Below are 57671 nucleotides of genomic sequence, written 5' to 3'. Positions count from 1 at the left end.
GTTCGCTTGCGCGGCGCATGCGGCGGTTCATGCCCGCCATGTTCTGCGCCTGCTTCGGGACCGGCCCCTTGGGTAGCCCGGCCTGCTGGCCGCCGCGGACGTGGTCGAGGGCCTCGACCTTCGCGGCGACGCCCATGACCTCGCCCTTCTTGTAGTTGCGCGGGAACTTCAGCATGTGGCGCTGCAGCTTCTTCAGCGGCACCTGCCCGGCCTCGGTGTCGTCGCCCACGATGACCTGGTAGATCGGCACCCCGGCGAGCAAGCGATCGGCGCGCTTGACCTGCTGGTTCATCAGCGGCTTCAGGCGGTTCGGGTTACCCTCGCCGACGAAGATGACGCCCGGGTTGCCCACCACGCGGTGCACGACGTCCATCTGGGTGGTCCCCGCGACGCCGTTCTCGACCACCCAGGCGATGCCCATGGTGTTGCGCATGTTCTCCAGCGCCCAGCCGGCGGCGCCCGGGGAGTTGTCGACCTGGTCGTACATGTTGTTCTCCAGGCGCTTGCTGAAGAACCACATCGCCACGGCGAAGCCGAGCACGATGCCCAGGACCAGCATCCACCAGTGGCCGCCCCACAGGGAGCCAATGGCGAACATCAGCAGCGCAATGCCGATCCAGATGATCAGCATGTAGGGGACAAGCTTCTTGTCCTTCTTGCGCAGCATGTTGAACGCCTGCCAGACCTGCTTCCAGGTCTGATTGCGCTTTTCACGCTTTGCGGAGCGCTCCTGCTTCTTGGCCGCCTTCTCGGCGGCCTTCGCCTTCTTCTTTGCCTCGTCTGCCATGGTCTCTACTCTAGGCGAGCCACCGACGCACGAGGCAATCAACCACCGAGTTTCCTACTGGTCGGCGATCGGGTGATCCGCGGAAGGCCCGTACTTGTCCAGCAGCGTGGACGCCTCCTGCGTGGTGGCGCCCTCAGAGGTCTCTGCCAGATGCTTGAGATTGTCCGGCAGTTCGCGGCCGCGCTTGCGCATCGCCTCGACGTAGAGTTTGCCGGCGCGGTAGGAGGACCGCACGAGCGGGCCGGCCATGACGGTGAAGCCCATCTCTTCGGCGGCGTCGCGGTGCTCGATGAACTCTTCCGGCTTCACCCAGCGCTCGATGGGGTGGTAGGTCGGGCCCGGGCGCAGGTACTGGGTGATGGTGATGATGTCGGTGCCGGCTTCACGCATCTCGGTCAGTGCCTCCTGAACCTCCTCGGGGGTCTCGCCCATGCCGAGGATGAGGTTCGACTTGGTGATCAGCCCGAACTTGTGGGCTTGGTTGATCACGTCGAGGGAACGGTCGAAGCGGAACGCCGGGCGAATGCGCTTGAAGATGCGCGGCACCGTCTCGACGTTGTGGGCGAAGACCTCCGGGCGGGCCTCGAAGACCTCGGCCAGCAGGTCCGGCTTGCCGGAGAAGTCCGGGGTGAGGTTCTCCACGCCGGTGTGCGGGTTGAGCTCGTGGATCTTGCGCACGACCTCGGCGTAGAGCCAGGCGCCCTCATCCTGGAGGTCGTCGCGGGTGACACCGGTGATGGTGGCGTAGTTCAGTTCCATTTCCTGGATCGACTCGGCCACGCGGCGCGGTTCGTCGAGATCCAGCGGGCTGGGCTTGCCGGTGGCGATGTCGCAGAAATCACAACGACGCGAGCACACGGAACCGCCGATGAGGAATGTGGCTTCACGGGATTCCCAACATTCGTGGATGTTGGGGCAGCCCGCCTCCTGGCACACGGTGTGCAGGGAAGCGCCCTTCACCTTCTCTTTCATGTCCTGGTATTCAGGACCGTTCTTCACCGCGTTGCGGATCCACCGCGGCTTGGACTCGATGGGGGTCTGGGAGTTGCGCTGCTCGATGCGCAACATCTTGCGTCCTTCTGGTGCGATAGTCACAATCTTCAAGTTATCCGTTAGTAATTCAAGAGTCGAGTATTTGGCTCAGTCTACGTAGTTTGGCGGAGCGCCCGCGCCCGGCTCGGGGGTGGGGCGGAGCGTGCTCAGGCCCTCGTGGGGTCGGGGGCGGTGGCGAAAGTGTGGTCCGCGACCACCAGCCGTCCTTCCAGGGCGTCGGTCAGCGCCGCCACGAGCGGCTCCTCGACGTCCGCCGGGGCCACCTTACGGCCCAGCTCCAACGACAGGGTGGAGTTGTCCGCGTCGTCGATGCCGCACGCCACGATGTGGTCGTAGTACTCCAGCGTGTTGGAGCAATTGATCGCCAGGCCGTGCATCGTCACCCCGCGGGTGATGCGGATGCCCAGGGCCGCGAGCTTCCGGTCGCGGCGCGGAGCGGCAGGATCCGCGGCGGGCGCGTCATGGGGCGCCCACACGCCGGAGCGGCCGTCGATGCGCCCGGCGGCCGTGACGCCCACGTCGCGGACCACCTGGATGATGGCTTCTTCGAGGCGGCGGACGTAGTCGACCACGTCCACCGGCTCGGCCAGCTTGATGATGGGATATGCCACCAGCTGCCCTTCGCCGTGCCAGGTGATGCGCCCGCCCCGGTCCACGTCCACGACCGGCAGGCCGTTAGTCGGACGGTCGGCGTCCTGGGTGCGCTTGCCGGCGGTGTAGACGTTGGGGTGCTCCAACAGCAGCAGCTGGTCATCGATCTCGTCGCGGGCGCGCTCGGCGGCGAGGCGGGCCTGCAGCGTCCAGGATTCTTCGTAGTCGAGCACCCCCAGGCGCTGGACTTCCAGCGGTCGGCGGGAGGCGCGGATGGACTGGTCTGCGGGGAAGAAGGGGGCACGGGGAGCAGTCATGATGGTCTTGAGAATACGCCACGGCACCTGGTGTGCGTTCCACCCCTGCACAAGTCCGCACGATTGTGCCGCTTGCCGTGTTTTACCCCGGCATACGCCCAGTGGTGGCGCAGACTTTTGCACCGTGGAAAGCGCACCGCGGTGCGCTTTCGGAACCCCACGCCGTCGAGGGCCGGGCCCCGCAGACGACGAACGGCCGCCCGCGTAAGTGCGGGCGGCCGTCGGTCAGTGAGGGCTGACTACCGTGGCTTAGAGGTCCAGGTCGGACTCGAAGTCGGCGGTCTCCAGACGATCCTTGATCGTGGTGATGAAGCGACCTGCGTCAGCGCCGTCGACCACCTGGTGGTCGTAGGTGAACGGCAGGTAGGACATCTGACGGATGGCGATCGAATCGACGCCCTCGTCGGTGACGACGACCGGACGCTTCTCGATGGCCGCGGTGCCCAGGATGCCGGCCTGCGGCGGGGTGAGCACCGGGGTGTCCAGCAGGGCGCCCTCGGAGCCGATGTTGGTCACCGTGAAGGTGCCGCCGGACAGGTCGTCCGGGCGCAGCTTCTTGTTGCGGGCGCGGTCGGCCAGGTCGACGATGTCCTGGGCGATCTCGACCAGCGACTTCTCCTGGGCCTTCTTGACGACCGGGACCAGCAGGCCCTGCGGGGTATCCACGGCGATGCCGATGTTGACGTCCGCGTGGTAGGTCATCTCCTTGGACTCCGCGTTGTAGGACGCGTTGACGTTCGGGTGGGAGACCAGGGCCTCGGCGGTGGCCTTGACGATGAAGCCCAGGAAGGTCACGTTGACGCCGTGCTTGTCGATGAACTCCTGCTTCTTCTCCTGGCGCAGGTCCCAAATGCGGGTCATGTCGATTTCCTGCACGTGGGTCAGCTGCGCGGTGGTCTGCAGGGACTCGACCATCTTCTCCGCCGTGATCTGGCGGATGCGGTTGACCTTCTGGGTCGTGCCGATCAGCTCAGCCTTCTCCGGGTCCACGGACTTGGTGGACCAGTTCGCGCGGGCTCCCTGGTCCGCGGATTCTGCGGCGGAGTCGTCCTGCGCCGGGGCGTCGCCCTCAGCGGCTGCGAGGACGTCCTGCTTGCGGATGCGTCCGCCGACGCCGGTGCCCTCGATGGCGTTCAGGTCGACGCCGTGCTTCTCCGCGAGCTTGCGCACCAGCGGGGTCACGTACGGGACCTTGCCGTCATTGTCGACCTTGGTGGAGGAGCCGGTGGACTCAGACTTCGGAGCCTCCTTCTTCGGCTCCTCCTCCTTCTTCTCCTTCTTCGGCTTGTCTTCGGACTTCTTCTCGTCCTTCTTCGGCTCGGCCTTGTCCTCGGCGAGTTCCTTGGCCTGCTCCTGCTGCTCCTCGACGGCGTTGTCCTCGGAGTCGGCCGGGGTGGCGCTTTCGTCGCCGATGCGGGCGATGACGGCTCCGACCTCGACTTCGTCGTCTTCCTCGACGAGGATTTCAACGATGGTGCCGGCGACCGGGGAGGGGATCTCGGTGTCGACCTTGTCGGTGGATACCTCGAGCAGCGGCTCGTCGACCTCGACGGTGTCGCCGACGGACTTCAGCCACTGGGTGACGGTGCCTTCGGTGACGGATTCGCCCAGCTCCGGCATTTCGACGTCGGTGGACTCGCCGGAACCGCCGCCGGAGGACTTCTTCTCGTCCTTCTTCGGTTCCTCGGCCTTCTCCTCAGCCGGCTCGTCCTTCTCCTCGGGTTCATCCTCCGGCTCGTCGGCCGGTTCCTCAGCGGCGGCGCTTTCGTCGCCGATGCGGGCGATGACGGCTCCGACCTCGACTTCGTCGTCTTCCTCGACGAGGATTTCAACGATGGTGCCGGCGACCGGGGAGGGGATCTCGGTGTCGACCTTGTCGGTGGATACCTCGAGCAACGGTTCGTCGACCTCGACGGTGTCGCCGACGGACTTCAGCCACTGGGTGACGGTGCCTTCGGTGACGGATTCGCCCAGCTCCGGCATTTCGACGTCGGTGGACTCGCCGGAACCGCCGCCGGAGGACTTCTTCTCGTCCTTCTTCGGCTCTTCCTTCGGCTCCTCGTCCTTCTCCTCGGCCGGCTCGTCCTGTTCCTCAGCGTCGTCGGATTCCTCGGCGTCGTCGGAAGAGTCGTCCTCGGCGGACTCGCCCTCGTCGCCGATGACGGCGATCACGGCTCCGACCTCGACTTCGTCGTCTTCTTCCGCCTTGATTTCCAACAGCACGCCGGCCACCGGGGAGGGGATCTCGGTGTCGACCTTGTCGGTGGATACCTCGAGCAACGGTTCGTCGACCTCGACGGTGTCGCCGACGGACTTCAGCCACTGGGTGACGGTGCCTTCGGTGACGGATTCGCCCAGCTCGGGCATCTCAACGGAGTACGCCATGTGTTCAGACTCCTCGCAAGTCATAAAGAGTTTGGATACTAATGCCACTCAGCGTACCGGTCATCACCGAAGATCTGCAGATGACTCCCCACCCGATCCAGGGAATGGGGTGAAGTGGCGGGGGAGAATACCGGGGGCAGTTTCTCTTCCGTAGAGTAGAAACCGTGTTTAATCTTTTCGGCCGTCGACGTTCCCGCACTTCGATCAAGCCGCCCCGCGGGCCGGGGGACACCATCCGGCCCGCAGACCAGCAGGCGTTGCAGGAGTGGGTGCGCGGCCGTGCTTTCGTGGAGGGCTTCGTGGAGCCGGAGACGATGGTCAACGAGATGAGCGTCGTTTTGGTCGACGACACGGGGGAGTTCATCCGTCGCCGCATCGGGGGACCGAAGGGGATCGACGCCGTGGCCAAAGTTCTGCAGATCCCGTTGTACGACGCGGAGGAGACGGGATACCCCGATCGGATGCGCAAACGCATCGAACGCCAGCGTATCTTGCGCAAACGCGCGGAACAGCGGGAACGCCGCGCCAAGTTCGAACGCGGCGAAAACCCCTATTCCTAGAGGGGCAGGGCCCTACTTCTTGTCCGCGAGCTCACGCAGCACGGCGACGACGGTGCGCACCGGGGAGCCGGTGGCGCGCTTCGGGGTGTAGCCCTTGGCGCCGCCGTCGTTCCAGGACGGGCCGGCGATGTCGATGTGCGCCCACTCGATGTCCTCGCCCACGAACTTCGACAGGTAGGTGCCGGCGAAGAGCATCCCGCCGTTGCGGGAGTTGTGGGTGTTGCGGATGTCCGCGACGGGGGACTTGATCTCTTCCTCGTGTTCCTCCAACAGCGGCATCGCCCAGGCGTTTTCGCCGACGGCGCGGCCGGTCTCGGCGACTCGGTCGCGGAACTCGTCGCTGCCCATGACGGCGGCGGTGCGTGCGCCCAGGGCGACGAGCTGCGCGCCGGTCAGAGTGGAGGTCTCGATGAGGTACTCCGGGTCATCCTCGCTGGCGCGCGCGATGGCGTCGGCCAACACCAGACGGCCCTCCGCGTCGGTGTTGAGGATCTCGGAGGTGAGGCCGCCGTAGTGGGTGATGACGTCACCCGGGCGGGTGGCGGTGCCGGACGGCATGTTCTCCGCCAACGGCAGGGTAGCGGTGACTTCGACGGGGAGGCTGAGGCGGGCGGCGGCGATGACCGCGCCGACCATGGCCGCGGAACCGCCCATGTCCGAGATCATGTTCTCCATCTTCGCCGGCGGCTTCAGGGAGATGCCGCCGGTGTCGAAGGTGACGCCCTTGCCCACCAGCGCCACCTTCGAGGCGGAGCGACGCGGGGACCAGGTCAGACGCACCAGGCGTGGCGGGCGGGAGGAGCCGCCGCCGACGGACACCAGTCCGCCGAAGCCCTGCTTCTCCAGCTCCTTCTCGTCGAGGACCTCCACCTTCAAGCCGTTCTTCGTGCCCTCCGCGGAGAGCAGCTCCGCGTAGGACTCCGGGTACAGGTGGGAGGAGGGGGTGTTGACCAGGTCGCGGGCGAGCACCACGGACTCCGCGGTGATCTGCGCGACGGTGAACTCTTCCTTGATCTCCTTGTCGCGGGCGTCGGCAAGCACGTGGACCGTCTGCCGGGTCGGGTCCTCGTCCTCCTCGGAGCGCAGCCCGGAGTAGGAGTAGCTGCCCAGGATCAGGCCCTCGACGGCGGCGCCCAGGGCCTGCTCGCCGAGGGTGGTCACGACGGTTTCTTCGCCGGACAGCGCCCGGATGGCGGTGGCGGCGGCGCGGCGCATGGTCTCGTCGTCGAAGTCCTCCGGATCGCCGAGCCCGACGGCGACGACCTGGTCGGCCTTCACCTTGTCCGGGGCGGGGATGCGGGTGACCTCGTTGGCCTTGCCGGTCGCGCCGACCGCGGTCAGCGCCTCATAGGCGGCGCGGGCGGAGGCGTCGTCGAAGGCCTCGTTGGCGGGCAGCTCGGCGGAGTCTTCACCGGAGAACAACCCGATCAGCAGAACGTCCGCCTGCTTCGGGGACTTCTTCGTCAGCACGACCTCGCTGACGGTGCCGCGGGCGGGAAGGTCGAAAGTAGTTTTAGCCATAGATTCCTCCTAGAACCGTGGTCTCATCGTGAATGGACTACACGACCAGCTTATCCACGCTTCCGGACCGCCGAGTAAGTTGAGAGGTTATGACGAACCTGAACTTCTCCGTTGAAAGAAATCCCCGGCCCGCGACAGACGAGCGACGCGATGCCGTGCTGGCCAATCCGGCGTTCGGCAAAAACTTCACCGACCACATGGTCACCATCGAGTGGACCGAGGACAAGGGCTGGCACGACGCGCGCGTCCGCCCCTACGAAGCCCTGCCCATGGACCCGGCCACCACCGTGTTCCATTACGGCCAGGCGATCTTCGAGGGAATCAAGGCCTACCGCCAGCCGGACGGCTCCATCGCGACCTTCCGCCCGGAGGCCAACGCCGAGCGCATGCAGCGCTCCGCCGAGCGCATGGCCATGCCCCAGCTGCCCGTCGAGGACTTCCTGGAGTCGCTGCGTCAGCTCGTCGACGTCGACAGCGCCTGGGTTCCCGAAGCCGGCGGCGAGGCCGCGCTGTACCTGCGCCCCTTCATGATCTCCACCGAGGTCTCCCTGGGCGTCAGCCCGGCGAACAAGTACACCTACCTGGTCATCGCCTCCCCCTCCGGCGCCTACTTCAAGGGCGGGGTCAAGCCCGTCTCCGTGTGGTTGTCCGAGGACTACGTCCGCGCCGCCCCGGGCGGCACCGGCGCCGCCAAGTTCGCCGGCAACTACGCCGCCTCCCTGCTGGCGCAGGCCCAGGCAGAGGAAAAGGGCTGCGACCAGGTCGTCTGGCTCGACGCCCTCGAGCACAAGTACATCGAGGAAATGGGCGGCATGAACCTCATGTTCGTCTACGGCTCCGGAGAAGACGCCAAGGTCGTCACCCCGGCGCTGTCCGGCTCCCTGCTGGCGGGCATCACCCGGGACTCGTTGCTGCAGGTCGCCCGCGACTTGGGCCACGAGACCGAGGAACGCCGCATCAGCACCGATGAATGGCGCGACGACGCCACCTCCGGCGCGATGACCGAGGCCATGGCCTGCGGCACGGCGGCCGTGATCACCCCGGTCGGGCGCGTGCTGTCCAACGACGGTGAGTTTCTCGTCGGCGGCAACGAGGCCGGCTCCGTGACCATGCGCATGCGGGAGCGCCTGACCTCCATCCAGCGCGGCGTGGCCGAGGACGTCCACGGCTGGCTGCACACCCTGGTCCCGGCCAAGTAGGTCGCCTTGGTCCCGGAGTCCTACTCCTGGATTTCGGCGACGGCGGCGTCGAACGCCTCCGCCTCATCGGCCGCCAGTTCGCTGGCCGCGATGATCAGCGGCAACGCCGCCAACGCCCCGGAACCCTGCCCGGTCGACATCTCCAGGGCGATGAGCGGGGTCAACTCCAGCCGCTGCAGGGCCAGCAGGTGGGCGGGCTCGGGGGAGAGCTGCCCGGCGACCAGCCAGTCCCGGACGTTCTTGCTCAGCCGGAAAGCGATGTACGCGGCGACGGTGACGGGCGCGCCGTCGAGCAGCACCGGGGTGCGTCGTGAGGCCGCCTGCCCGATGAAGCCGACCAGGGCCGCCAAATCCGGAGAGCCGATGCGGCGCAGCACCTCCACGGGCTGGGCGCGCAGATTGCGGGCGCGGAACATCGCGTCGCGGATGACGGAGACCTTGACTTTCCACATGTCGTCGTTGATCCCGGATCCGGGACCGACCACCGCCACCGGTTCAGTGCGGGAGTACGTGCCCATCAACGCCGCCGCGACAGTGGTGACGCCCACCCCCAGATCCCCGGGGATGAGGATGTCCGCGCCCGCGTCGACCTCCTGGTCCGCCACCCGCCTGCCCACCTCGAGGGCGCGCTCCAGCTCCGGTTCCGTCATGGCGTCCTCGACGTCGATGGCCCCGCTGGAGCGGCAGACGCGTTCCTCGCTCCAGGCGTCGTGGTCGAGGGAGACGTCGATGAGCCGCACCGAGGCGCCGGTGGCGCGGGCGAAGATGTGGGCGGGACCACCGCCGGCCTGCAGCTCCGTGGCCTGCTCCACCGACGCGCTGGGGGCGTAGGCGGACAGCCCGCGCGCGGACACGCCGTGGTCGCCGGCGAAGATCACCACGCGCGGCTGCTGCAACGGCGCCGGCGGCACGCGTCCCTGCCACCCGGCGAGGTCCCCGGCCACGCCGATCAGCCGCCCGTAGGACAGCCCGCGGGGGCTGGCGGCGAAGACCTCCAGCATCCGTTGCCGTGCGTCGGCGTCGGGCGAATCGACGGGGGCGAACTGGGCGGCGGCGTCCATGACACACTCCTGTTACCGGGGAAAAATGAAGAAAAGCTCCATCCAGCCTAGTCGGCTGCGACGGAGCTTCACGTATCTCTGTGGCTCGCTGCGACCTACACCTTGTCGCCGAGCTCCACCTGCGGCTTGGGGGTGCGCCAGCGGCGCAGCTGGGTGGAACGCGAGTAAGCGTACATGCCCAGGCCGAAGCCGGTGGCGGACGTCTCCGGGAACTTGGCGCGCACGGCGCGGTTCGCGCCGCGCCCGATCATGATGCCCTCGATGAAGAAGATGAGGATGACGGCCATGGCGGCGATGGACAGCACGTTGGCGACGAGCGGGGCCACCATGCCGATGAACATCACGACGAGCAGGGCCAGCGCGATGGGCATGACGTAGTTGTTGAAGGAACGACGGGAGTCGACCCAGTCACGGACGTAGCGGCGTTCCGGGCCGCGGTCGGTCTCCGGCAGGTAGCGCTCGTCACCCGCGTTCATGCGCTTCTGGTACTCGCGGTTGCGCTCCCGGTTCTCCTCGCGCTCCTTGCGCTTGTACTCCTTCCACTCCTCCTTGCTCAGGGTCTTTTTCAGCTCCTTGCGGCGCTGAGCGGCCTGGTGCGAGGAGGCGGCGTTGGGGTCGCGGATGACGCCGGCGGCGATTTCCTGCTCGCGGCGGGTGGGGGTGGGGCGCCCCTTTGGCGGGGTGTAGCCCTTCGGGTACTTGACCTCCTCGGGCGCCTCGACGGCGTCGGTCATCTCCGGCGTGGCGGCGGTGGAGCCGGCGCCGGTGGACGAAGACGCATCAGTGGAGCTGTCTGACTTTTGCCAAGGGAGTTTCACAGCCTCCACGTTACAAGTTGCCGGAGTGTTTTAGGGAATTCGGGAATAGAGTGCGCCGCAGGGCGGTTGTATGCGGATGAGGCCGGTGGCGTCCTGCCTCTCGGCCGCAGTGCCGGGCCCGGGCGCTGTGCCTGCCGCGTTGTCCCACAGGTCGTGCTTCCGGCACGTCCGGAGGGGTTTACGCACTCCGGGAAACTGGAGTATGGTTGGCCTCAGACAATGATTTACCCGATTAAAAGCGGGACAAATTAAGACCCACGACAAGTCCCCTTCAGGAAGGCTTAGGAGAAAAATCATGACCGCTCCCACCTCCAACACCGGCGTCAACCTCAGTGAGGCCGCGGCCGCGAAGGCCAAGGCGCTGCTGGACCAGGAAGGCCGCGACGACCTGGCGCTGCGCATCGCCGTGCAGCCGGGCGGCTGCGCCGGTCTGCGCTACCAGCTGTACTTCGACGACCGCACTTTGGACGGTGACAAAGTCGACGAGGTCGGCGGCGTCCGCATGGTCGTCGACAAGATGTCTGTTCCTTACCTGGCCGGCGCGGCCATCGACTTCTCGGACACGATCGAGGCGCAGGGATTCACCATCGACAACCCCAACGCAGGCGGCGCCTGCGCGTGCGGCGACTCCTTCAACTAAGCCGCAGCCTTCCCACCACGGGCCCCGACCCACCCTGTGTAAGGGTGAGCCGGGGCCCGTGATGCTTGCCGACGCCCCGCGTCAGATCACGCTGACGGCCAGGTTGACCACCATCGCCAGGATGACCGTGCCGAACATGAAGGAATACAACGCATGCGTCAGGGCGGTGCGTCGCATCTCGCTGCCCGTGAAACTCATGTCCGAGGCCGCGTAGGTCATGCCCACGGTGAAAGCCAGGTACGCGAAGTCGAGGTACCGGGGCTCCTCGGTGCCGGGGAAGTCGACCGTCCCGTCATCGTCCTCGTCGTAGTGCACGCTGGCATAGCGCAGGGTGTACACCATGTGCACCTGCACCCAACTGGCCACGACCACCGCCAACGCGACCACCGCCTCGAAAATGGCGACGACCCCTCCTTCCGCCTGAGCGTGAAAGAGCAGCAGCACGATGGCCGCGAGCGAAAATATCGAGGAGACCAGCAGGAACATCTGCCTGGCTCGCAGGCTCGGCGACTCGCCGGTGGCGTGGCTGCGAGTGTCCGTCGCACTCGCCCCCGTGATCGACCGCCAGGCCAAGACGCTGAACGTCAGCGCGGCGACGCCCCACCCGTAGGCGGGGGCGTGCCACCACGTGGTGAAGAAACCGGCGGCCACGCCGGCGAGGACGCCGGTCACGGCCATGACCGCGACGCGGACGCGTTCCTCTGAACGGGCGGACATGCTCATTACAGGTCGACCGGGTAGTCCTTCTGTTCGATCTTCGGATCGATGCGCTTCTCCACGAAAATGCCGTGCCAGACCATGAAGCACAGCACCGTCCACAGGCGGCGCGAGTGGTCGGCCACGCCGTCGCGGTGTTCCTTGAGCATTTCCAGGACCTGCGGCTTGTTGAAGATGTCCTCGGTCTGCGACTCAGTGATCGTGTCCTGCGCCCAGCCGAAGAGCTCGTCGCCGGCCAGCCAGTGGCGCATGGGCACGGGGAAGCCGAGCTTCTTGCGGTGCAGCACATGGCCGGGCACGATCTGCTCCAGCGCCTTGCGCAGCGCGTACTTGGTGGTGCCGTTCGCGATCTTCAGATCGTGCGGGATGGTCTGCGCGACGCGGAAGACCTCTTTGTCCAAAAACGGCACGCGCAGTTCCAGGGAGTTGGCCATGTTGATCTTGTCGGCCTTGACCAGAATGTCGCCGCGCATCCAGGTGAACAGGTCCAGGTGCTGCATGCGGGCCACCGGGTCCATGCCGAGTTCTTCGCTGACCTGATAGATCGGGGCGGTGACCTCGCGGTGATCCCACTCGGGCTTCGCCCAGGGCAGCACGCGCTGCAGCTGCTCGAAGTTGAAGTTGCGGGCGTTGCCGTAATAGCGGGTCTCCATCGGCTGGGTGCCGCGCTCCAGCAGCGACTTGCCCTTCATGCCCTCCGGCAGCACCTCGCCCAGTTTACGCAATCCCTTGAGCAGGGCAGAAGGGACTTTTTCGAAGGGCGCGAGCGACAGCGGTTCCTGATAGATGGTGTAGCCGCCGAACAGCTCGTCCGCGCCTTCGCCGGAGAGCACGACCTTGACGTGCTTGCGAGCTTCCTGGGCGACGAAGAACAGCGGCACCAGGGAGGGGTCGGCGACCGGGTCGTCGAGGTACCACATGATCTTCGGGATCGCGTCGGCGTACTCCTCGGGGGAGACGATCTTGACGATGTGCTCGACGCCGATGGCCTCCGCCGACTCCGCGGCGACGTCGACCTCGGAGTAACCTTCGCGCTCGAAGCCGGTGGTGAAGGTCAGCAGGTCCGGGTTGTGGCGCTTGGCCAGCGCCGCGATGGCGGTGGAGTCGATGCCGCCGGAGAGGAACGACCCGACGGTGACGTCGGCGCGCATGTGCTTGGCGACGGAATCCTCCAGCGCCTCCGCGATCTTGTCGAAGAGCCGCTGTTCGCCGCCCTTGGGTACTGGAGTGACCTCGAAGGCCGGCTTGAAGTAACGCTTCGCCTCGACGTCGCCGCCCGGTTTCAAGGTGACCGTGCAGCCCGCCTCCACACGGCGGATTTCCCGGTGCAGGCTCTCCGGTTCCGGCGTGTACTGCAGGGCGACGTAGTGCTGAATCGCACGACGGTCAAGTTCCGTGCCTAGACCGATGGCGTCGGCCATCTCCAGGATGGACTTCTTCTCGGAGGCGAAGACCGTGCCGGCTGCGGTGGTGGCGTAGTACAGCGGCTTGATGCCGAACTGGTCACGCGCCGCGAACATCGTCTTGGTCTCCGTGTCCCAGATGGCGAAGGCGAACATGCCGCGGAGGCGCTCGACCACCTTCTCGCCCCAGTGGTGGTAGCCCACCGCGATGGTTTCCGAGTCGCCGGCGGTGGCGAACTCGTAACCGAGTCCGGTGAGCTCCTCTCGGAGTTCGATGAAGTTGTAGATTTCACCGTTGAAGGTCATGGCGTAGCGTTCGGCGTTGCCCTCCGGCCCCCAGCGCAGCGGCTGGTGGGAGTGCTCGAGGTCGATGATCGACAGACGGTTGAAGCCGAAGAGGGCGTCGTCATCGTGCCAGGTTCCGGCCGCATCCGGACCGCGGTGGTGCATGCAGGGGAGGCCGGCCTCGACGGCGCCGGCGTAACTGCCGGCGTCACCCTTGGAGGCCAGCATTGCGAGTAGACCGCACATAGTCCTGAATTACTCCTTAATATATAAGGCCCTGACGAGGCTCGGGGCCGCGCCAGGATGGCATAAGTATGCTCCCCACTTTAGGGCGGGGGAGCGTCCAGCGCGTAACGGCCATGCGGGGGACAGGAGCGATCAATGTTTGTGGGGACGTCGCGTCGTTTTTCCGTGAGCGGGCAGGGGGCAGGAGGGGGATGTGCCTCTCAATCTTGTGAACCCGCCCGAAAGGGTGGGAACTTTCGTATGATGCCGGCTCGGCTCGCTGTGTAGTCCCTCACATGGTTTTCCCTGCCCGCGGCCACTGTGTGGGGCGCCACCTGCGGGAGTGGTTCGGGGTGGGTGGAACTTTCGATCTAGCTTGGGGGATGTCTGTTCGCGCGGATTCCTGAGCTGAGGCCGGAAGTGGGGCGGGGGTGGGATAGTCTGGGCGAGTAGGAATGTCGCATTAGGGCATTCGAGGTTTGTGTGGACAGGAAGGCAGACACACGTGGAACAGCGTAAGAAGCGTGGCACCGCCCGGAAGGCAGCCCTTGGTGGCGCGATTGCGTTTGGCGCACTCGCGTTGACTGGTTGTGAGGTGGCCCCTCCGGGAGCGTTGGCCAACGTTCTGGACATGGGCTGGCCGGATCCGGTTACTCCGGAGGGCGAGTCCATGTACAACTTCTGGATTTGGGTCTGGCTCACCGCCTGGACCATCGGCATCATCATGTGGGCCCTCATGATCACCGCCATCGTGCGGTGGAACCGCAAGCGTCAGGAGAAGCAGGGCAAGGGTGAATTCCCGAAGCAGCTGCAGTACAACGTTCCCCTTGAGCTGGTGCTGACGGGCGTCCCCATCGCCATCGTCATGGTGCTGTTCTTCTTTACCGTCCAAACCCAGCAAAAGGTCGTGGCCCTGGACAAGGACCCGGACGTGACCGTCGACGTCACCGCCTTCCAGTGGAACTGGAAGTTCGGCTACCAGAACGTCGCCGCGGAACTCAGCCCCACCGGCTCGGCGTACAACGGCATCGACGAGGAACGCACCGCCCTCGCCGAGGAAACCAGGTTTGACCCGGAGGACGGCTCCGTCGAAAACCCGAACCCGATTCACGGCCAGTCCAAGGGTGACCAGACCTACCTGAACTTCAACGAGATCGAGACCGTGGGCTCCACGGAAGAGGTTCCGGTTCTGGTTCTCCCGTCCGAAACCCCGATCGAGTTCCAGCTCGCCTCCGGCGACGTCGCCCACTCCTTCTGGGTCCCGGAGTTCCTGTTCAAGCGTGACGCGTTCGCCCACCCGGAGAACAACCAGCAGCAGCGTGCGTTCCAGGTCGAGTCCATCGAGGAAGGCGCCTTTGTGGGTCGCTGTGCCGAGATGTGTGGCACCTACCACGCGATGATGAACTTCGAGCTCCGCGTCGTCTCTCCGGAGGCCTTCACGGACTACCTGGAGTTCCGTCAGGACAACCCCGAGGCACCGAACTCTGAGGCGCTGGCGGCCATCGGCGAAGACCCGTACGCCGTCACCACTGCACCGTTCGTCGCCGACCGTCAGACCCGTGACGGTGAGAACTTCGTCGACAACAACGCAAACGTCTAACCCATTTAATTAAGGCTTAAGGAGAAGATCAAATGCGTCCTGGTGCAAAAGTAATGTTCGCCATCGCCGCGTTCCTCGGCTTGGTCGCGCTCGTGTACATCTTCGGCACGATGTGGCTGCAGGACGATGCTTACCTCTACGGCGTGGAGTGGGCCGGCGTCACCGCCATCGTGCTGGCCTTCGGCCTCGCCATGATGCTGGGCACCTACCTTCAGTTCACCTCGAACCGCATCGACGTGCTGCCGGAGGACTGGGAGGAGGCCGAGGTGGAGGACAAGGCCGGCGTGCTGGGCTTCTTCTCGCCGGGCTCCATCTGGCCCTTCGCCATGACGATGGCCATCGGCGTCCTCGGTTTCGGCATCGTGTTCCTCTACTACTGGATGATCGCGCTCGGCGCCCTCATGCTGATCTGGGCCACCACCATGCTGTCCCTGCAGTACGGCATGCCGAAGGAAAAGCACTAGTTTAAATCCCTTCGGCGGGGGAGCCCCGCCGAAGGCACGATCTGCCTTCCCACACTCTCGCGGGCGCCCCACTCAGCCGTGCACGGCTGAGTGGGGCGCCCCGTCTGTGTTTTCTATGGCAATGATGAGACTTCCTCCTAGTGGCGGCGGCCGAGAAGCATAACGGGCACAGGAAACTCCCAGAAGGTGAATGTCCGAAAGCGTAGGGGTCAACCGAAAGTAGGTTTCCTGCGGGAATGTGCGGGCCCTTTTGTGAACTTTCTCTCCGGTGGGATCGGGCCAGGTCAGGGCTCAATTTTCTTTTCCGGCAGGGGGTGGGTGGCCGGGAGGAGAGTGTCGCCGGTGCGGTGATGGTCGAAGTGACCTGCGAAAACCCGGGTGTCGGATAGCTCGCCGCAAAAGTTCCCGGGGGTGTCGAAAGGAGCCCCCAGAAGTTCTCAATTCCCTAAAATGCCAGGTGAATGGCTTTTCGGAGAAGAAATGTCGGGGGTAGGCAAAGTGACTTTGCCTCCGATTCGGGCCATACTTGCAGGCGTGACGAGCGCAGTTTCTAACCCCAGCATGGCGACACCGCAGCGTGTGCCCACACTGAACCGTCCCAATATTGTCAGTGTGGGTACCATCGCGTTCCTGTCGCAGGAATTGATGTTTTTCGCCGGACTGTTCGCGATGTACTTCACATCGCGGGCTAACGGTCAAGCAGGTGATTGGGCGGAACAGGTTTCGAACCTGAACGTCATCTACGGACTGGTCATCACGATCATCCTGGTCACCTCTTCCGTTACCGCACAGTTCGGCGTGTTCGCGGCCGAAAGGGGGGATGTATATGGCCTCCGCAAGTGGTTCACAATCACGGTCGTCCTAGGAGTTATCTTCCTGGGCCTGGTCGGATTCGAGTGGTACGAGATGATCGTCCACGGCGTGACTATCCAGTCCAGCGTTTACGGATCGGTGTTCTACATAATCACCGGCTTCCACATGCTGCACGTCGCCGCCGGCATCATCGCCTTCATCGTCGTGATCATGCGAGTGACGAAGTCGAAGTTCACCCCGGCGCAGGCAACCGCCGCAATGGGCGTGTCCTACTACTGGCACTTCGTCGACGTCATCTGGATCGGCGTCTTCATCATCCTGTACCTCATCCAATAAGGCGGTCGTCCGCTGAGGGCGCTTAGGCGCCCTCGCCGCCGACGCCCCTTCACTTTCCACTCACGGACAGAAACGAACTAGGAAAATGATGGATAACAATCCCACCCCCACACCGGCTGAGTCCGGTGCGGCTACCCCGGCCAAAAAGGCCCGTCGCCGCCGCAAGTTCCGCCGCACCGCGGCCGGAGCCTTTGCGCTGACCGTCGGACTGACCGGCGCAGGCGTCCTCGGCTCCGCCTTGACCCCTGACGCACAGGTCGCCACCGCCCAGCGCGACGACCAGGCGCTCATCCAGGAGGGCAAGGACATCTACGACGTCGCTTGCATCACCTGCCACGGCGCCAACTTGCAGGGCGTCCAGGACCGCGGCCCGTCCTTGATCGGCGTCGGCGAAGGCTCCGTGTACTTCCAGGTGCACTCCGGACGCATGCCGATGATGTCCAACGACGCCCAGGCCGAGCGCAAGACCCCGCGCTACACCGAGCAGCAGACGCTGGCGCTCTCCGCCTACGTCGCAGCCAACGGTGGCGGCCCAGAGCTCGTGTACAACGAGGACGGCAGCATCGCCATGGAGGAGCTGCGAGGCTCCAACTACAACGGCCAGATTCAGGCCGAGGACATCGCCCGTGGTGGCGAGCTGTTCCGCCTGAACTGCGCCTCCTGCCACAACTTCACCGGCCGTGGTGGCGCACTGTCGTCCGGTAAGTACGCTCCGGGCCTTGACCCGGCCAATGAGCAGGAGATCTACCAGGCCATGCTCACCGGCCCACAGAACATGCCGAAGTTCTCCGATCGTCAGCTCAGCGCCGACGAGAAGGAAGACATCATCGCGTACATCAAGGCAGCCAAGGAGACTCCGAACCCGGGTGGCTGGAGCATCGGTGGCCTGGGCCCGGTCGCTGAGGGCGTCGCAATGTGGGTTATCGGTATCACCGCGCTGATCGGCGCTGCACTGTGGATTGGATCGCGTTCATGAGCAATGAAGTGAAGAAGGATTACACCGACCGCGAACTCGCGTCGATGAGCAATGAAGAGCTCGCCCGCCTCGGCACCGAACTCGACGGCGTCACCGTCGCGTACCGCAAGAACCGCTGGCCGGTCGAGAACGATCCGGCGGAGAAGCGCGCCGCCAACGGCATCGCGATCTGGCTGGGCGTCTCCATCATCATGGCCATCGCGTTCCTCGTGGTCTACCTGTTCTGGCCGTGGGAGTTCCGCAACCTCGGTGAAGAAGGCCACCTCTGGCACACGTTCTACACCCCGGCACTCGGCCTGACGTCCGGCATCTCGATCCTTGCCCTCGGCATGGCCGTGATCCTGTACGTCAAGAAGTTCATCCCGGAAGAGATCTCGGTGCAGCGCCGTCACGACGGCCCCTCCGAGGAGGTCGACCGTCGCACGATCACCGCGCTGCTCAACGATGCCTGGAGCACCTCCACGCTCGGCCGCCGCGCCACGATCAAGGGCATGCTCGGCACCGCCGGCGTGCTCTTCGGCCTGGTCGTCATCGCCCCGCTGGGCGGCGCCATCAAGAACCCGTGGCGCGCCCGCGAAATGGACTACTACGGCGACGGCACCCTGTGGACCTCCGGCTGGACCCTGCACGAGCAGGGCGTGAAGCTCTACCTCGCCCGCGACATCGGCGCCATCGCCGAAGAGCACGAGGGCGAGGGCGGCACCCACTACACCACCACCGGCGTGTCCCGCCTCATGCGTGTTCGCCCGGAGGACCTGGACGCCGGCGGCATGGAGACGGTCTTCCCGCTCGCCGACGAAGACGTCAACGACGGCGATCGTTACGATCCGGCCCGCGACGTCTACGAGAACCACATGCACTCGATCCATGGACCGCGTAACCCGGTCATGCTGATTCGTCTGCGCACCTCTGACGCCGAGCGCGTGATCGAGCGTGAGGGACAGGAAGACTTCCACTACGGCGATTACTACGCCTACTCGAAGATTTGCACGCACATCGGCTGCCCGACCTCGCTCTATGAGGCTCAGACCAACCGCATTCTGTGCCCGTGCCACCAGTCGCAGTTCGACGCACTGCAGTACGGCAAGCCGGTCTTCGGCCCCGCCGCACGCGCACTGCCGCAGCTGCCGATCACCATTGACGAAGAGGGCTACCTCATCGCCAGGGACAACTTCATTGAGCCCCTTGGCCCGGCATTCTGGGAGCGTAAGTCGTAATGAGCACTAAAACTGATAACCGCGCAGGAGCGAACTTCGGCAACGCCGTTGATTCGCGTTTCACTGTCGCAGGATTCCTCCGCCCGCAGCTGAACAAGGTCTTCCCGACCCACTGGTCGTTCATGCTCGGCGAGATCGCCCTGTACAGCTTCATCATCCTGCTTCTGACCGGCGTCTACCTGGCGCTGTTCTTCGACCCGTCGATCACCAAGGTGATTTACGACGGCGCCTACCTCCCGCTCAACGGCGTGGAGATGTCGCGTGCCTACGCGACGGCCCTGGACATTTCCTTCGACGTCCGTGGCGGGTTGTTCGTCCGCCAGATGCACCACTGGGCCGCCCTGATGTTCATGATGGCCATGGTCGCGCACATGCTGCGCATCTTCTTCACCGGCGCGTTCCGTCGGCCGCGTGAGGCCAACTGGATCATCGGCGTCACCCTGATTCTGCTGGGCATGGTCGAAGGCTTCCTCGGCTACTCCCTGCCGGACGAGCTGCTCTCCGGCACCGGCCTGCGCATCATGTCCGCCATGATCATGGCTGCCCCGATCATCGGCACCTGGCTGCACTGGGCGATCTTCGGCGGCGACTTCCCGTCGGATCTGATGTTGGACCGTTTCTACATCCTCCACGTGCTGGTTCTGCCGGGCATCATCCTGGCGTTGATCGCGGCCCACCTGCTTTTGGTCTGGTACCAGAAGCACACCCAGTTCCCGGGGCCGGGCCGCACCGAAGACAACGTGGTGGGCATCAGAATCATGCCGGTGTTCGCGACGAAGGCGATAGGCATGGGCTTCTTCGTCGCCGGTATCCTTGCGCTGATGTCCGGTCTGACCACCATTAACCCGATCTGGAACCTGGGCCCCTACAACCCGTCGCAGGTTTCGGCGGGTTCTCAGCCTGACGTGTACATGCTCTGGACCGACGGCCTGGCCCGTGTCATGCCGGCGTGGGAACTCTACATCGGCAACTACACGATTTCGGGCGCAGTCTGGGTGCTGATCCTCGCCGTGGTCATGGTCGTCCTGCTCATGGCCTATCCGTGGATCGAGAAGAAGGCGACGGGCGACGACGCCCACCACAACCTTCTGCAGCGTCCGCGCGACGTGCCGGTTCGCTCCGGCATCGGCGCCATGGCCATCGTGTTCTTCATGCTGACCACCATCTCCGGCGGCAACGACCACATCGCCCACTTCTTCCAGGTCTCGCTGAACGCGATGACCTGGCTGGGCCGCATCGGTCTGATCGTCCTGCCGCCGCTGGCGTACTTCATCACCTACCGCATCTGTGTCTCCCTGCAGCGCGCGGACCGCGAGGTGCTGGAGCACGGCCTGGAGACCGGCGTCATCAAGCAGCTGCCCAACGGCGCCTTCGTCGAGGTCCACCAGCCGCTCGGCCCGGTCGACGAGAACGGTAACCCGGTTCCGCTCGACTACGCCGGCGCCAAGGTGCCGAAGCAGCTCAACGAGCTCGGTTACGCCGACGCTGCCCCGCAGGGCTCCTTCTTCAGCCCGGATGACCCCTCGATCGTCGAGAAGCGCATCCGCACTCATGAGGAAAACGCCCGCGAAGAGGCGCAGATGTACCAGGAGCTCAACCGTGCGAACCGCGAAGCGGACGATCGCAAGGGTCTGAACGACTAGTATTCGCGTCAGTAACATGCTGTAAAGCGCTCACAAGGCCGCAGCCCCCGGACATGGTTCCGGGGGCTGCGGCCTTGTCTCATGCCTTCTCTATGGGGCTCGTGTCTTGGCGGGTCGGCAGGAGGCCCATAGGACGGCCCTGCAGGGGGAGAGGGCGCCACGAGGGAAGGAGAGCGTGACGTGAGGACCGTCTCGGCGGTTCAGGGGGCAGCGAGCCCGTCAGATCGCCGGGTCCGCCCTACTATGCGCGCGGATAGTCCACGATTGCCTCAGCCGGAGCGGGAAGGTGGTCGGGAGTAGGTAACGACGAGTGCGAAAGAAGGGAGGAGAGCGCTGAAAGGGGTGATTGTGGCTGGGGTGTGGGTAAAGTCACCTTTGGCGCCTTGGTGGAGGGGTCGGGGCGTCCCGGCGTCGTGAAGGCGAGTGCCGGGGTCCGGAAAAGCGCCGTCATCCGTGCTGGCCGTCACGCATTTATTCAGCGGCGTCATGGAGGCGCGGGAAAAATTCTGCGAAAGAGAGAATGGGCTCCCGCTTGGTTTCAGAACGGTAACAGCGCAATAACGGGCCGGTTTTTCGTGCCCCGCTGGACATCCTTCGTTGCAGTTTCGTAACCTGTTCGAGACATTGCGGATCCCACCGGGACCGAATGGTACGAACTGAACACAACGCAGTCGAATCTCGGCGAGCGACCGACGGCAGATCCGCCGGATGCCCGCACGAGAGCCGGGGACCCAGACACACCCAGGGGTTCATTCCGCGGACGGGGTGCACGAAGATCGCGAGCGATCGTCGGCACGGAGGACGCGGGAGGGAAAATTCTGTTTCCTCACCCGACAGCTAACTCGGCAGACGCACAGAGAACTTGGAGTTTTATTCGTGGCTACGCATCGCCAGAGCAACAGCAACACCCGTCGTTTCGCCGCGGCCACCGTGGCCGCAGCGAGCGTCGCTGTGCTGACCCCGGGCTTCGCATCCGCAGCAGAGGTCAACATCCCGAACACCGGCATCGCCGTTGAGGTTCCGGGCATCGAGAACGTCCCCGGCATCGAGTCCATCCCGGGCATCGAACAGTGGATCCCGTCCCTGCAGGGCTCGACCTACGCCAACACCGACGTGCAGTCCACCATCGACCAGGTTCGCGCGATGCCGGGCTCCTCCGCGATCCCGGGCTTCCAGGACTTTCTGGACAGCGCCGCCCAGGACGTCGCCCCGGCCAACACCCCGGCAGTGACCCAGGCGGCCGCCGCCATGCAGCCCGCCGTCGCTCCGGTCGCCAGCACCGGCCAGGCCATCGTCGACGCCGCCCGCTCTAAGCTCGGCGCACCCTATGCCTGGGGCGCCACGGGCCCGAACGCCTTCGACTGCTCCGGACTGACCACCTGGGCCTACCAGCAGGCCGGCAAGAACATCCCGCGCACCTCCGGCGCCCAGGCCTCCGCCGGCATGAACGTGCCGCTGGACCAGCTGCAGCCGGGTGACATCATCGCCTACTACTCCGGCGCCTCCCACGTGGGCATCTACACCGGCAACGGCACCATCATCGACGCACTGAACAGCGGCACCCCGGTCGCCGAGCGTCCGCTGCACTACATGCCGATCCACTCCGCGGTCCGCTTCTAACAGCCGCCCGCGCAGGCATGGACCCGTTTCCCCGCACCCGTACGAGTGCGTCGGGAAGCGGGTTTTCTCATCCGCCCGGCAGGGGGCCGGCGCCCGTTCACCGTGCGGTTACGCGGGGGCGGGGGATGAGCTTTATACTGATCCAGGTTTGTCATTCATGAATAAAGGCACAGAGGAATCCATGCACTCTTCGAAGTCGTTCCGTCGTCGGCGGGGCATTGTCGCATCGTCCACCGCGTTTCTCACGTTGATGACGGGCGCCGTGGTGGCGGGCACCGCCGGAGCGGACGAGGTCGACGACCTGATCGCCGAACTGGACGGCGTCTCCGAGCAAGTCAGCGCGAAGAACGAAGACGTCAAGCAACTCGAGGACGACGTCGCGGCCAGCGGCCGTACGCTCGAGGAGCTGGAAGCCCGCGCCGTGACGGCGGGGGAGAAGGCCGCCGAGGCGAGCCAGCTGCATGCCCTCTTCCAGGAAGAGGTCGACGGCCTGGCGTCGGCCAAGTACCGCGGCGTGGCCGTGGACTCAGCGGTGAGTCTGGCGGCCGCGAACAACCCGCAGAACATGATCGACCGTTCCGCCTACCTGGGGGCGCTCGGCCGGGACTCCGCGCAGGGCCTCGCCGACTTGGAGGAGGCCGTGACCGCGGCGGCGCGGGAGGCCTCGGCCGCCCACGCGGCGGTGGCCGCGGCTGACTTCAACCGCTCCCAGCTGGCGGCGAAGCACCGCGAGCTCGACGAGGAGCGCCTGCAGCTGCAGGATCAGATCGGGTCGATCGAGGCGCGGATCAACGCCCTGGACGGTGCGGCAGCCGAGCGGTGGGAGAACAAGAACCAGCCGGAGGCGCCGGCCGCGCCGGCGGACGCGTCCGGCGTCGTGGCGGCGGCGTTGGCCCAGCTCGGCTCTCCCTACGGATGGGGCGCCACGGGTCCGAGCGCTTTCGACTGCTCCGGGCTGATGGTGTGGGCCTACCAACAGATGGGGCAGAACATCCCGCGGACCTCCCAGGCGCAGATCGCCGGCGGCGCCTCCGTCAGCCGCGCGGAGTTGCAGCCCGGCGACATCGTCGGGTTCTACCCCGGGGTGACGCACGTGGGCATGTACATCGGCAACGGCCAGCTCGTCCACGCCTCCGACTACGGGGTCCCGGTGCAGGTGGTCAGCGTCGACTCCATGCCGTGGGCGGGGGCTTCGCGCTACTAGCCTGCGCCGCTAAGCTGCTTGCATGTCCCGCACGTTGCTCGTGACCAATGACTACCCGCCGAAGATCGGCGGAATTCAGTCGTACCTGCGTGATTTCGTCGCCACGCTCGACCCGGAGAACACGGTGGTCTTCGCGTCCACGCAGGATGCGGCAGCGGCGGAGCACCACGACGCGGCCGTCGCCCACGAGGTCATTCGGTGGCCGCACTGGCTGATGGCGCCGACGCCCGGCGTCGCGAAGCGGATGACGGAGATCATCGTCGACCGCGAGATTGACACCGTCTGGTTCGGCGCCGCCGCCCCGTTGGCCGTGCTGGCCCCGCACGCGCGCGCCGCCGGGGCCACCCGCACGATCGCCTCCACCCACGGACACGAGGTGGGGTGGTCGATGCTGCCCGGCGCCCGGCAGGTGCTGCGGCGCATCGGTGACGGGGTCGACGTGGTCACCTACATCTCCGACTACACGCTCGGCCGGATCCGTCCGGCGATCGGGGAGCGCGCCCGCTACGAGCATCTGCCGTCCGGGGTGGACGTCGAGATATTTCGGCCCGCCACGGAGCAGCAGCGCGCCCAGACCCGCGCCCGGTTCGGCCTCGGCGAGGAACCGCTGATCGTGTGTATTTCGCGGTTGGTGCCCAGAAAGGGGCAGGACCAGCTGATCCGGGCGTTGCCGGAGCTGCGTCGGCGACACCCGGGGACGCGGTTGGCGATCGTCGGCACCGGCTCCTACGAATCGACGCTGCGGGTGCTGGCCCGCCCCGTCAATGAGGCGACGCCGGGCGCGGTGCTGTTCACCGGGGCGCTGTCCTTCACCGACATGCGTGACCTGCTGGCCGCGGCGGACGTGTTCGCCATGCCGGCGCGCACCCGTGGCGCCGGGCTCGACGTGGAGGGCCTGGGCATCGTGTACCTGGAGGCGCAGGCCTGCGGTGTGCCGGTCGTCGCCGGCGATTCGGGCGGCGCCCCGGAGACCGTCACCCCGGACACCGGTCTGGTCGTGGACGGACGCAGCGTGCGCGACCTCGTCGCGGCGCTCGATCGCGTGCTTGCCGACGCCTCCCTGCGCGCCCGCATGGGGCGTGCGGGCAGGGCCCACGTTCAGGCCCGGTGGACGTGGGAGATCATGGGCCAGCGCCTGAACGATATGATCACACATTAATGGACGGGGCCGGGCCGCCGGGTATATTTTCTTGCGGACCATAACCCCAAAGTTTCAAGCGATCTCCTTCCCCGCAGGCACACACCGCCTGCGTGCGGCGGCGACGCGGCACCAACGAAAGCAGGACCATGCGCCCGAGCACGCACACGACGGCCCCGACCATCGGCTTCGACATCGGCGGCACCAACCTCCGGGCCGGCGTCGTCGACGCCGACGGCTCCCTGCGCGAATCCCGCTCCGTGCTGACCCCCGGCAGTGCCGGGGCCGTGGAGGACGCCGTCGTCGATCTGGTCGCCGCCCTGCGCGCCGACCACCCGGACGTCGCCGCCGTGGGGCTGGCGCTGGCCGGCTTCCTTAACGTCGAACGCACCGTCGTCCGCTTCGCCCCGCACCTGCCGTTTCGGGGCACGCCCCTGTACGAGCGGTTGCAGGCGCGTCTGGACGTCCCGGTCGTCCTCGAACACGACGCGAACGCCGCCGCCTGGGGCGAATACCGCTTCGGGGCGGGGGCGGGGGTGCACACGTGGGTGTTTTTCGCGGTGGGCACCGGCATCGGCGCCACCTTGATGGTGGACGGCGAGATCTACCGCGGCGCCTACGGCACGGCCCCGGAATTCGGTCACCTCACGGTGGTGCCGGGCGGGCGGGTCTGCTCGTGCGGAAAGAGCGGCTGCCTGGAGCGTTACGCCTCGGGCACGGCGCTGGTGCCCACCGCCCGGGAACTGGCCGGCCGCGGGGTCGGCGCCGGTTCCGCCCTGGCGCAGGCACTGGCCGAGGTCCCGGAGGAGGTCACCAGCCACGCCGTGGTCACCGCCGCCCGGGCAGGAGACGCGCTGGGACGGGCGGTGCTCGAAGATTTCGCGGACTGGCTGGGCCAAGGTTTCTCCGTCGTGGCCGATGTGCTGGACCCGGAGCTGATCGTGCTGGGCGGCGGCCTGTCCGACGACGCGGACCTGTACCTTGGCCGGGCGCGCGAAGCGGTGGCACGGCAGGTGGTCGGGGCGGGATTTCGCCCGGTGCCCCGCATCGCGACGGCCGAGCTCGGACCCGATGCGGGTATGATTGGCGTGGCTGATTTGGCCCGCCGCCAGGCCTGAGCACATATACCCCGCACACCTGTGTCGTTCCCACTCAAGGAGACCCCGAGCCATGCCCAGTAAGATGTACGCGATCGCCAAGGCACTCGTCGGGTGGACTTTTCATGTCTGGAACCGGCCGGAGATCGACGGGGTCGAGCACATCCCGGACGACGGCGCCGCCATCTTGGCCTCCAACCATCAGGCCGTCATGGACTCCATTTACCTGCCGTTGCTGGTGGACCGGCAGATCACTTTTCCCGCGAAGGCCGAGTACTTCACCACCCCCGGACCATTGGGGCGGGCGCGGGCGTGGTTCTTCCGGGCGGCAGGGCAGATCCCGGTGGACCGCGACGCCACCGACGCGGGCCAGGCGATGGTCACCGCGGCCCGTTCCGTCCTCGACCGCGGCGACCTCCTCGGCATTTACCCGGAGGGCACCCGTTCCCCGGACGGCCGCCTGTACAAGGGCCGCACCGGCATGGCCCGCATCGCGATGGCGACGGGGCACCCGGTGGTGCCGATCGCGATGATCGACTCCCGCAAGGCCAACCCCATCGGGACTTGGCTGCTGCGTCCGGCGAAGGTGCGCATCATCGTCGGCGAGGCCATTGACCCGCACGCCTGGGCCGCGCAGGAGGGGCTGGACCACACCGACCGCGCGGTGATGCGGCAGTTCACGGACCATGTCATGGCGGTGCTGGCGGAGCTGACCGGCCAGCCGTACGTGGACGTCTACGCCACGGACGTGAAGAAGTCACTGGCGGCCGGGGACGGGTATCCGGCGGGGGCGGAGCGGGGCGGAGAGCTCGAAACACGAGGTTAACCCTATTGTTTCCCTGGCAGTGCTCTGCTACCATAAGTATTCCTAATAGGATTTCAGGATGTAGTAACGCCGACGGGGACTGGCCGAGTGAGGTCGGCGAGGGGTCGGGGGACATCGACCAGGAGGATCCGTTGGCAACGACGAAGACACGCATGGCTTGGCCAGACATCGCCAAGGGGATTTCCATTCTCGGGGTGGTCACCCTGCATGTGGGGCTCGCCGTCCCCGAGGGCATGGACACCACGTTGGCGAAGATCAACACGCTGCTGGACCCGCTCCGCATGCCGTTGTTCTTCCTGGTCAGCGGATTCTTCGCCACCAAGATCTTCACTTTCACCTTCAGCCAGCTCTTCGCGCGCCGGCTGTGGTTTTTCCTCGTGCCCTACCTGGTGTGGGTGCCGGTCGAACTGTGGCTGAAATACCGTGAATACGCCATGGTCTTCGGCACCGACCCCTTGCCGTGGAGCGGGTATGCGGCGCATGTGCTGCAGGGCAAGAACATGGCGTGGTTCCTCTACGCGTTGGTGCTGTTCAACGTCATCCTCTGGTTGACCCGGCGGATGCCGCGCTGGGGAGTGGCCCTGGTCGCGCTCAGCCCGCTGTTGCTGCTGCCCGTGCACTACGACTGGCACATGGCCGGCAAGGCGGTGCTCTACCTGCCGGTCTTCCTGGCCGGCGCCTACCTGCGGCCCACGATCACCCGCTTCGCGGAGATGGCGTTGACGCCGTGGCGCCTGCTGTTCGCGGCCGGCACCTACGCCGCCGGGCTGGGCCTGATGGTCGCCTGGAACCGTTTCGCGGCGGGATCCGGCGACTCATTCGAGCTGCCGTGGCCGTTGCTGTTCGCCGACACGATCGGAACCTCGGAAGTGCGCCTGCCGGTGATGTCGGTGGTGCAGCTGCTCATGCTGCCCACCGCGATCGCGCTGACGGTGATCATCGCGAAGATCCCGTACCTGGCGCAGGGGCTGCAGAACCTCGGCCGCAACACGCTGATCATCTACCTCTCGCATCCGATCGCCTTCACCATCGGCTACCACTACCTGCAGGCGCAGCTGGAGATCGTGATCGCCCGCGACGCCGACGTGTGGTGGCACACCACGCAGTTCTGGATGCTCTACCTCTTCGCCCTCTCCGTGATCGGGGCGCTGGTGTTCCAGGCCATCAGCCGCACCCCGGTGCTGGGCTGGACGCTGACTCCGCCGAAGCTGCCGGAGCCGGGCCGCCGCGCACCGAAGACGGTGGCCTCCGCCGCGCCGCGCCAGTCCGTCGACGCCCCGGTGGACAGCCCCCGCCACACCTAGGCCGTCACCCGCCCGTGACCGCCGCGGCCACGACGCCGATCGCCAGCAGCACCGCGCAGACGAGAATCACCCGGGACCAGACCCGGGCGAGTGCGTCGTCGACGCCCGCCGCGCCGGTCAACGCGCGGGGGAGCACCACCGCGGTGAGAATCGTCAGCACGCCGAGGACCACGTAGGAACTGCCGGTCAGCTGCGCCCACCAGGGCCACAACAGTTCTGCGCCGTCGCGGTGGGGAAGCAGCCAGTGCGGCCCAATCAGACCCACCAGCCCGGTGAGCGCGGCCAGGGCACCCGCCGTGAGCCGCGCCGGACCCGTGGTGCGCAGCGCGGCCGCGACGAACACGACGGCCGCCGCGATCAGCCACACCCAGTGGTGGCTCCAGGAGACGGGGGAGCACAGCCCCGCGATCATTGAGGCCACCGTCAACGACGCCACCCGGCCGGACCGGCCCACGTCCCCGCCGGTGCGATGGAGCCGAAGCATGGCGGCGGTGATCAGGACGAGCAACGCCCCCACGATAAGCAGCCACAGCCAAGATTCCGCCGGGTGCTCCGGGCCGAGCAGCCGGGCGAGCACGCCTTTGACCGACTGGTTGGAGGCGTAGGCGGTGCCGCCGATGCGGTCGGTGTCGGCCAGCGTGGAAGCCCAGTAGTCCACGGAGTCGCGGGGCAGGATCAGCGCCGCCGCCCCCGTGAAAGCGAGGAAGGAGGCCACCGTCGCGGCCGCCGCGGCCCACCGGCGGTGGACGAGGAAGTAGAGGCCGAACACGGCGGGAGTGAGCTTGATCGCCGCGGCGAGACCCACGAACACGCCTCCCGCCCAGCTGCGCGACCACGGGGTACGCGCCACCGTGCCCACGACGACCAGCAGCATCAGCACCAGGTTGATCTGGCCGAAGAAGATGGTCTCGCGCACCGGCTCCGCCAGCAGCACCAGCGGCAGCACCGCCGTCGCCAGCGCCGCCGCCCGTCGCCCGCGCCACCGGGCGGAGGCGACGGCGTCGATGAGTAAGGCGGTGACCGACCACGCCAAGACCAGGTTGCCGACGGCGATGATCAGGCCGGCGGTCGTCTGGCTGACCAGCGCCAGCGGCACAAACAGCAGCGACGCGAACGGGGGATAGGTAAACGGCAGCGACGTCTGCGGGAAGCCGGTCTCCTCCCCGCCGACGAACAGCTGCTCGTGGTAGAGCTGCGCGCCGTCGAGGACGAATTGGCCGCCGGCCCGATAGACGGCGGCGTCGATGTAAAACCGCCAGGTCAAGCCGCCGGCGCCGACGGTGGCGAGGTAAAGCACGGCCATTGCCAAGGAAATGAGGAGGCCGGCTCCGGCCACGATCCGGAGTCGGGGCGTCGTCTGCACAGTAGTCACCCGCTAACCATAGGGCAGTGGCTGCGGACCCCGGCGAATATGGTCGAGGCGAAGGCGGTTAGTGTGGGAGGGCAACCGCGGTGCACCGCGCCCGCGTGAGTTTAGGAAGGATACCGGCGACGTGCGGTATTTCTACGACACCGAATTCATCGAAGACGGCACCACGATCGAACTGGTCTCCATCGGCATTGTGGCGGAGGACGGGCGCGAATATTACGCGGTCTCCACCGACTTCGACTCTTCGCGGGCCAACGCCTGGGTCCGCGAAAAAGTGCTGGCCAAATTGCCCAGCCCGAGCGACCCGGTGTGGAAGTCCGAACGCACCATCCGCGAAGAAGTGCTGGCCTTCCTCACCCGGGACGGCGCCCCCGACCTGTGGGCCTGGGTCGGCGCCTACGACCACGTGCTGCTGGCGCAGCTGTTCGGGGACATGGCGGCCTTACCCCGCGACATCCCCCGGTTCACCCACGAGCTCAAGCAGTACTGGTACATGGCCGGCCGCCCGCGGCTGCCGAAAGCCCCCCTCGGCAACCACGACGCACTCGTCGACGCACGGCACAACCTGGCTAAATTCCGCGCCTGCATGGAAGCGTTGCCGCTGGACGGCGGAAACCAGGTCCGGCGCTGACCGGAACCGGTTGGGCGTGTATTCCCAGCACACCCCGTGATAGAACTAAGGGTGTGAGTTGGACAATCGATATCCCCGAAGCCTTGCTGCCGGACCTCCCGCCCTTGCCCGCGGAACTGGACGCGCAGTTCAAGGACGTCATTTCCCGGGACGCCAAGCAGCAGCCCACCTGGGACCAGAAGCAAGCCGACAATGTGCGGGCGGTGCTCGAGTCCGTGCCGCCGATTGTCGTCGCGCCGGAAGTCACGGAGCTCAAGCGCAAGCTGGCCGACGTGGCCAACGGCGAGGCCTTCCTCCTGCAGGGCGGCGACTGCGCCGAGACCTTCGAGTCCAACACCGAGCCGCACATCCGCTCGAACATCAAGACCCTGCTGCAGATGGCCGTCGTGCTCACCTACGGCGCCTCCACCCCGGTGATCAAGCTGGCGCGCATCGCCGGCCAGTACGCCAAGCCGCGTTCCTCCGACCTGGACGCCAGCGGGCTGCCGAACTACCGCGGCGACATCGTCAACGGCGTGGAACCGACCCCGGAGGCGCGCAAGCACGACCCGACCCGCATGATCCGCGCCTACGCCAACTCGGCGGCGGCGATGAACCTGGTCCGTGCCCTGACCTCCTCGGGCACCGCCGATCTGTACCGCCTGCACGAGTGGAACCGCGAGTTCGTCGCCGCCTCCCCGGCGGGCGCGCGCTACCAGGCGCTGGCCAACGAGATCGAGGCCGGCCTGCGGTTCATGGACGCCGCCGGCGTCAACGACGAATCGCTGCGCACCTCCGACATCTACGCCTCCCATGAGGCGCTGCTGGTGGACTACGAGCGCGCCATGCTGCGCCTGCACGAGGACGAGGACGGCGTGACCCGCCTCTACGACCTGTCCGCACACCAGCTGTGGATCGGCGAGCGCACCCGCGGCGTCGACGACTTCCACGTCAACTTCGCGTCGATGATCGCCAACCCGATCGGCTTGAAGATCGGTCCGACGGTCACCCCGGAGGAAGCGGTCGCCTACGCGGCGAAGCTCGACCCGGAGCGCGAGCCGGGTCGCCTGACCTTCGTCGCCCGCATGGGCCACGACAAGGTCCGCGACGTCCTGCCGGCCGTCGTCCAGGCCGTCGAGGCCGAGGGCCACAAGGTCATCTGGCAGTCGGACCCGATGCACGGCAACACCTTCACCGCCTCCAACGGCTACAAGACGCGCCACTTTGACAAGGTCATCGACGAAGTGCAGGGCTTCTTCGAGGTCCACCGCGCACTGGGCACCCACCCGGGCGGCGTGCACATCGAGCTGACCGGCGAGGACGTCACCGAGTGCCTCGGCGGCGCCATGGACATCACCGACGTGGATCTGCCGGGCCGCTACGAGTCCGCCTGCGACCCGCGCCTGAACACCCAGCAGGCCCTCGAGCTGTCCTTCCTGGTCGCCGAGATGCTGCGCAACTAACGGTCGCAGCACCGAGCCCGGGGCCCCGGCAGGGGCCCCGGGCTCATCTCGTCTGACTACTCGTGTTCGACGCGGATACGTGCGCGCTGCGACACGTCCTCGCCGGCCGCGGGATTCTGAGACTGGACGGTGTCGGGGTCGTCGCGGCGGGACGCGCCGCTGATCCGCAGGCCCGCGTCTTCCAGGACTTCCCGGGCGTCGGCGACGCTGAGCCCCACGACATTCGGCGCCGGGATCCTCCCCGGCACGGTGACCGTGACCTCCATGTCCTCCTCCGGGTCCAGCAACGTGCCCGGGTCGGGGGAGATCCCCACCACGGCGTCGAAATCGACGCCGGCGGCGTCGCGGTCACGGGTGGTGTCGACGTCGAAGCCCTCGTCCTCGAGCGCGTCCACGGCGTCGTCGAGCGACGTCCCGGCCAGATCCGGCACCCGCACCGCCGTGGAGAGCACCAGGTCGACGCGGTCCCCGCGCTCCAGGTTCGTGCCCGGGCCCGGATCAACGGAGACGACGTTGCCGCCGAAGATCCTGTCGTCGAACTCCTCGGTCACCTCGCCGACGTTCAGGCCGGCCTCGTCCAGCATGCGCCGGGCCTCGGCGAGCCCCTGTCCCTCGACTTCAGGCACGGTGGCCGGCTGCGGGCCCTGGGAGATGGCCACCGTCACCGTCGAGTTCATCGGCACGGGCGTGCCCGGGGCGGGGGAGGCGTCCGCGACCGCGCCGACGGGCACGTCGGAAGAGTAGACCGACTCGCCGGTCTCCACGCTTAAGGTGCGTTCCCCCGCCAACGCCCGGTAATCCTCCACGCTGACCCCGCCGGGGATCTCCGGCACCGTCGGCTGCCCCTGAGAGACTAAGACGACGACCTGCTCACCGGGCAGCAGACCCGTCCCGCCCGGCGGCTCCGTCCCCACCGTCTGATCCGCGGGAACCTCATCGTGGTAGACGATGCGGGTGGCCGACACGAAACCCGCCTCCTCCACCTGGGCGACGGCGGCGGCCCGGTCGGCGCCGAACACCTGGGGGATTTCGCCGTAGCGGCCGGAACCGAACCACCAGCCACCCAGACCGACGGCGGCGACGAGCACCGCCACCATGAGCAGACCGACGATCAACCGCCCCGGGGAGCGGTTGCTCACGGGCGGGGGAGCGTCACCCCGCTCCGTGTGCTCGTCGGAGACCTGCGTGGCGGGGGCGTCGGCGCCGATCTCCTCGAGCGGGCCCTGCACCGGCGCCGGCTCCGGGGCGACGGGCGCCGCACCCACCACGCGCGTCTGCTCCAGCGGCTCTTGCCCCGCGGCGGGCAGGACCCCGGTGGCGTCGTCGACGACCTCGGTCGGGCCCTGATCCGCCACGTCGCCGCCGCGCGGAATGACGCCGGTCGCACCGATCACGCCGGTGGTGTCCGTGGGCACCTCGGTGGCGCGGTGGGCGGCGGAGTTGCGCGGAATCGGCACGGTGTAGGACGGCAGCCGCAGCTCCTCGGCCACGTCGTCGAGGGCGGCGAGGAATTCCCCCGCATCGGTGAAACGATCCTCCGGGTCGCGCCGGGTGGCGGTGGCGACCAACTCGTCGAACAGCGGGGGGATGCCGTCGATGCGCGAGCTGGCCAGCGGCATGTCCTCCTCCAGCCGAGCCATCGCGTGCGCATAGTCGGCGCCACCGGAAAACGGGGTCGTGCCGGTCAACAGCTCGAACATCACGATGCCGGCGGAATAGACGTCCGAGGCGGGCGAGATCTCCGAACCGTCGACCTGCTCGGGGGAGAGGTAGGCGACGGTGCCGATGATCTCGTTGTTCGTCGCCGCGGCGGAAATGCCGCGCACGAGTCCGAAGTCGCCGAGCTTCACGCTGTGATCGCCGTTGATCAACACGTTGTCGGGCTTGATGTCGCGGTGGACCATCCCCTTGGCGTGCGCGACGGATAAACCGGTGAGCACGAAACGCATCACGGCGGTGGCCGCGTGCGGGGGCATCGGCCCGCGCTCGGCGAGCAACTCGCGCAACGTGCCGCCCGTGATCAGCTCCATGACCAGGTAGACGTCGTCGTCCTCGGAGGAGAAATCGTAGACGTCCACCAGGTTCGGGTGCTTGAGCTGGGCCATGGCCTGAGCTTCCCGACGGAACCGGTCCCGGAACACGGGGTCGTCGACGAACCGCGCGTCCATCACCTTGGCGGCGACTTCGCGGCTGAGGCGCAGATCCACGCACCGGTAGACCGTCGACATGCCGCCACGCGCGATCGGATGATCGATGCGGTACCGGCGTTCCAGGACGTCCCCGACTGCGAGCTGACTCATGGTCAACAGTATGGCCGAATTCTCACCCCGAGCGAAACTTGGGAAGCCCGCGTCGTACACTGATCGGCGTGAGCCAGAACAACACCGCCCTGACTGCCCTGCTCGCCGACGAAGTGCTGCTCAGCCTGCCCGCCGTCGCCGAACAGTTCAACATGCCCGTCACCAAGGTCGGCGACCTGCTGACCGACCGCAAACTGGTCGCCTTCCGCGTCGACGGCCGAAAGACCGTCCCCGCCGCGCTGGTGGGCGACGGCGACCACCCCAGCAAGTTCGTGGCCGGCGCCATCACGGTGCTCGCCGACGGCGGCTACACCGACGAAGAAATCCTCGAGTACCTCTTCACCGCCGACGACACGCTGCCGGGCCGGCCCGTCGACGCCCTGCACGGCCACGGCGCCCGCGAAGTCATCCGCCGCGCGCAGGCTATGGCGCTGTAACGGACGCCGGCCGTTCCGTCCCCGGCGCCGCGTCCCCGCTCCGGTCGAGGCCGGGCCGCAGATGGGCGTCCAGGGGGAAGACGTACACCGTCAGCACCCAGGCGAGGATCAGCGACGCCGCCACCCACGCCAGGTTGTACAGCTGGTGGTTGCCGCTGCCCTCGAAGGACAAGGTGAGGAACACCGACGCCCCGACCGTCAGCTTCAACACCCACCGCGGCGGGGTGAACGTTCCCGCCAGCGACACCACGGACGCGTAGTACCACGGCAGCGTGACCGAGTTCGTCATGAACGCCACCTGGTAGGCCAGCGTCGTGCCCATCACCGCGCGACGATCGTCCTGCCGAAACAGCCACCACACGACCACCAGCCCGGTCAGCATCAGCACCGTGCCCAGCGGCCGGAACACCCCCAGCAGGACGTTGTAGTCGAAGGAGGGGGCGAACAGCTGGATGAACGGCAGCGTCAGCTCCGTGAGGAGGGTCGGCCCCGCCAGCGGGTTGATCACCTTGGAGTTTCCCGAGATCTCCTGCAGCCAGCCCCACGAGGAGCCGGACAGCCAAGTCACCGCCGAAATCACCGCCAGCGTGACCGCCACCCCGGCCGCGCCGGTGGCCACGAAAGCGACGGCCCGCCGGGCCCACGTGGGGCGGTCGCCCGCGTAATGGTTAGTGGCCATCCACACGACAAAAGGCAACGCGATGGCCGCCGTGGCCTTCAGGGCCACCGCCACCGCGATGAGGGCGGTGCCGAGGATGAAGCGCCGACGCAGGCACGCGAGCAGCCCGACGGAGACGAGCCCGACCATGACGGACTCGTTGTGCATGCCGCCCACCAGGTGCAGCACCATCACCGGGTTGGCCACCCCCAGCCACAACGCCATCGCGGGATCCCCGCCCAACCGCCGGGCGATGCGCGGCACCGCCCACGCGATCGCGGTGAAACCCGCCAGCGAAATCAGCTTGTACACGATCAGCCCGGCGGCGACGTTGTCGCCCACCACCCCGGTGACGCCGCTGCCCATCCACAGATGCAGCGGCCCGTACGGGGTGGTCGTGTTCCGCCAGTCGTGCGAGACCTCCAACAGATACGGGCCGGGGTTGACGGCCGCGCCCTCCGAATAAGGGTCGAAGCCGTCGCGGACCATCGCGCCCTGCATCAGATACGAATACACGTCGCGGGACAGGATCGGGGCGGCCACCACCAACGGCGCCACCCACGCCACCAACGACCTGCGCACCGTGGCGGTGCGCGCAGCGTCGTCGGCGGGGGAGTCCACCACCGCGGACCTGCCCAGCAACACCCAGGACAGCAGCAGCACGAGAATGCCGACCCACAACACCGCCGCAGACATGCCGGCGCCGTGGCCGAAGGTCAGAAACTCAAGGTCGAGCGCCTCCAACAGCCCGCCTCGGTTCCGGGTCGCGCCCGCACCGAAAGAGCCCAACGCGATGAGCGCCGACCCGATGACCCCGAGCACCGCCGGAGAAGGCAACCGACGGGCGAGGTTCTCCAACCGCCAGCGGCCGCTCTGCAACACAGCCATGGGGTCAGCTGCGACGTTCGGTCGCACGGACGGCGAGGTCGCGCAACGTCTCCGTCACATCAGGGGAGACCTCGGCCTCCGCCAAGTGCGCCAGCCCGGACTCAGTCAGCTCCGTGATCATCTCCTCCACGACCTCCGGAGCGCCGGTGGCCGCGATCAACTGCGCCAGGCGAGAAAGCTCCGCCGGATCGACGGCGACGCCCACCCCGGCACGTAGCTGGGCGGCGGCCTCCGGGGCGTCGGCGTCCGCACGCTGCAGGGCGGTGGCCAACAGCACCGTGCGCTTACCCTCACGCAAATCGTCGTTCGCGGGTTTACCGGTGACCTCCGGGTCGCCGAAGACACCGAGCTGATCGTCGCGCAACTGGAAAGCGACGCCGATGTCCCGGCCGTAACCGCGGAACGCCTCGACGAGACGGTCCGGGGCGTCCGCGATGGCGGCGCCCAGATGTAACGGACGCTCGATCGTGTACGCCGCGGTCTTGAAACGGTTGACCGACTGCGCGCTGTCCACATCCTCGGAGCCTGTGTTCTCCAGGTAGATGTCGAGCAACTGCCCGCCGATGACCTCCGTGCGCATCCCCACCCACGGCGCTCGAACCCGGGCCAACGCCGCCGGGGACAGCCCAGAATCCTGCAGCATGTCCTCCGCCCAGATCAACGCGAGGTCGCCGGCCAGAATCGCGACGGACTCACCGAAATGATCCGCGTCGCCGTGCCAGCCGTGGCCCCGGTGTGCGGCCGCCGCGGCCCGGTGCACCGTCGGATTGCCGCGCCGGGTGTCGGAGGAATCGATGATGTCGTCGTGGATCAGGGCACAAGCCTGAATGAACTCCAACGAGCTCACGGCCCGCAGCACCGCGTCCGGATCCTCCTCGCCGTCCAGCCCGCCGGCGCCCACGAAACCGGCCCAGGCGAAGAGGGGGCGGACACGCTTGCCGCCGCCGAGGACGAAATCTTCCAGATACGACATCGCCGTGGTCACGGCGGGACCGATCTCCGCGACCTGGGCGCGCCGGGAGTCGATGAACTCGGCGAGGACCTGGCGGGCCGCCTCGGGGATCTGGTCAAGGGACAGGGTGGCGGCGTCGGGGTGAGTCACGGGGGAAGGTTTCCTTACATGGTGGGATCCGGCCGGAGATGGAACGATCTCACTCTACCGAGCGGGGCACTGGGCCGGAAGCTAGCGGTCCCGGCGGGAGGAGGGGTGTTCCAGGGGCAGCGGGACGCCGAGGACGGCGAAGGGGCGGGTGTCTCCGTCGAAGTGGAAGTGGCGCAGCACATCGTGGAAGCCGAAAGAGCGGTACAGGCCGAAGGCGTTGTTGTCTTCGCCGGGGATCTCAGGCGTGGACAACAGCGCGATCCGGGCGGGGGCGTTCCACAGCAGGTCGGTCAGTAGGCGGCGGCCGACGCCGGCGCCCTGCAGGCCCGGCCGCACGTGGATCTCGGCGATTTCAAAGTAGTCGCCGGCGATGTCCCTGATCGCCTCGTCGTCATGTCCGTCCGCCTGTAATCCCTTGCGCAGTTGCCGGTCCCACCAGGTTTCGCGGGTGCCGAGGAAGCCGTAGGCCAGGCCGATGACGTCGTTGTGGGTGGCGGCGACGATGGCGGTGAACCCGGGTAAGCGGGTGTCCTCCCGCCAGGCGCGGATGCGCTGGTTGCGGACGGAGGGGCTGTAACCCATGGCGGCGATGTAGATGTCCACCAGTCGCGGGGCGGCGATGGAGAATTCAGGCCCGGAGATGCGGCGGATCGAAATATTCACGTCCCCATCGAACCAGAGCTTCCGGGTGGGGGCCACCACCGGGCAGGGGTTCGAATAGGTGTTCTATTTGCGGGGTGGTGATGTCCGGCGCTGTTTCTACTGTGAGGGCAGAAGGAAACCGGCGCCCCGGCCGGTTCGACCGCAAGAAGGCGACCCGCATGGCCCAGATCATCTCTGCCACGACCCGCGTCGGCCACCGAGTGAGTGCGCGCGACCGCCATCTCTTTGCCGCGCGGACATTGCTCGACCAGGCCCGCGACCACCTTTCCCGCAGCGAGGCCGGGCTGGCGCTGGAAAACGCCTACCTGGCGGCGCTACGCACCGCGGGCGCCCGCATCGCGGTCTCCGAAGTCCTGGCTAAACGTAAGCGGTTGCCGTCGAGCGCCTGGGACAAACTGGCGCTGGTGGACGGCGCGGGCTTTGCCCGGTCGCAGGAATTCTCCGACTACTCCGCCTGGCGTTCCCGCGTGGGCTCCGGCGTCGAACGTGACCCGGACGCCGGGCTCGTCGGCGACTTACTCGACCGCGCGGAGGCATTTCTTGCGGAGGTCGAAGTGGGCGCCGGGTGGCGGTCGTCCGATGGGGACGCCGCCTAAAAACGGTGGTCGTGCGCAGATAGGGGACGCCGGTGGGGCGTGTCGCACAAAAGAAAGAATCCATCATTGGTATTGGAGGGAACAAAGTAGATACGCTGGACGTTAGTAAAGTAGACGGTAATTCGACCGCGGTGGAACGGTTACCGGGGCTAAGTTCGAATCACACGACAACCTGGAGGAACAGTGTCGCTATCAGAGCAGGAGCAGCGGGCACTCAGGGAGATTGAGCGCTCCCTTCTCGCTGACGATCCTAAGTTCGGCGCGTCTGTGGCCGCCGACAGTACTTTTTCCGGCGGCCGTGGCTCGGTGACGCTGCGTGGTGTCGCCATCGCTGTCGTGGGGCTCATTCTGCTGATCGCGGGCGTCGCTCTCGCCCAGGTCAGTTTCTGGTTCATCGCCCTCAGCATCGCTGGATTCCTCGTCATGCTCGGTGCCGGCGTCTGGATGCTGCGGACCCCGAACACGGGGGGCTCCGGCGAGGCGGAGGGTAAGCGTGGCGGGCGTCAGCCCCGTGACGGTTCATCGCCCTCGAAGTTGGAGGAAAACTTCCGCCGTCGATTCGAAGGCAACCAGTAACCCTTCACTGAGCGGAGGCCCACCTCGGCCCGCCCCGGCACGTGCTGCCGTCGACCCCGCCCGGGTCGACGGCAGCACGTGCTTTCCCACTTTCCTCCGCGCAAGGCCACCCACCTCCCCCCACCGCGCGACACGCGCGGGGAACCCTTCCAAAACCCTGCCAATTTTCGTGTGACGCACTGTCCGCCCGGTCATGCCCCGGCCAGGTTCCATTTAAGCGCCGGGCGGGCGATGAACGGGCCAAAAAACTGCTGGTCGACGCGGATGTGCACGGCGGTGGTGTGGGCGGGGAAACTTGCGGCGGCGGCCCCTGGCTGAGTGTCCGTCCATCACTTTCCGCGTCCTGTTTCCGGGGCAAGCAGGGGTGATGGGGATATTCGGCGGATCGCCGGGCGGGTTGCCTGTTGATTGTGGGGCGAAGTGGGTTAAAGTGGGGCCAGTGGCGAACACGGAAAACACTTCGCAATTGTTCTCCGGGTGAGGCACTGAGAAATGAATCCGAGCTATTGATCAAACGTTCCCGTCGGCGGGCCAAGGGAAGGGGCACCGAGGATGTTTCTCGGCACCTACACCCCGAAGCTCGACGACAAAGGGCGGTTGACTCTGCCGGCCAAGTTTCGTGAGGATTTGGTCGGCGGAATGGTGATCACGAAAGGGCAGGACCACAGTCTTGCGGTCTACCCGAAGGTTGAGTTCGAGGAACGCGCCCGCAAAGCGGCCGCGATCTCCCGGACCAACCCTCGAGCCCGCGCGTTCATCCGCAACCTCGCAGCCAGCGCTGACGAGCAGCGGCCGGACGGGCACGGACGGGTCACTTTGTCGGCCGCCCACCGCGAATATGCGCGGTTGACCAAGGAATGCGTGGTCATCGGGTCGGTGGACTTTCTGGAAATCTGGGATTCCGAATCCTGGGCCGAATACCAAAAGGAGACGGAAGCCGCCTATTCGGCGGCGGACGCAGACGAATTCCTCGCCGGTCTTCTCTAGAAGGCCGGAACCCGCGGAGCGCGTGTACGGACTCTGCTCGAGGCCGGGTGCTCTGGTGTACTTCCCCGACATCAGATCCCCGCTTCGGGCAGAGCCCTATACGCGCCCCAGTGGACCATTTACATATCAACGGCTCATAGGTTGAGAAACCAGAAGGGGGCGGGCGTGGCGGACAGCGGCGAAGCAGCCAACCACGGGCACGTTCCCGTGATGCGTGACCGGATGGCGGAACTGCTCGCCCCGGCAGTGGGGACGGCGGCCGCCGAGCATGGCGCCGCCGTCATCGTCGACGGCACCTTGGGCGCCGGCGGCCACACCGAACATTTTCTCACGCTGTTCCCGGAGGCGTATGTCATCGGCATCGACCGTGACCCGAACGCGCTGCGTGAGGCCAGTGAGCGGCTCGCCGGCTTCGGCGACCGCTTCGCCCCGGCGCAGGCGCGTTTCGATGACGTCGACCGGGTCGTCGACAGCGGCGCCGGAGAGGCCTTCAACCTCGCCCGCGCCCACGGCGTCGCCGGGGCGCTCTACGATCTCGGCGTGTCATCGATGCAGCTCGACCAGGTCGACCGCGGTTTCGCGTACCGCACCGACGCTCCCCTGGACATGCGCATGGACCCCACGCAGGGGATCACCGCGGCGGACGTGCTCAACACCTACGGCCACGGCGACCTCGCCCGCATCCTGAAGACCTACGGCGACGAGCGTTTCGCGGGAAAAATCGCTTCCGCAGTTCTGCGTGAGCGGGACAAGGAACCTTTCACCACCTCCGCCCGGTTGGTGGAACTGCTCTATGGTGTGATCCCCGCCGCGACTCGGCGCACCGGCGGTCACCCCGCCAAGCGCACCTTCCAAGCCTTGCGCATCGAGGTCAACGCCGAACTCGAGGCCGTGGAGAAGGCCGTCCCCGCCATCACCGGCCTGTTGGGCGTGGGCGGCAGGGCCGTGTTCATGAGTTACCAGTCGTTGGAAGACCGCATCGTCAAGCGATGCTTCACGGACCTGTCGACCTCGAAGACCCCGCCGGGGCTGCCGATGGACTTGCCGGGCACCGCCGCCAAGTTCCGCACGGTCACCCGCGGCGCAGAGAAGGCGACGGAGCAAGAGATCGAAGAAAACCCCCGCGCCGCCCCTGTGCGCGTACGTGCACTCGAGCGGGTTCTGCCCGACGACCCTCTTCCCCCGGGAGGCGACCGATGACCACCGAACACACCCACCCGAACAGAAAGGGGCCGCGCGCCATGGGAGCCAGCCGAGATTTCACCACCGGAACCCCGACCGGCGCCACGGGCGTCTTGGAGCGGGACCGGGTCAGCCATCCCCGCCGGGCGGCCGATTCCGCCGACGTCAACGCCCGCACCACCGCCCCGGCTCGGCCAAGCAGGACGGACGTCGCTCCTGACACGGAACGCACCGGCGCGCCGGGACGCAACAACCGACGGTTGGGGTCCCGTCAGGTCGTCTCCGTCCGCGGCCGCCGGGTCGCCCCGGCCAAGAAGGCCAGCTCCCTGGCGCGCGTCAGCGTCGTGGCCATCGTGATGTTGGTCACCGGCGTCGCCGTGGCGATGTGGCTCTCCGGCCTCGCGACCCAGCAGACTTTCCGGCTCCAGCAGCTGTCTTCCCAGGAGGCACAGCTGTCGAATCAGCTGGAGACGCTGCACCGCGATCTGGAGAACGTCAGCTCCTCCGCCGAGGTGGCTCGTCGAGCCAGCGACTTGGGCATGGTGGTGCCGCAGCAGCCGGGCATCCTCGAGGCCGGGCAGCCCGGCCAGGTCGAGGAGCTCCGCCCGGCGGGCCCCGGAACGAGCCCCGTCATCGACGTCAACGGCGCCCCGGTGCGACCGGGCCAGGCGTCCAGCGACCCGGACCGTACCGATGAGCTGGTCGACAGCCTGGCCACGGTGCCGGACAATCAGGCCCCGGCGCCCGCCCCGCCGGCGCCGAACGCCGACGTCCCGGCGGTCGCCCCGTACAGCAACAACGGCAACGGCGGGGCCCCAGCCCCAGCCCCGGCTCCGGCCGACGAAAACATCGAGAACACTGAGCAGACCCCGGAACAGGCAGGTGAGGGCGGGCTGTGACACGACGCAGCACCTCGGGACAGCGTTATGGACGGTCCGGGCGCGGAGGCAGCTCCGCGTCCGGCCGTGCGTCGTCACGCCCCCGAACCAGTGATGCGCGCCCCGGCGCCCGCCCGTCCAGGCCACCCCGCACGGACGCCGACGCGAAGTCGCCGACGCAGAAGCACACGATGACCCGACGCATCCGCGCCATCCTCGTGTTCACGGTCATTCTCGCCGTGATTCTCGTCGGCCGCCTCGCGTGGGTGCAGATCGTCTGGGGGCCGGACCTGGCGGCCCAGGCGCAGGAGCAGCGCGCCCGCGTCTACACGGAACCCGCGCGCCGCGGCACGGTCGTCGACCGGTCGGGCAACGAGCTGGCCTACACCATGTACGCCCGCAGCCTGACGGTGTCGCCGAATGTGCTGCGCGATGAGCTGCGCGAACAGCAGGACCTGGAGATGCGGGTGGAGGGCGACGCGGAGGAGCATTCCCCGGAGCAGTACAACGCCGAACTCAACACTCGGGTCACCGCGGTGCTCGAGGACATGGCCACCCGCATTCCGCAGATGATCTCGGAGACGGGCGCCTCTTCCGACGACGTCGACGATTCCGAGATCCTGGACAAGCTGCAGGCGGATTCCAGCTACGAGGTGCTGGTGCGCAACGTGGATCCGGACGTCGCCGTCGAGATCGCGCAGGAGTTCCACGGCGTCGCCGCCGACCACCAGAACATCCGCCAGTACCCCAACGGCGCGGTGGGGGAGAACGTCCTCGGGCGCGTGTCCATGGACGGGCAGGGCCAGTTCGGGTTCGAGACGTCCGCGGATTCGCTGCTGTCCGGCATCAACGGCCGCTCCACCGAGGACGTCGCGACCACGGGTCAGGCGATTCCGGGCACGTTGCGCGACGTCGTTCCGGCCGTGGACGGCCAGGACGTGCGGCTGACGCTGGACATCGACCTGCAGACGTACCTGCAGCAGCTGCTGGAGCAGGCCAAGACCAACTCGGGCGCGGAGTCCGCGGAGGCGGTGGTCCTCGACGTGGAGACCGCCGAGATCTTGGCGATGGCGAACACGGACACGATCGACCCGAACGGCGACATCGAGGAGCAGCTCGCCGACGGCAAGGACTTCGAGAACAAGTCGATATCGCACCCGTACGAGCCGGGGTCGGTGGCCAAGATCATCACGGCCGCCGCCACGATCAACGAGGGGTTGACCACCCCGGACGAGGTGCACCAGGTGCCGGGCACCATCGACATGGCCGGCGTGACCGTCGGCGACGCCTGGGAACACGGCGTCCTGCCGTACACGACGACCGGCATCTTCGGTAAGTCCTCCAACGTGGGCACCCTCATGCTCGCCGAGCGATTGGGGGAGGAGAAGTTCGCCGAGTACCTGGCCGACTTCGGCCTGGGCGCGCCCACCGGGGTGGAGCTGCCGAACGAGTCCGCGGGGCTGCTGCCGCCGCTGGAGCAGTGGTCGGGCGGCACGTTCGCCAACCTGCCGATCGGCCAGGGCATGAGCTGGACCACCCTGCAGATGGCGAGCGTGTACCAGGCGATCGCCAACGAGGGCGAGCGCATCGAGCCGCGCATCGTCGCGGACGTGGAGGGCGCCGACGGCTCCGACGGCGACGCCGGAGAGGCGGTCGAGGACAACCTCCCGGAGAGCACCCAGGTCATCAGCCCGGAGGCGGCGCGGACGGTGACGGACATGTTCCGGGCCACCATGCAGACCGACCCCGCCGGCGGCGACCAGTCCGGCACCGCCGGAGCCTCGGCGATCGAGGGGTACCAGACCTCCGGCAAGACGGGCACCGCCCAGAAAGTCGACGAGGACACCGGCGCCTACTCCAACAGCGAGTACTGGATTACGTTCGCGGGCATCGCCCCGGCCGACGATCCGCGTTTCGTGGTCGCCGTGATGGTGGACAACCCGGCGCGCGGCGTGATGGAAGGCGGCGCCGGCGGCCAGTCGGCGGGCCCGATTTTCCAGGCGGTGGCGTCCTGGCTGCTCGACCGCGACAACATTCCCCCGTCCCCCGAGACAGAGCCTCTGGTTCTGCAGCGCTAATCTTTTATTCCCACTGATTTTCTAGGAGGACACTCATGGCAGGCACCACTCCGGGCCAGCATCAGCCCCCGACCCTGGCCCGCCTGGCAGAGCTCGCCGGGGCCCGCATCGTCGGCGAGTCGCCGTCGGCGCTGGCCGCGCCGGTCACGGCCGTCGACCTCGACTCCACGAAGCTGGAGCCGGGTGCGCTGTTCGCCGCGGTGCCCGGCACCCGCGTCCACGGCGCCTCCTACGCCTTCGACTCGCCCGCCGGCGCGATCCTCACGGACGAAGACGGCCTGGCGCTGCTCGGCCAGACGGACGAGCGCCGGCCGATCTTGGTCGTCGAGGACGTCCGCCGCGTGCTGGGCGCCGTGGCCGCGGAGGTCTACGGGCACCCGACCCGCCGCATGACGGTCATCGGCGTGACCGGCACCTCCGGCAAGACCACCACCACCTACCTGCTGGAGCGCGGCCTGATGGCCGCCGGGCACAAGGTCGGGTTGATCGGCACGACCGGCACGCGCATCGATGGCCGTGAGGTGCCCACCACGCTGACCACCCCGGAGGCCACCACGCTGCAGCGGCTGTTCAAGGACATGGCCGACGACGGTATCACCCACGTGGTGATGGAGGTGTCTTCGCACGCGCTGGAGCTGGGTCGGGTGGGCGCGGTGGAGTTCGACGCCGCCGGGTTCACGAACCTGTCGCAGGACCACCTCGACTTCCACCCGACGATGGACGATTACTTCGAGGCCAAGGCGTTGTTCTTCGACCCGGCTTCGGCCATCCGCGCTCGCCGGGCCGTGGTGTGCGTCGACGACGAGTGGGGCCAAACGATGGCGCGGCGCGCCGGTGACGCGATGAAGGTGGCCACCCGGGGCCAGGCGGGGTTGGGCCCAGAGGACGTCACCGCCCGCCAGCTTTCGCAGGACGCCACCGGCGCGCAACGCATTGCCCTCACCCGCGGGGAGCGGACACTGGAGGTCGACCTGCCGCTGCCGGGTGACTTCAACATCGCCAACGCCGCCGTGGCGGTCGGTCTGGCGGCCGCCGTCGACGTCGACCTCGCCGCCTTTACCCGGGGGTTGGAGCAGGTGGCGGTCCCGGGCCGGATGGAGGCCATCGCGGAGGGGCAGGACTTCACCGCCGTGGTCGACTACGCCCATAAGCCGGCGGCGGTGGCCGCGGTGCTGGACACGTTGCGCGCGCAGAGCGGCGGCGGCCGGGTGGGCATCGCCCTCGGCGCGGGCGGTGACCGCGACGCCTCGAAGCGTGCGGTCATGGGCGCCGAAGCCGCCCGCCGCGCCGACCTGGTGATCGTGACGGACGACAACCCGCGCACCGAAGAACCCGCGCCGATCCGGGCCGCGGTCGTCGCCGGCGCCCGCGAGGTCGGCTCCGGGGCGGAGATCCGCGAGATCGCCGACCGGGCCGAGGCCATCGAGGCGCTCGTGGCCTGGGCCCGGCCCGGTGACACGGTCGTGGTCACCGGCAAGGGCCATGAGATCGGTCAGATCGTCGGGTCCGAGACCCGCCATTTCGATGACCGTGAGGAAGTGCGTCGCGCCCTGACCGAGCGCGCGACCCAGGAGAAGGGGCAGTAACCATGATCGACCTGACTCTCTCCCAGATCGCCGAGCTGACCGGCGGAGAGCTGCACAACGTCACGGACCCGCAGGCGCGGGTCACCGGCGGCGTCGAATTCGACTCCCGCAAGCTCGGCGACGGCGGCCTGTTCGTCGCGCTGCCGGGCGAACGCGTCGACGGCCACGACTTCGCCGCGCGCGCGGTCGCCGACGGCGCCATCGCCGTGTTGGCGGCGCGTGCAGTGGACGCCCCGGCGATCGTCGTCACGTCTGCCGATCAGACTGACGAAGCGGTGGCCCAGGCCGTCGTGGACGCCATGAGCGCCCTGGCCCGGCATGTGTCCACCACGCTGACCGTCGAGCACGGCCTGCGCATCGTGGGCGTCACCGGCTCCGCCGGCAAAACCTCCACCAAGGACCTGCTCGCCGCCGTGCTCGGCCGGGCCGGCGAGACCGTTGCCCCGCCCGGCTCCTTCAACAACGAGATCGGCCACCCCTACACCGTGCTGCGCTGCACCGGCGACACGGACTTTTTGGTCGCGGAGATGTCCGCCCGCGGCGTCGGCCACATCGCGCATCTGGCCGGCATCGCCCGCCCGCAGATCGGCGTGGTGCTCAACGTGGGCACCGCGCACCTGGGCGAATTCGGTTCCCGCGACAACATCGCCCGCGCCAAGGGCGAGCTGATCGAGGCGCTGCCCGCGGCCGCGGACGGCGGGGTGGCCATCCTCAACGCCGACGACCCCTTCGTCGCGGCCATGGCCCCGCGCACGACGGCGCGCGTGGTCACCTACTCCGCCGCCCAGCCCGTCGCCCCGGGGGCGGACTACTACGCCACGGACGTCGTCCTCGACGACGTCGCCCGCGCCTCCTTCACCATGCACACCCCGGCCGGCGACCCCGTGCGGGTGCGCCTGCGGGTCTTCGGCGCGCACCAGGTCGGCAACGCCCTGGCCGCCGCGGCCGCCGGCCTCGAATCCGGCATGAGCGTGGCGCAGGTGGCCGAGGCGCTGTCCGAGCACCACGCGGCGTCGGCCAACCGCATGGACGTGGCCAGCCGTTCCGACGGCCTCACCGTCATCAACGACTCCTACAACGCCAACCCGGACTCCATGCGCGCCGGCGTCGCCGCGCTGGCCTACACCGCCTCCGCCCGCCGCGGCGCCCGCGCGATCGCGGTCCTCGGTGAAATGGGTGAACTCGGCGACGACTCCGCCGCCGCGCACGAACGCGTCGGCGACGAGCTGGCCCGCTTCAACGTCAGCCACCTCGTGGTCGTGGGAACCTCTCCCGACGCCCGCGCCATGGCCACCTCGGCGGACAAGCAGGGTATAACTACTTGCGTCGCCCACGACGTCGACGAGGCCGTCCGGGAGGTCGAGGAGATCCTGCGCACCCCCAACCCGGATGTGCCGCAGGCCGAGGCCGACGGCGACGTCGTGTTGGTCAAGGCCTCCAACGCCATCGGCCTGTGGCACGTGGCGGACGCTCTCCTCGGCCGGCAATGACGGTCCCTCAGCAGTGATACCGAAGAAAGATTAGGACATTTCAGTGACACAGATCATCATCGCGGGAGTCGTGGCCTTCCTGACGGCCATCTTCCTGACCCCCGGGCTGATCCGGTATTTCTCTTCCGAGGGCATCGGACAAGAGATCCGCGAGGACGGGCCACAGACACACCTGAGCAAACGCGGCACCCCCACCATGGGCGGCATCGCGATCTTGGCCGGCATCACCGTGGCCTACCTCGCCAGCGGCTTTTACGCCATGGCCACCGGCAGCGGCGGATTCACCGCCACCGGTTGGCTGATCCTCGGGCTGACCCTGTCGCTCGGCGCGGTCGGTTTCGCCGACGACTTCATCAAACTGTTCCAGGGCCGTAACCTCGGCCTGAATTCGGGGCAGAAGCTGCTCGCCCAGCTGCTCATCGCGGTCATCTTCGGCCTGCTGATCCTGCAGTTCCCCGATGAAAACGGGCTGACCCCGGGCTCGACGCAGCTGTCGTTCCTCCGCGACATCGACACCGTCGACATCGCCGTCGGCGGCGGGATCATCGGCGTCATCCTCTTCCTGATCTTCATCTTCATCCTCATCGCCGCCTGGTCCAACGCGGTCAACCTGACCGACGGACTCGACGGACTGGCCGCCGGCTCCACCGCCATCGTGATGGGCGCCTACACGCTGATCACCTTCTGGCAGTTCCGCAACTCCTGCGCCGAAGAGGCCGTGGCGGGCTGCTACAACGTCCGCGACCCGCTGGACCTCGCGGTGCTGGCCGCCGCTGGGCTGGGCGCCTGCGCCGGCTTTTTGTGGTGGAACGCCTCCCCCGCGAAAATCTTCATGGGCGACACCGGCTCCCTGGCCCTCGGCGGCCTGGTCGCCGGCTTGTCCGTCGCCTCCCGCACGGAACTGCTCATGATCATCGTCGGCGCCCTGTTCGTCATGGAGGTCGCCTCCGTGGCCATCCAAGTGGCGGTGTTCAAGGTCAGCGGCAAGCGTGTCTTCCGCATGGCCCCCTTCCACCATCACTTCGAGAAGGGCGGTTGGCCGGAGACCACCGTCGTCGTGCGCTTCTGGCTGATCGCCGCCCTGGCCGCCCTGGCCGGCGTGGCCATCTTCTACGGCGACTGGCTCGCCGCGGCGGGGGTGTAGCGACATGGACGTGTTGACCCGACTACGCGCCGGCCACGTGCTGGTCACCGGCGCCGGCGTCTCCGGCGTCGGCGTCTCCCGCCTGTTGGTCGACCTGGGCTGCTCCGTCGTGCTCGTCGACGACGACGTCCACGCCCGGATCACCGCCTGCGAGGCCACCGGCGCCCGCCCCGCCTCCACCGACGACGCCCGCATCTTCATCGACTCGGAGGTCGTCTCCGCGGTGGTCACCTCACCCGGCTGGCGGCCGGACACGCCCCTGCTGACCTACGCCCAGCAGGTGGGCCTGGACATCCTCGGCGACGTGGAGCTGGCCTACCGCCTGGACCGCGCCGGAGCTTTCGGCGCCCCGCGCACCTGGCTCGTGGTCACCGGCACCAACGGCAAGACCACCACCACCGCGATGCTCGCCGACATCATGGCCGCCCACTCCGCCACGACCGGGCTGCGCGCCCAGGCCGTCGGCAACATCGGACTCGCCGTCGCCGACGCCCTGACCGCCGTCCCGCGCGTGGACGTGCTCGCCGCGGAGCTGTCCAGCTTTCAGCTGCACTGGTCGAGCGAACTGACCCCCGGCGCCGGCGTGCTGCTCAACCTCGCCGAGGACCACATCGACTGGCACGGCTCCTTCGCTGACTACGCGGCCGCCAAGGCCAAGGTGCTGCGCGGCAAACACGCCGTCATCGGCGCCGACGACGCCGAAGTCCGCCGCCTGGCGGACGCCACCGGCCGCGACGACGTCGTGGGCTTCACCCTCGGCGCACCCGCCGCGGGCCAGCTCGGAATCGTCGATGGACGCCTCGTCGACCGCACCGGCGACGACGTCGACCTGGGCCCCGCGGAGGGGCTGGAACCGGCGGGGCCCGCCGGGCAACTCGACGCCCTGGCCGCCGCCGCGATCGCCCGCACCCAGGGGGTGGGCGGGGACACCATCGCCCGCGCACTGGCGGAGTTCACCGTCGACGGCCACCGCGGCGCCGTCGTGCACCGCGGAGTGGGGCAGTGGGTGGACAACTCCAAGGCCACCAACCCGCACGCCGCCGCCGCGGCGCTGGCCGGGCGGGACAAAGTGCTCTGGATCGCCGGCGGCCAACTCAAGGGCGCCGACGTGGAGAACCTGATCCGCGAACACGCCCACCGACTCAGCGGCGCCGCCCTGCTCGGCGTGGACCGGCAGATCCTGGCCGACGCGCTGGCGGCGCACGCCCCCGACGTGGAGGTCTTCATCTCCGACGCCACGGACCCGGAACAGGCCATGAACGAGGCGGTGGGATGGGCCGCGGGCCGGGTCACCGACGAGCAGACGGTCCTGCTGGCCCCCGCCGCGGCCTCCCTGGACATGTTCACCGGCATGGGACACCGCGGCGACGTCTTCGCCGTCGCCGCCCGCCGACACGACCAGCCCCAAAGGAAGTAACCAGCCATGACCACCACCCGAGAACCCGCCCCCGGCCAGAACCGCGGCCGTTCCGCGGGTGCGTTCGGCGCCGTCGCCGCCCACATGTCCCGTCAGCCGGGACTGGATTACCTCATGATCCGCATCATCGTGCTGGCGCTGACCGGCATCGGCGTGGTCATGGTCTTCTCCTCCTCCATGACGTGGTCCGCCCTCGACGGCGCCACCGTCTGGGGAGAGGCCACCCGCCACGCCCTCATGGTCTTCGTCGGACTGGTCGCCTTCTGGGCGGCGCTGAAAATCCCGCTCAGATGGGTGCGGATGCTGGCGCCGTGGCTGATGATCCTCACGATCATCCTGCTGATCCTGGTGCTCACCCCGTTGGGCGTGGGCAGAGAATCGGTCGGCTCGCAGTCGTGGCTGCCGATCGGCCCCGTCCAAATCCAGCCCTCGGAGGTCGCCAGGGTCACCTTCGCCATCTGGGGGGCGTCGTTTCTGGCGGGACACCGACACACCGCGACGAACCTGCGCAGCCCGTTCACCTGGTACACGCTGGTCGCGATCCTCTGCTTCGGCCTGATCATCGCCCAGGGCGATTTGGGCATGGCCATGTCCTTCGGCGTGGTCGTGGCTTTCACCCTGATCTTCGCCGGCGTGGATTGGCGCCTGGTCGCCGCCGCCTTAGTGATCGCGGTCTTAGGGCTGGTGGCGGTGTTCGTCGGCGGCGGTTTCCGCGCGGCCCGCTTCCACACCTACTTCGACGCTTTCTCCGGTAATTTCCAGGACACCCAAGGTTCGGCGTTCCAGTCCTACCAAGGCTTTTTGTCGCTGGCGGACGGTTCGTTGACCGGCGTGGGCCTGGGGCAGTCCCGCGCCAAGTGGTTCTACTTGCCCGAGGCCAAAAACGACTTCATCTTCGCCATCATCGGGGAAGAACTCGGACTGATCGGCGGCGGACTGGTGATCCTGCTGTTCTGCCTCCTGGGCATCTTCGGCCTGCGTACCGCGCTGCGCGCCCAGAACCAGTTCCAGGCGCTGCTGGCCGGCACCCTGACCATCGGCGTGGTCTCCCAGGCGTTCATCAACATCGGCTACGTCGTGGGCCTGCTGCCGGTCACCGGCGTGCAGCTGCCGATGATCTCCGCCGGCGGCACCGCGGCGATCATCACGCTGGCGTCGATGGGGCTGTTGGCCTCGGTGGCGCGTCACGAGCCGCAGTGCGTCTCCGGGATGCAGAGCTACGGACGCCCGCTCTTCGACCGCCTCTTCTTCCTCCGCGAGCCCGGCCTGGAGGGCGAGAAGAAACGCCCCGAGGACCGCACCAAGAAAAACAATGAACGGCGCTTCGGTGAACCAGTCACCGCGGTACGTCCCCGGGCGGAGCAGCGCACGGAGGCGCGACACCCTGGTGGTAGCGTCGAATCGGATTATCAGCCTCAGCGCCCCCGCCCCACCCGGGGCGGCGACGCCCGACGCCCGAGGAGGCGCTAGCACCCATGACTTTCACCGTCGCCCTGGCCGGCGGAGGCACGGCCGGCCACATCGAACCGGCGCTCGCCGTCGGCGAGGCCCTGCAGACCCGCCACGACGCCACGGTCATCGCACTGGGCACCGAACGCGGCCTGGAGACCGACATCGTCCCCGACCGCGGCTTCGCCCTGCACCTGATCCAGCCGGTGCCGGTGCCCAGGAAGATCTCCGCGGACCTCCTGGCGTTGCCGTTCAAGGTGGCACGCTCGGTGTGGCAAGCCCGCCGCATCTTCACCCGGGAAGGCGTCGACGCCGTGTTCGGCACCGGCGGCTACGTCTCCGCGCCGGCCTACCTGGCCGCCAAATCCCTGCGACTGCCGTTTTACGTCCATGAGAGCAACGCCATCGCCGGCGCCGCCAACAAACTCGGCGTCAAACTCGGCGGCGTCGGTTTCAACGCCGTCGCCGACTCCGGCATGTCGGGCCAGGTCGTCGGTGTTCCGGTGCGCCCGGGCCTCGGGGACGACCCAGACGGGGAGGCCGCCGCCCGCGGACGCGAGCGATGGGGGCTCGACCCGGACCGCCCCGTCGTCCTGGTCACCGGCGGCTCCCAAGGCGCGGCGTCGCTCAACGAGGCCGTCGCCGACGCCCGGGAGCGGCTCATCGCCTCCGGCTACCAGATCCTCCACGCCTACGGGAAGAAGAACGAGGCGCCGGCCGAACTCGCGTACCATATCGCCGTGCCCTACATCGAGGACATGGCCGCCGCCTACGCCGCGGCCGACCTCATCGTCTGCCGCGCCGGGGCCATGACCGTCGCCGAGGTCACCGCCGCCCGCCTGCCCGCCATCTATGTGCCCCTGCCGCACGGCAACGGCGAGCAGGGACTCAACGCCGACGAAGTCGTCGCCGCAGGCGCCGCCTTGCGCGTCGCCGACGAGACGCTGACAGGCGACTGGCTGGCCGGGGAAGTGGACAAGATCTTCACCGAACCGGGCCGTCTGGCAGAGATGCGGACCGCCTACGACTCCACCGGCGCCGGCGACGTCGCCGCGACCCTGGCCGACCGCATCGCCGCCACCGCCTCACCCAAGGAGAACTTCCAGTGACCACCCCAGGAATCGACCTGTCCCGCGTGCACCTCGTCGGCATCGGCGGATCCGGCATGTCCGGCGTCGCCCGCATCCTCATAGACCGGGGCTCCGTCGTCTCCGGCTCCGACGCGAAGGACTCCCGCCCCGTACGCCTCCTCGAACAAGCCGGCGCCCACATCGCCGTGGGCCACGACGCGGGCAACCTCTCGCTGACCGGGCAGCCGCCCACCGTCGTAGTGACCTCCTTCGCCGCAATCCCGCAGGACAACCCCGAGCTCGTCGCCGCCCGCGACCACGGCATCCCGGTCATCCGCCGCTCCGAGCTGCTCGCCGAATTGATGGCGGGCAGCCGCCAGGTGCTCTTCGCCGGCACCCACGGCAAGACCTCCACGACGTCGATGGCGGTCGTCGCCATGCAGGCCGCCGGGCTGGACCCCTCCTTCGCCATCGGCGGGCAACTGAACAAGGCTGGCACCAACGCCCACCACGGCACCGGCGACTCCTTCGTCGCCGAAGCCGACGAATCGGACGCCTCCCTGCTCGGCTACCGGCCGGACGTGGCCGTGGTGACCAACATCGAGCCCGACCACCTGGACTACTTTAAAACCCAGGAAGCCTACTTCCAGGTCTTCGCCGACTTCGCCGAACGCGTCACCGACTCCGGCCACCTGGTCGTCTGCCTCGACGACGACAACGCCGCCGGGCTCGGCTCCCAGGCAGCGGCGCGCGGCATGGCCGTCCTCGGCTACGGCACGACCGCCGCCCTGCAGCGCCACCCCGACATCGCGCCGGGCGTGGAGATCACGGGGCTGCGCCCGACGGAGACCGGTTCGGAGATCTCCGTGCGTCTGTGGGTCGACGGGCGGGGCACGCGCCTGGCGGAGCCGGTGGAGCAGGCCTACGCTCTGGCGATGCCGGGCGAGCACATGGCGTTGAACTCCGCGGCGGCGTTGCTGGCCGGCGTGCTGGCCGGCGGCGGCGACGACGAGATCATTCGCGGGCTGGGGGAGTTCACCGGCGTGCGCCGTCGTTTCGAGTACCACGGCACCGTGGCAGAGGGGGTGTACGCCGGCGTGCGCGTCTACGACGATTACGCGCACCACCCGACGGAGGTGGAAGCGGTGCTCAAGGCCGCCCGCCAGACGGTGGAGGCGGAGGTCGCCGACGACGAGGGCACCCGCGACCGCGGCCGGGTCGTGGCGTGTTTCCAGCCGCACCTGTATTCCCGCACCATCGAGTTCGCGGAGGAATTCGCCCAGGCGCTGTCGTTGGCCGACGCGGTGGTCGTGCTCGACATCTTCGGCGCCCGCGAGACTCCCGTCGAGGGCGTGAGCAGCCGCATCATCACCGACCGCATCACCGACGACGGCGTCCGGGTCGCCTACGAGGCCAGCTTCATCGACGCACCGGCGACCGTGGCGTCGATGACGGAGCCCGGTGACCTGGTGATCACGATGGGCGCGGGCACCGTCACGATGCTCGCCCCGGAAATCCTCAGCGAGCTCGGCGGATAATGTCCACGTCGGCTGCGCAGGATCAGCGCCGTGGCCGGGGCGGGCGTCGCATCGCCCTGCTCGTGGTCGCCGCGGTGGCGGTGGCGGCGATCGCCGCCGTCGTGGTGTGGGCGTTTCCGGTGTTCAAGGTCTCGGCGATCGAGGTCACCGGCAATGAGCGGGTGACCGAAGAGACCGTGTGGGAGTTGACGGGGGTGCCGGAGGGGGAGAACCTGTTGCGGGTCGACACCGTGGCGGCGGCCTCCGGGGTGGTCTCCGACCCCTGGGTCAGCGCTGCGACGGTGACCCGCCAACTGCCGTCCACTCTGAAGGTGGAGCTGGAGGAGCGCACGGTGGTCGCTTACCGAGAGGGCGACGACGGCCCGGTGCTCATCGACTCCGAGGGCGCCCCGTTCATCGTCGAGTCACCCCCGGAGGGGGCGGTCCTGGTCACCGGCGACGCCGCCGACGAGGAGCCCGTTCTGGCCGGAGCGGTGGATATCGCGGCGGCGATCCCGGCGGAAGTTCGGGAGCAGGTGGCCACCTTGGAAGCTGAGAGTCCTCGCAGCTACACTTTTGTCCTGCATGACGGTCGGCGCGTTTACTGGGGCGCCAGCACGGACAACGCGAACAAAGCGCTGGCGATGGAGACTGTGCTCCACCGCGACGGCTCCGAGTGGGACATCTCCAACCCGGAGTTGGTGACGGTGCGTTGACCGTGCGGCAGGTCAAAAGAAAACCCCAGGCCAAAACCCTAAAGTAAAGCTTGAGGGTGCCGACACGCCGCTAGAATGTGCCTTAAAATCACACCCGTGTCGCCGATGATGGACACAGCGTTATTTTTGGTCGCCTTTTCGGCGCCAGCCCCTTATCCCCGAACTGAAAGGCGAGCTAACTCCCTATGACTTCCCCGAACAACTACCTCGCCGTCATTAAGGTCGTCGGTGTAGGCGGCGGCGGCGTCAACGCCGTCAACCGCATGATCGAGGAAGGGCTCAAGGGTGTCGAGTTCGTCGCGATCAACACCGACTCCCAGGCTCTGCTCTTCTCCGACGCCGACACCAAGCTCGACATCGGCCGCGAGGCCACGCGCGGCCTCGGCGCCGGCGCCAACCCGGAGGTCGGACGCACCTCCGCGGAGGACCACAAGAACGAGATCGAGGAGACTCTCAAGGGGTCCGACATGGTCTTCGTCACCGCCGGCGAAGGTGGCGGCACCGGCACCGGCGCCGCCCCGGTCGTCGCCGGCATGGCCAAGAAGATGGGCGCGTTGACCATCGGCGTGGTCACCCGCCCGTTCTCCTTCGAAGGCAAGCGCCGCACCCGCCAGGCCCTGGAGGGCATCGCGAACCTCAAGGAGGTCTGCGACACCGTCATCGTCATCCCGAACGACCGTCTGCTGCAGCTGGGCGATCAGGACCTGACGATGATGGAGGCGTTCCACGCCGCCGACAAGGTTCTGCACAACGGTGTGCAGGGCATCACCAACCTCATCACCATCCCCGGCGTGATCAACGTGGACTTCGCCGACGTCCGCTCCGTCATGGCCGACGCCGGCTCCGCGCTCATGGGCGTGGGCTCCGCCCGCGGCGACAACCGCGTCATGGAGGCCACCGTCCAAGCGATAAACTCCCCGCTGCTGGAGACCACCATGGAAGGCGCGACCGGCATTCTGCTGTCCGTGGCCGGCGGCTCCGACCTGGGGCTGCAGGAAGTCAACGCCGCCGCCTCCATCGTGGAGGAGCAGGCCGACGAGGACGCCAACATCATCTTCGGCACCATCATCGACGACAACCTCGGCGACGAGGTGCGCGTGACCATCATCGCCACCGGCTTCGACGCCGCCGCCAACCAGCTGGACCACGGCGGCTCCGCGCCGCAGTCCGAGCAGGAGCAGGCCCAGCGCCAGGACCCGACCCCGGCCCCGACGCAGCAGCCCGCCCAGGGCTCCGGCTCCACCCGCGGTTCGCTCTTCGAGTCCGCCCGCGAGCAGCGCGGCGGCGAGGAAAACTACCCGGGCCGACACCGCTACGATGAGCGCCCGAGCCGCGGCGACCGCTCCGGCGGGTTGTTCACCGACGGACGTCGCTCCGAGCGCATCGATCCGCGCGACGACGAAGACGACGACGATCTGGACGTGCCGTCCTTCATGCGCTAGCAGGACCGGCAGAACTGATCAGCTAGCCTGGAGGCCATGACAGCTTCCCCCACCCACCGCCCCGTCCGCATGGTGTTCACCACCCGTGCCGGCGGGGCGTCGGCGTCTCCGTACGAATCTTTTAACCTGGCCCACCACGTGGGCGACGACCCGACGGCCGTGGACGCGAACCGCGCCCGCCTCGCGGACTCGCTGGGGTTGACGCCGGGTGCGCTCGTGTGGATGGAACAGTTGCACACCAACACCGTCACCGTGGTCGATTCGGCTCAATCTGACCCGGTGGAGGCGACGGACGCCCTGGTGACCACCACCCCGGGGCTGGCGCTGGCGGTGCTGGTGGCGGACTGCGTGCCGCTGCTGCTCGCCGATCAGGCCAACGGCGTGGTCGCCGCCGTGCATGCGGGGCGAATGGGCGCCCGCAACGGGATCGTGCCCGCCACGGTCGCGAAGATGGTGGAGCTCGGCGCACAGCCCAGCGGCATCCAGGCGGTGATGGGCGCGGCGGCCGCCGGGCGCAACTACGAGGTGCCGCAGGAGATGGCCGACGACGTGGAGCGACGGCTGCCGGGGTCCCGGACCCGCACGTCCCAGGGCACCTGGGGCATCGACGTCCGGGCGGGGCTGATTCGGCAATTGATGTCGCTGGGGATCACCGCGATCGAGTCGGACCCGCGGTGCACGATTGAGGACGACGATTTCTTTTCTTATCGACGCCAGGGGACGACCGGTCGCCAGGCCGGCGTCGTCTGGTTGAATTCGGAGGTGTGAGCTCATGACGGACACGGCCCAACACATAGAGGCGTTGCGGGAGAACCTGGCGGCGGTGCGTCGCCGCATCGCCGCGGCTGAACGCGCCGCCGGCCGGACAGAAGGCAGCGTCGACCTGCTGCCGGTGACGAAATTCCACCCCGCCGAGCACGTGGCGCTGTTGGCGGAGTTGGGGATCACGGACGTCGCGGAGAACCGGGAGCAGGAGGCGCGCGCCAAGGCCGAGGCCATCCCCGCGCTGCGGTTTCACATGATCGGACAGATTCAAAGCAAGAAAGCCAACGCCGTGGCCCGATGGGCGGGGGCGGTGCACTCCCTGGACTCCCTGAAGCTGGCGACGGGGCTGGAGCGCGGCATGGCGCTGGCGCTGGAGCGCGGGGAACGCGGGGAGGATAATGCCGTCCTGCCGGTGTATCTGCAGGTGTCGGTGGACGGCGACGGGGCGCGCGGGGGAGTCCCGGCCGCGGACCTCGACGAACTGGCCGACGCCGTGTCGGACAGCGAGCACCTGGAGCTGGCCGGCCTGATGGTGGTGCCGCCCTTGGGTGAGGACCCGACCCCCGTGTTCGAAAAAACGCGTATCATGGCTGATGAGATGGGAGAAAGACTAGGTCGACCGCTCCGCCTCTCGGCCGGCATGTCGGGAGATCTCGAAGCCGCCGTGGCCGCGGGATCTGACGTCGTGCGTGTCGGAACCGACGTGATGGGGCACAGGCCGTTAGCCTAAGTTCATTAGGTCACCTTCTGCAGGTCAGGCCAGTTAAACGGTCGGGTCCAGCCACACTGTAAGGGAGAGAAGATGTCATTTACCCGAGGCGTCAAAGAATTCTTTGGCCTCGCGCCCACCGAGGACGATGTCCGCGACGACGCTTACTACGACGAGCCCCGCTACGGCGATGACGGGGCCGCCGCGTACGCGCCACGGTATGAGCGTGAGCCACGTGAACCTTACACGCCCGAGCCGCAGGCGCCGGCCCCCGCGCCCGCTCCGGTGGCCCGCTCCGCCCCGAAGTACACCCCGATGATCGTCAAGGTCGCCCCGGCGAGCTACGCGGACGCCACCGAGATCGGGGAGCCGTTCCGGGACGGCGACATCGTCATCTTCGAGATCACGGGCACCGACCATGCCGTGGCCAAGCGGATCATTGATTTCGCCGCCGGCCTGTGCTTCGCCTCCCGCGGCCAGATGCGCAACCTGTCCAAGGGCGTCGACAACGACCGTCGCGTCTTCGCGCTCGTTCCAGAGGACGACGACACCCCGATGAACGAACTGCGTCACGCAGCCGGGCTGCGGTAGTTTCTTCCCGCATCCGGCCGTTTTCCACGCTCTGGCGCGGTCGTGGATCAGGGCGTTGGTTGTTCCGGCCTCGATATAAGTTAGGATTTTCAGGGTGACACTCATCGGCGCTCTCTTGTACATCGTTCTGAATATCCTCATCCTGATCCTCATCGCGCGCCTGATCACCGAAATGATTCAGGCCTTCT

Annotated in this window: 51 protein-coding genes and 1 riboswitch (2 of these 52 running past the window's edge); of the genes, 37 read left to right on the top strand and 14 right to left on the bottom strand. The window is 67.7% G+C overall.

The window, feature by feature from the left end:
* From B841_RS09110 to sucB, 4 genes are all read right to left on the bottom strand, one after another.
* A protein-coding gene (locus B841_RS09110; RefSeq protein ID WP_020935206.1) for a DUF4191 domain-containing protein crosses the window boundary here: on the bottom strand, nucleotides 1-787 show its 5' portion. Its footprint begins 17 nt before the window's first position; only the first 787 of its 804 coding nucleotides appear in the window; its start codon is at nucleotides 785-787; the stop codon falls past the left edge of the window.
* Between the two features lie 54 nt (nucleotides 788-841).
* On the bottom strand, nucleotides 842-1882 hold the full coding sequence (gene lipA / locus B841_RS09105) for a lipoyl synthase (RefSeq protein ID WP_020935205.1): 1041 nt from the start codon (nucleotides 1880-1882) through the stop codon (nucleotides 842-844).
* Nucleotides 1883-1986: 104 nt separating this feature from the next.
* A complete protein-coding gene (gene lipB / locus B841_RS09100; protein WP_041632254.1) occupies nucleotides 1987-2748 on the bottom strand; it encodes a lipoyl(octanoyl) transferase LipB in 762 nt (253 codons plus the stop codon).
* A 249-nt stretch (nucleotides 2749-2997) separates the two neighbouring features.
* Nucleotides 2998-5133 (bottom strand): 2-oxoglutarate dehydrogenase, E2 component, dihydrolipoamide succinyltransferase, encoded by a 2136-nt coding sequence (gene sucB, locus B841_RS09095; protein WP_020935203.1) that lies wholly within the window; start codon nucleotides 5131-5133, stop codon nucleotides 2998-3000.
* A gap of 164 nt (nucleotides 5134-5297) precedes the next feature.
* Here sucB and B841_RS09090 point away from each other — a divergent pair, with 164 nt between their 5' ends.
* Entirely contained in the window at nucleotides 5298-5693 is a 396-nt protein-coding gene (locus B841_RS09090; protein ID WP_020935202.1) for a hypothetical protein, read from the top strand.
* A gap of 12 nt (nucleotides 5694-5705) precedes the next feature.
* On the opposite strand, the gene B841_RS09085 is transcribed toward B841_RS09090, so the two are convergent.
* Nucleotides 5706-7214: a leucyl aminopeptidase gene (locus B841_RS09085; RefSeq protein WP_020935201.1), complete on the bottom strand. Its 1509-nt coding sequence runs from the start codon at nucleotides 7212-7214 to the stop codon at nucleotides 5706-5708.
* Nucleotides 7215-7303: 89 nt separating this feature from the next.
* On the opposite strand from B841_RS09085, the gene B841_RS09080 reads away from it, so the two are divergent.
* Nucleotides 7304-8413 carry a branched-chain amino acid aminotransferase gene (locus B841_RS09080; RefSeq protein WP_020935200.1) on the top strand — a complete coding sequence of 370 codons (1110 nt, stop codon included), beginning with the start codon at nucleotides 7304-7306 and terminating at the stop codon, nucleotides 8411-8413.
* Between the two features lie 20 nt (nucleotides 8414-8433).
* Here the strand turns inward: B841_RS09080 and B841_RS09075 are convergent, their stop codons facing one another.
* Nucleotides 8434-9474 (bottom strand): nicotinate-nucleotide--dimethylbenzimidazole phosphoribosyltransferase, encoded by a 1041-nt coding sequence (locus tag B841_RS09075; RefSeq protein WP_020935199.1) that lies wholly within the window; start codon nucleotides 9472-9474, stop codon nucleotides 8434-8436.
* Between the two features lie 95 nt (nucleotides 9475-9569).
* The gene (locus tag B841_RS09070; RefSeq protein WP_020935198.1) at nucleotides 9570-10292 is read right to left on the bottom strand and encodes a DUF3043 domain-containing protein; all 723 of its coding nucleotides are present in this window, start codon (nucleotides 10290-10292) and stop codon (nucleotides 9570-9572) included.
* Between the two features lie 295 nt (nucleotides 10293-10587).
* Here B841_RS09070 and B841_RS09065 point away from each other — a divergent pair, with 295 nt between their 5' ends.
* Nucleotides 10588-10932, top strand: a complete 345-nt coding sequence (locus tag B841_RS09065) for a HesB/IscA family protein (protein WP_020935197.1) — start codon at nucleotides 10588-10590, stop codon at nucleotides 10930-10932.
* A gap of 81 nt (nucleotides 10933-11013) precedes the next feature.
* Here B841_RS09065 and B841_RS09060 read toward each other — a convergent pair whose 3' ends face one another.
* Together B841_RS09060 and asnB are read right to left on the bottom strand one after the other, a co-directional pair.
* A complete protein-coding gene (locus B841_RS09060; RefSeq protein ID WP_169466587.1) occupies nucleotides 11014-11649 on the bottom strand; it encodes a DUF1345 domain-containing protein in 636 nt (211 codons plus the stop codon).
* Nucleotides 11650-11654: 5 nt separating this feature from the next.
* On the bottom strand, nucleotides 11655-13583 hold the full coding sequence (gene asnB, locus B841_RS09055) for an asparagine synthase (glutamine-hydrolyzing) (protein WP_020935195.1): 1929 nt from the start codon (nucleotides 13581-13583) through the stop codon (nucleotides 11655-11657).
* Nucleotides 13584-14067: 484 nt separating this feature from the next.
* Between asnB and ctaC the strand changes: the two genes are divergently transcribed.
* The 12 genes from ctaC to B841_RS08995 all read left to right on the top strand — a co-directional run bounded on the left by ctaC (nucleotide 14068) and on the right by B841_RS08995 (nucleotide 27800).
* On the top strand, nucleotides 14068-15162 hold the full coding sequence (gene ctaC, locus B841_RS09050; protein ID WP_041631850.1) for an aa3-type cytochrome oxidase subunit II: 1095 nt from the start codon (nucleotides 14068-14070) through the stop codon (nucleotides 15160-15162).
* Nucleotides 15163-15194: 32 nt separating this feature from the next.
* A complete protein-coding gene (gene ctaF, locus B841_RS09045; RefSeq protein WP_020935193.1) occupies nucleotides 15195-15626 on the top strand; it encodes an aa3-type cytochrome oxidase subunit IV in 432 nt (143 codons plus the stop codon).
* A gap of 534 nt (nucleotides 15627-16160) precedes the next feature.
* A complete protein-coding gene (ctaE, locus tag B841_RS09040) occupies nucleotides 16161-16775 on the top strand; it encodes an aa3-type cytochrome oxidase subunit III (protein ID WP_211215534.1) in 615 nt (204 codons plus the stop codon).
* An 85-nt stretch (nucleotides 16776-16860) separates the two neighbouring features.
* Nucleotides 16861-17751: a cytochrome bc1 complex diheme cytochrome c subunit gene (gene qcrC, locus B841_RS09035; RefSeq protein WP_041631849.1), complete on the top strand. Its 891-nt coding sequence runs from the start codon at nucleotides 16861-16863 to the stop codon at nucleotides 17749-17751.
* Nucleotides 17748-18968, top strand: a complete 1221-nt coding sequence (qcrA, locus tag B841_RS09030; RefSeq protein ID WP_020935190.1) for a cytochrome bc1 complex Rieske iron-sulfur subunit — start codon at nucleotides 17748-17750, stop codon at nucleotides 18966-18968. The genes qcrC and qcrA overlap by 4 nt, the downstream gene beginning before the upstream one ends.
* Nucleotides 18968-20611, top strand: a complete 1644-nt coding sequence (gene qcrB / locus B841_RS09025) for a cytochrome bc1 complex cytochrome b subunit (protein ID WP_020935189.1) — start codon at nucleotides 18968-18970, stop codon at nucleotides 20609-20611. Before qcrA ends, qcrB begins: the two co-directional genes overlap by 1 nt.
* A gap of 692 nt (nucleotides 20612-21303) precedes the next feature.
* Nucleotides 21304-21477, top strand: a riboswitch (cyclic di-AMP (ydaO/yuaA leader).
* A 10-nt stretch (nucleotides 21478-21487) separates the two neighbouring features.
* Complete coding sequence (locus B841_RS09020) at nucleotides 21488-22231, top strand: C40 family peptidase (RefSeq protein WP_020935188.1); 744 nt, start codon at nucleotides 21488-21490, stop codon at nucleotides 22229-22231.
* A gap of 157 nt (nucleotides 22232-22388) precedes the next feature.
* Nucleotides 22389-23435, top strand: a complete 1047-nt coding sequence (locus B841_RS09015) for a C40 family peptidase (protein WP_245561037.1) — start codon at nucleotides 22389-22391, stop codon at nucleotides 23433-23435.
* Between the two features lie 22 nt (nucleotides 23436-23457).
* Nucleotides 23458-24594: a glycosyltransferase family 4 protein gene (locus B841_RS09010; RefSeq protein ID WP_020935186.1), complete on the top strand. Its 1137-nt coding sequence runs from the start codon at nucleotides 23458-23460 to the stop codon at nucleotides 24592-24594.
* Between the two features lie 128 nt (nucleotides 24595-24722).
* A complete protein-coding gene (locus tag B841_RS09005; protein WP_020935185.1) occupies nucleotides 24723-25691 on the top strand; it encodes an ROK family protein in 969 nt (322 codons plus the stop codon).
* 52 nt (nucleotides 25692-25743) lie between these two features.
* Nucleotides 25744-26496 carry a lysophospholipid acyltransferase family protein gene (locus B841_RS09000; protein WP_020935184.1) on the top strand — a complete coding sequence of 251 codons (753 nt, stop codon included), beginning with the start codon at nucleotides 25744-25746 and terminating at the stop codon, nucleotides 26494-26496.
* A gap of 152 nt (nucleotides 26497-26648) precedes the next feature.
* Nucleotides 26649-27800: an acyltransferase family protein gene (locus tag B841_RS08995; protein ID WP_020935183.1), complete on the top strand. Its 1152-nt coding sequence runs from the start codon at nucleotides 26649-26651 to the stop codon at nucleotides 27798-27800.
* 4 nt (nucleotides 27801-27804) lie between these two features.
* Here the strand turns inward: B841_RS08995 and B841_RS08990 are convergent, their stop codons facing one another.
* Entirely contained in the window at nucleotides 27805-29172 is a 1368-nt protein-coding gene (locus B841_RS08990; RefSeq protein WP_156844746.1) for a glycosyltransferase 87 family protein, read from the bottom strand.
* A 121-nt stretch (nucleotides 29173-29293) separates the two neighbouring features.
* Between B841_RS08990 and B841_RS08985 the strand changes: the two genes are divergently transcribed.
* The gene (locus tag B841_RS08985) at nucleotides 29294-29800 is read left to right on the top strand and encodes a polyadenylate-specific 3'-exoribonuclease AS (protein ID WP_020935181.1); all 507 of its coding nucleotides are present in this window, start codon (nucleotides 29294-29296) and stop codon (nucleotides 29798-29800) included.
* A 53-nt stretch (nucleotides 29801-29853) separates the two neighbouring features.
* Nucleotides 29854-31242 carry a class II 3-deoxy-7-phosphoheptulonate synthase gene (locus B841_RS08980; RefSeq protein ID WP_020935180.1) on the top strand — a complete coding sequence of 463 codons (1389 nt, stop codon included), beginning with the start codon at nucleotides 29854-29856 and terminating at the stop codon, nucleotides 31240-31242.
* Between the two features lie 56 nt (nucleotides 31243-31298).
* On the opposite strand, the gene pknB is transcribed toward B841_RS08980, so the two are convergent.
* Complete coding sequence (gene pknB, locus B841_RS08975; protein WP_020935179.1) at nucleotides 31299-33542, bottom strand: Stk1 family PASTA domain-containing Ser/Thr kinase; 2244 nt, start codon at nucleotides 33540-33542, stop codon at nucleotides 31299-31301.
* A 59-nt stretch (nucleotides 33543-33601) separates the two neighbouring features.
* Here pknB and B841_RS08970 point away from each other — a divergent pair, with 59 nt between their 5' ends.
* Nucleotides 33602-33979, top strand: a complete 378-nt coding sequence (locus B841_RS08970; RefSeq protein ID WP_404825477.1) for an Rv2175c family DNA-binding protein — start codon at nucleotides 33602-33604, stop codon at nucleotides 33977-33979.
* Here the strand turns inward: B841_RS08970 and B841_RS08965 are convergent.
* The 3 genes from B841_RS08965 to B841_RS08955 all read right to left on the bottom strand — a co-directional run bounded on the left by B841_RS08965 (nucleotide 33966) and on the right by B841_RS08955 (nucleotide 37290).
* Nucleotides 33966-35525, bottom strand: coding sequence for an alpha-(1->6)-mannopyranosyltransferase A (locus tag B841_RS08965; RefSeq protein WP_020935177.1), 1560 nt, complete (start codon nucleotides 35523-35525; stop codon nucleotides 33966-33968). The two genes, B841_RS08970 and B841_RS08965, sit on opposite strands and share 14 nt — an antisense overlap.
* Before the next feature lie 4 nt (nucleotides 35526-35529).
* Nucleotides 35530-36627 carry a polyprenyl synthetase family protein gene (locus B841_RS08960; protein ID WP_020935176.1) on the bottom strand — a complete coding sequence of 366 codons (1098 nt, stop codon included), beginning with the start codon at nucleotides 36625-36627 and terminating at the stop codon, nucleotides 35530-35532.
* Nucleotides 36628-36708: 81 nt separating this feature from the next.
* The gene (locus tag B841_RS08955; RefSeq protein WP_041632248.1) at nucleotides 36709-37290 is read right to left on the bottom strand and encodes a GNAT family N-acetyltransferase; all 582 of its coding nucleotides are present in this window, start codon (nucleotides 37288-37290) and stop codon (nucleotides 36709-36711) included.
* A gap of 158 nt (nucleotides 37291-37448) precedes the next feature.
* Here B841_RS08955 and B841_RS08950 point away from each other — a divergent pair, with 158 nt between their 5' ends.
* The 19 genes from B841_RS08950 to B841_RS08860 all read left to right on the top strand — a co-directional run.
* Nucleotides 37449-37886: an SAV_6107 family HEPN domain-containing protein gene (locus tag B841_RS08950; protein ID WP_020935174.1), complete on the top strand. Its 438-nt coding sequence runs from the start codon at nucleotides 37449-37451 to the stop codon at nucleotides 37884-37886.
* A 183-nt stretch (nucleotides 37887-38069) separates the two neighbouring features.
* Nucleotides 38070-38462, top strand: a complete 393-nt coding sequence (locus B841_RS08945; RefSeq protein ID WP_020935173.1) for a DUF3040 domain-containing protein — start codon at nucleotides 38070-38072, stop codon at nucleotides 38460-38462.
* 552 nt (nucleotides 38463-39014) lie between these two features.
* A complete protein-coding gene (mraZ, locus tag B841_RS08940; protein ID WP_020935172.1) occupies nucleotides 39015-39449 on the top strand; it encodes a division/cell wall cluster transcriptional repressor MraZ in 435 nt (144 codons plus the stop codon).
* A gap of 165 nt (nucleotides 39450-39614) precedes the next feature.
* A complete protein-coding gene (rsmH, locus tag B841_RS08935; RefSeq protein WP_020935171.1) occupies nucleotides 39615-40649 on the top strand; it encodes a 16S rRNA (cytosine(1402)-N(4))-methyltransferase RsmH in 1035 nt (344 codons plus the stop codon).
* Nucleotides 40646-41530, top strand: coding sequence for a hypothetical protein (locus B841_RS14130; protein ID WP_020935170.1), 885 nt, complete (start codon nucleotides 40646-40648; stop codon nucleotides 41528-41530). Before rsmH ends, B841_RS14130 begins: the two co-directional genes overlap by 4 nt.
* Nucleotides 41531-41700: 170 nt before the next feature.
* On the top strand, nucleotides 41701-43587 hold the full coding sequence (locus B841_RS08925; RefSeq protein ID WP_020935169.1) for a peptidoglycan D,D-transpeptidase FtsI family protein: 1887 nt from the start codon (nucleotides 41701-41703) through the stop codon (nucleotides 43585-43587).
* 35 nt (nucleotides 43588-43622) lie between these two features.
* The gene (locus B841_RS08920; protein ID WP_020935168.1) at nucleotides 43623-45173 is read left to right on the top strand and encodes a UDP-N-acetylmuramoyl-L-alanyl-D-glutamate--2,6-diaminopimelate ligase; all 1551 of its coding nucleotides are present in this window, start codon (nucleotides 43623-43625) and stop codon (nucleotides 45171-45173) included.
* A 2-nt stretch (nucleotides 45174-45175) separates the two neighbouring features.
* The gene (locus B841_RS08915; RefSeq protein WP_020935167.1) at nucleotides 45176-46663 is read left to right on the top strand and encodes a UDP-N-acetylmuramoyl-tripeptide--D-alanyl-D-alanine ligase; all 1488 of its coding nucleotides are present in this window, start codon (nucleotides 45176-45178) and stop codon (nucleotides 46661-46663) included.
* A 43-nt stretch (nucleotides 46664-46706) separates the two neighbouring features.
* Complete coding sequence (mraY, locus tag B841_RS08910) at nucleotides 46707-47807, top strand: phospho-N-acetylmuramoyl-pentapeptide-transferase (protein WP_020935166.1); 1101 nt, start codon at nucleotides 46707-46709, stop codon at nucleotides 47805-47807.
* A gap of 4 nt (nucleotides 47808-47811) precedes the next feature.
* A complete protein-coding gene (gene murD / locus B841_RS08905) occupies nucleotides 47812-49224 on the top strand; it encodes a UDP-N-acetylmuramoyl-L-alanine--D-glutamate ligase (RefSeq protein WP_020935165.1) in 1413 nt (470 codons plus the stop codon).
* 6 nt (nucleotides 49225-49230) lie between these two features.
* Nucleotides 49231-50694, top strand: a complete 1464-nt coding sequence (locus B841_RS08900; protein ID WP_020935164.1) for an FtsW/RodA/SpoVE family cell cycle protein — start codon at nucleotides 49231-49233, stop codon at nucleotides 50692-50694.
* Between the two features lie 5 nt (nucleotides 50695-50699).
* The gene (gene murG / locus B841_RS14125) at nucleotides 50700-51782 is read left to right on the top strand and encodes an undecaprenyldiphospho-muramoylpentapeptide beta-N-acetylglucosaminyltransferase (RefSeq protein WP_020935163.1); all 1083 of its coding nucleotides are present in this window, start codon (nucleotides 50700-50702) and stop codon (nucleotides 51780-51782) included.
* 56 nt (nucleotides 51783-51838) lie between these two features.
* Complete coding sequence (gene murC / locus B841_RS08890) at nucleotides 51839-53281, top strand: UDP-N-acetylmuramate--L-alanine ligase (protein WP_245561087.1); 1443 nt, start codon at nucleotides 51839-51841, stop codon at nucleotides 53279-53281.
* Nucleotides 53281-53976 carry a cell division protein FtsQ/DivIB gene (locus B841_RS08885; RefSeq protein ID WP_020935161.1) on the top strand — a complete coding sequence of 232 codons (696 nt, stop codon included), beginning with the start codon at nucleotides 53281-53283 and terminating at the stop codon, nucleotides 53974-53976. The genes murC and B841_RS08885 overlap by 1 nt, the downstream gene beginning before the upstream one ends.
* 185 nt (nucleotides 53977-54161) lie before the next feature.
* Nucleotides 54162-55418: a cell division protein FtsZ gene (gene ftsZ, locus B841_RS08880; protein ID WP_020935160.1), complete on the top strand. Its 1257-nt coding sequence runs from the start codon at nucleotides 54162-54164 to the stop codon at nucleotides 55416-55418.
* A gap of 36 nt (nucleotides 55419-55454) precedes the next feature.
* A complete protein-coding gene (gene pgeF, locus B841_RS08875) occupies nucleotides 55455-56186 on the top strand; it encodes a peptidoglycan editing factor PgeF (RefSeq protein WP_020935159.1) in 732 nt (243 codons plus the stop codon).
* Between the two features lie 4 nt (nucleotides 56187-56190).
* The gene (locus B841_RS08870; RefSeq protein ID WP_020935158.1) at nucleotides 56191-56913 is read left to right on the top strand and encodes a YggS family pyridoxal phosphate-dependent enzyme; all 723 of its coding nucleotides are present in this window, start codon (nucleotides 56191-56193) and stop codon (nucleotides 56911-56913) included.
* Between the two features lie 72 nt (nucleotides 56914-56985).
* Entirely contained in the window at nucleotides 56986-57483 is a 498-nt protein-coding gene (locus B841_RS08865) for a cell division protein SepF (RefSeq protein ID WP_020935157.1), read from the top strand.
* Nucleotides 57484-57577: 94 nt separating this feature from the next.
* On the top strand, nucleotides 57578-57671 hold the beginning of the coding sequence (locus B841_RS08860) for a YggT family protein (RefSeq protein WP_020935156.1). It continues 197 nt past the right edge of the window; 94 of the gene's 291 nt are visible here — the first part of the coding sequence; its start codon is at nucleotides 57578-57580; the stop codon falls past the right edge of the window.

Origin of the sequence: Corynebacterium maris DSM 45190 (assembly GCF_000442645.1) — a bacterium.
Lineage (GTDB): Bacteria > Actinomycetota > Actinomycetes > Mycobacteriales > Mycobacteriaceae > Corynebacterium > Corynebacterium maris.
Note: the sequence above shows the minus strand (reverse complement) of the source record. Positions and strands in the feature narration are given on the sequence as shown.

Bases quoted from the DNA above. Each gene is read 5' to 3' on its own strand.
- B841_RS09015 (WP_245561037.1), top strand. From the start codon at position 22,389: ATGAATAAAGGCACAGAGGAATCCATGCACTCTTCGAAGTCGTTCCGT.
- B841_RS08885 (WP_020935161.1), top strand. From the start codon at position 53,281: ATGTCCACGTCGGCTGCGCAGGATCAGCGCCGTGGCCGGGGCGGGCGT.
- B841_RS08865 (WP_020935157.1), top strand. From the start codon at position 56,986: ATGTCATTTACCCGAGGCGTCAAAGAATTCTTTGGCCTCGCGCCCACC.
- B841_RS08965 (WP_020935177.1), bottom strand. From the start codon at position 35,525: ATGGCTGTGTTGCAGAGCGGCCGCTGGCGGTTGGAGAACCTCGCCCGT.
- B841_RS09060 (WP_169466587.1), bottom strand. From the start codon at position 11,649: ATGTCCGCCCGTTCAGAGGAACGCGTCCGCGTCGCGGTCATGGCCGTG.
- B841_RS09065 (WP_020935197.1), top strand. From the start codon at position 10,588: ATGACCGCTCCCACCTCCAACACCGGCGTCAACCTCAGTGAGGCCGCG.
- B841_RS08950 (WP_020935174.1), top strand. From the start codon at position 37,449: ATGGCCCAGATCATCTCTGCCACGACCCGCGTCGGCCACCGAGTGAGT.
- murC (WP_245561087.1), top strand. From the start codon at position 51,839: ATGTCCGGCGTCGCCCGCATCCTCATAGACCGGGGCTCCGTCGTCTCC.
- B841_RS08915 (WP_020935167.1), top strand. From the start codon at position 45,176: ATGATCGACCTGACTCTCTCCCAGATCGCCGAGCTGACCGGCGGAGAG.
- ftsZ (WP_020935160.1), top strand. From the start codon at position 54,162: ATGACTTCCCCGAACAACTACCTCGCCGTCATTAAGGTCGTCGGTGTA.
- murD (WP_020935165.1), top strand. From the start codon at position 47,812: ATGGACGTGTTGACCCGACTACGCGCCGGCCACGTGCTGGTCACCGGC.
- pgeF (WP_020935159.1), top strand. From the start codon at position 55,455: ATGACAGCTTCCCCCACCCACCGCCCCGTCCGCATGGTGTTCACCACC.
- B841_RS09010 (WP_020935186.1), top strand. From the start codon at position 23,458: ATGTCCCGCACGTTGCTCGTGACCAATGACTACCCGCCGAAGATCGGC.
- B841_RS14130 (WP_020935170.1), top strand. From the start codon at position 40,646: ATGACCACCGAACACACCCACCCGAACAGAAAGGGGCCGCGCGCCATG.
- B841_RS09005 (WP_020935185.1), top strand. From the start codon at position 24,723: ATGCGCCCGAGCACGCACACGACGGCCCCGACCATCGGCTTCGACATC.
- ctaF (WP_020935193.1), top strand. From the start codon at position 15,195: ATGCGTCCTGGTGCAAAAGTAATGTTCGCCATCGCCGCGTTCCTCGGC.
- mraZ (WP_020935172.1), top strand. From the start codon at position 39,015: ATGTTTCTCGGCACCTACACCCCGAAGCTCGACGACAAAGGGCGGTTG.
- B841_RS09075 (WP_020935199.1), bottom strand. From the start codon at position 9,474: ATGGACGCCGCCGCCCAGTTCGCCCCCGTCGATTCGCCCGACGCCGAC.
- B841_RS08900 (WP_020935164.1), top strand. From the start codon at position 49,231: ATGACCACCACCCGAGAACCCGCCCCCGGCCAGAACCGCGGCCGTTCC.
- B841_RS09085 (WP_020935201.1), bottom strand. From the start codon at position 7,214: ATGGCTAAAACTACTTTCGACCTTCCCGCCCGCGGCACCGTCAGCGAG.
- qcrC (WP_041631849.1), top strand. From the start codon at position 16,861: ATGATGGATAACAATCCCACCCCCACACCGGCTGAGTCCGGTGCGGCT.
- B841_RS08995 (WP_020935183.1), top strand. From the start codon at position 26,649: ATGGCTTGGCCAGACATCGCCAAGGGGATTTCCATTCTCGGGGTGGTC.
- murG (WP_020935163.1), top strand. From the start codon at position 50,700: ATGACTTTCACCGTCGCCCTGGCCGGCGGAGGCACGGCCGGCCACATC.
- B841_RS09080 (WP_020935200.1), top strand. From the start codon at position 7,304: ATGACGAACCTGAACTTCTCCGTTGAAAGAAATCCCCGGCCCGCGACA.
- asnB (WP_020935195.1), bottom strand. From the start codon at position 13,583: ATGTGCGGTCTACTCGCAATGCTGGCCTCCAAGGGTGACGCCGGCAGT.
- B841_RS08920 (WP_020935168.1), top strand. From the start codon at position 43,623: ATGGCAGGCACCACTCCGGGCCAGCATCAGCCCCCGACCCTGGCCCGC.
- B841_RS09000 (WP_020935184.1), top strand. From the start codon at position 25,744: ATGCCCAGTAAGATGTACGCGATCGCCAAGGCACTCGTCGGGTGGACT.
- B841_RS08870 (WP_020935158.1), top strand. From the start codon at position 56,191: ATGACGGACACGGCCCAACACATAGAGGCGTTGCGGGAGAACCTGGCG.
- lipB (WP_041632254.1), bottom strand. From the start codon at position 2,748: ATGACTGCTCCCCGTGCCCCCTTCTTCCCCGCAGACCAGTCCATCCGC.
- sucB (WP_020935203.1), bottom strand. From the start codon at position 5,133: ATGGCGTACTCCGTTGAGATGCCCGAGCTGGGCGAATCCGTCACCGAA.
- B841_RS08925 (WP_020935169.1), top strand. From the start codon at position 41,701: ATGACCCGACGCATCCGCGCCATCCTCGTGTTCACGGTCATTCTCGCC.
- qcrB (WP_020935189.1), top strand. From the start codon at position 18,968: ATGAGCACTAAAACTGATAACCGCGCAGGAGCGAACTTCGGCAACGCC.
- qcrA (WP_020935190.1), top strand. From the start codon at position 17,748: ATGAGCAATGAAGTGAAGAAGGATTACACCGACCGCGAACTCGCGTCG.
- pknB (WP_020935179.1), bottom strand. From the start codon at position 33,542: ATGAGTCAGCTCGCAGTCGGGGACGTCCTGGAACGCCGGTACCGCATC.